The organism is Paraniabella ginsengisoli, assembly GCF_022513635.1.
In the GTDB taxonomy this organism is placed as follows: domain Bacteria; phylum Bacteroidota; class Bacteroidia; order Chitinophagales; family Chitinophagaceae; genus Niabella; species Niabella ginsengisoli.
This window is the reverse complement of the sequence record NZ_JAKWBL010000003.1, coordinates 1-57,671: the sequence shown is the minus strand read 5'-3', so window position 1 is coordinate 57,671 and position 57,671 is coordinate 1. Positions and strand designations below refer to the sequence as shown.

General features: G+C 38.1%; 60 protein-coding genes, 1 tRNA gene and 4 pseudogenes (1 of these 65 running past the window's edge). 35 read left to right on the top strand and 30 right to left on the bottom strand.

Annotation, left to right across the window (positions count from 1 at the left end; all coding sequences use genetic code 11):
* From MKP09_RS14740 to MKP09_RS14730, 3 genes are all read right to left on the bottom strand, one after another.
* Positions 1–482, bottom strand: the beginning of a protein-coding gene (locus MKP09_RS14740) for an esterase/lipase family protein (RefSeq protein WP_449587066.1). It extends 1,057 nt beyond the left edge of the window; only the first 482 of its 1,539 coding nucleotides appear in the window; the start codon lies at positions 480–482; its stop codon lies off the left edge, out of view.
* A gap of 14 nt (positions 483–496) precedes the next feature.
* Complete coding sequence (locus tag MKP09_RS14735; RefSeq protein ID WP_240830752.1) at positions 497–1,366, bottom strand: DUF7379 domain-containing protein; 870 nt, start codon at positions 1,364–1,366, stop codon at positions 497–499.
* Between the two features lie 129 nt (positions 1,367–1,495).
* Positions 1,496–2,545, bottom strand: coding sequence for an NAD(P)/FAD-dependent oxidoreductase (locus MKP09_RS14730; RefSeq protein ID WP_317235379.1), 1,050 nt, complete (start codon positions 2,543–2,545; stop codon positions 1,496–1,498).
* A gap of 222 nt (positions 2,546–2,767) precedes the next feature.
* Here MKP09_RS14730 and MKP09_RS14725 point away from each other — a divergent pair, with 222 nt between their 5' ends.
* Positions 2,768–3,655: an OmpA/MotB family protein gene (locus tag MKP09_RS14725; protein ID WP_240830750.1), complete on the top strand. Its 888-nt coding sequence runs from the start codon at positions 2,768–2,770 to the stop codon at positions 3,653–3,655.
* An 85-nt stretch (positions 3,656–3,740) separates the two neighbouring features.
* On the opposite strand, the gene MKP09_RS27435 is transcribed toward MKP09_RS14725, so the two are convergent.
* From MKP09_RS27435 to MKP09_RS28210, 5 genes and pseudogenes are all read right to left on the bottom strand, one after another.
* Positions 3,741–4,550: a response regulator transcription factor gene (locus MKP09_RS27435; protein ID WP_240830749.1), complete on the bottom strand. Its 810-nt coding sequence runs from the start codon at positions 4,548–4,550 to the stop codon at positions 3,741–3,743.
* On the bottom strand, positions 4,547–6,463 hold the full coding sequence (locus MKP09_RS14715) for a sensor histidine kinase (protein ID WP_240830748.1): 1,917 nt from the start codon (positions 6,461–6,463) through the stop codon (positions 4,547–4,549). The genes MKP09_RS27435 and MKP09_RS14715 overlap by 4 nt, the downstream gene beginning before the upstream one ends.
* Positions 6,436–6,765 carry a two-component regulator propeller domain-containing protein gene (locus tag MKP09_RS14710; protein WP_240830747.1) on the bottom strand — a complete coding sequence of 110 codons (330 nt, stop codon included), beginning with the start codon at positions 6,763–6,765 and terminating at the stop codon, positions 6,436–6,438. Before MKP09_RS14710 ends, MKP09_RS14715 begins: the two co-directional genes overlap by 28 nt.
* A gap of 311 nt (positions 6,766–7,076) precedes the next feature.
* The gene (locus MKP09_RS28215; RefSeq protein WP_394801089.1) at positions 7,077–7,376 is read right to left on the bottom strand and encodes a hypothetical protein; all 300 of its coding nucleotides are present in this window, start codon (positions 7,374–7,376) and stop codon (positions 7,077–7,079) included.
* Between the two features lie 98 nt (positions 7,377–7,474).
* Positions 7,475–7,636: pseudogene (locus MKP09_RS28210) on the bottom strand (two-component regulator propeller domain-containing protein); the annotation flags it as partial.
* 340 nt (positions 7,637–7,976) lie between these two features.
* Between MKP09_RS28210 and MKP09_RS14700 the strand changes: the two are divergent.
* The 9 genes from MKP09_RS14700 to MKP09_RS14660 all read left to right on the top strand — a co-directional run bounded on the left by MKP09_RS14700 (position 7,977) and on the right by MKP09_RS14660 (position 18,197).
* Positions 7,977–9,296, top strand: coding sequence for an IPT/TIG domain-containing protein (locus tag MKP09_RS14700; protein WP_240830745.1), 1,320 nt, complete (start codon positions 7,977–7,979; stop codon positions 9,294–9,296).
* A gap of 11 nt (positions 9,297–9,307) precedes the next feature.
* Positions 9,308–9,670, top strand: a complete 363-nt coding sequence (locus tag MKP09_RS14695; protein WP_240830744.1) for a carboxypeptidase-like regulatory domain-containing protein — start codon at positions 9,308–9,310, stop codon at positions 9,668–9,670.
* A gap of 26 nt (positions 9,671–9,696) precedes the next feature.
* A complete protein-coding gene (locus tag MKP09_RS14690) occupies positions 9,697–10,464 on the top strand; it encodes a TonB-dependent receptor plug domain-containing protein (RefSeq protein ID WP_240830743.1) in 768 nt (255 codons plus the stop codon).
* Positions 10,465–10,535: 71 nt separating this feature from the next.
* On the top strand, positions 10,536–11,381 hold the full coding sequence (locus MKP09_RS14685; protein ID WP_240830742.1) for a SusC/RagA family TonB-linked outer membrane protein: 846 nt from the start codon (positions 10,536–10,538) through the stop codon (positions 11,379–11,381).
* Positions 11,382–11,469: 88 nt separating this feature from the next.
* Entirely contained in the window at positions 11,470–12,360 is an 891-nt protein-coding gene (locus tag MKP09_RS14680; protein WP_240830741.1) for a SusC/RagA family TonB-linked outer membrane protein, read from the top strand.
* A 326-nt stretch (positions 12,361–12,686) separates the two neighbouring features.
* Positions 12,687–13,952, top strand: a complete 1,266-nt coding sequence (locus tag MKP09_RS14675; RefSeq protein ID WP_240831498.1) for a RagB/SusD family nutrient uptake outer membrane protein — start codon at positions 12,687–12,689, stop codon at positions 13,950–13,952.
* Positions 13,949–14,539 (top strand): RagB/SusD family nutrient uptake outer membrane protein, encoded by a 591-nt coding sequence (locus MKP09_RS14670; protein ID WP_317235378.1) that lies wholly within the window; start codon positions 13,949–13,951, stop codon positions 14,537–14,539. The genes MKP09_RS14675 and MKP09_RS14670 overlap by 4 nt, the downstream gene beginning before the upstream one ends.
* A gap of 45 nt (positions 14,540–14,584) precedes the next feature.
* The gene (locus tag MKP09_RS14665) at positions 14,585–15,523 is read left to right on the top strand and encodes a DUF4973 domain-containing protein (RefSeq protein WP_240830740.1); all 939 of its coding nucleotides are present in this window, start codon (positions 14,585–14,587) and stop codon (positions 15,521–15,523) included.
* A 238-nt stretch (positions 15,524–15,761) separates the two neighbouring features.
* The gene (locus tag MKP09_RS14660) at positions 15,762–18,197 is read left to right on the top strand and encodes a glutaminase family protein (protein ID WP_240830739.1); all 2,436 of its coding nucleotides are present in this window, start codon (positions 15,762–15,764) and stop codon (positions 18,195–18,197) included.
* 303 nt (positions 18,198–18,500) lie between these two features.
* Here MKP09_RS14660 and MKP09_RS14655 read toward each other — a convergent pair whose 3' ends face one another.
* The 4 genes from MKP09_RS14655 to MKP09_RS14640 all read right to left on the bottom strand — a co-directional run bounded on the left by MKP09_RS14655 (position 18,501) and on the right by MKP09_RS14640 (position 24,974).
* A complete protein-coding gene (locus MKP09_RS14655; protein WP_240830738.1) occupies positions 18,501–18,851 on the bottom strand; it encodes a DUF1801 domain-containing protein in 351 nt (116 codons plus the stop codon).
* Between the two features lie 23 nt (positions 18,852–18,874).
* Positions 18,875–24,379: an alpha-2-macroglobulin family protein gene (locus MKP09_RS14650; protein ID WP_240830737.1), complete on the bottom strand. Its 5,505-nt coding sequence runs from the start codon at positions 24,377–24,379 to the stop codon at positions 18,875–18,877.
* Between the two features lie 137 nt (positions 24,380–24,516).
* Entirely contained in the window at positions 24,517–24,756 is a 240-nt protein-coding gene (locus tag MKP09_RS14645; protein WP_240830736.1) for a hypothetical protein, read from the bottom strand.
* Between the two features lie 14 nt (positions 24,757–24,770).
* Positions 24,771–24,974: a hypothetical protein gene (locus MKP09_RS14640; RefSeq protein ID WP_240830735.1), complete on the bottom strand. Its 204-nt coding sequence runs from the start codon at positions 24,972–24,974 to the stop codon at positions 24,771–24,773.
* Between the two features lie 132 nt (positions 24,975–25,106).
* Between MKP09_RS14640 and MKP09_RS14635 the strand changes: the two genes are divergently transcribed.
* A complete protein-coding gene (locus tag MKP09_RS14635; protein ID WP_240830734.1) occupies positions 25,107–25,961 on the top strand; it encodes a phosphodiester glycosidase family protein in 855 nt (284 codons plus the stop codon).
* A gap of 68 nt (positions 25,962–26,029) precedes the next feature.
* Here MKP09_RS14635 and MKP09_RS28660 read toward each other — a convergent pair whose 3' ends face one another.
* The 12 genes and pseudogenes from MKP09_RS28660 to MKP09_RS14580 form a co-directional block, all read right to left on the bottom strand.
* Complete coding sequence (locus MKP09_RS28660) at positions 26,030–26,191, bottom strand: hypothetical protein (RefSeq protein WP_262915418.1); 162 nt, start codon at positions 26,189–26,191, stop codon at positions 26,030–26,032.
* On the bottom strand, positions 26,176–26,688 hold the full coding sequence (locus tag MKP09_RS14630) for a 3-oxoacid CoA-transferase subunit B (protein ID WP_262915417.1): 513 nt from the start codon (positions 26,686–26,688) through the stop codon (positions 26,176–26,178). The genes MKP09_RS28660 and MKP09_RS14630 overlap by 16 nt, the downstream gene beginning before the upstream one ends.
* Before the next feature lie 114 nt (positions 26,689–26,802).
* A pseudogene (locus MKP09_RS14625) lies at positions 26,803–27,440 on the bottom strand (CoA transferase subunit A).
* A gap of 218 nt (positions 27,441–27,658) precedes the next feature.
* The gene (locus MKP09_RS14620; RefSeq protein ID WP_240831496.1) at positions 27,659–27,979 is read right to left on the bottom strand and encodes a beta/alpha barrel domain-containing protein; all 321 of its coding nucleotides are present in this window, start codon (positions 27,977–27,979) and stop codon (positions 27,659–27,661) included.
* A gap of 50 nt (positions 27,980–28,029) precedes the next feature.
* Positions 28,030–28,356, bottom strand: coding sequence for a beta/alpha barrel domain-containing protein (locus MKP09_RS14615; protein WP_240830733.1), 327 nt, complete (start codon positions 28,354–28,356; stop codon positions 28,030–28,032).
* 60 nt (positions 28,357–28,416) lie between these two features.
* Complete coding sequence (locus MKP09_RS14610; protein WP_240830732.1) at positions 28,417–29,562, bottom strand: acyl-CoA dehydrogenase family protein; 1,146 nt, start codon at positions 29,560–29,562, stop codon at positions 28,417–28,419.
* A 41-nt stretch (positions 29,563–29,603) separates the two neighbouring features.
* Entirely contained in the window at positions 29,604–29,738 is a 135-nt protein-coding gene (locus MKP09_RS14605; RefSeq protein ID WP_240830731.1) for a biotin/lipoyl-containing protein, read from the bottom strand.
* Positions 29,739–29,754: 16 nt separating this feature from the next.
* The gene (locus MKP09_RS14600; RefSeq protein WP_240830730.1) at positions 29,755–30,219 is read right to left on the bottom strand and encodes a hypothetical protein; all 465 of its coding nucleotides are present in this window, start codon (positions 30,217–30,219) and stop codon (positions 29,755–29,757) included.
* Positions 30,216–31,592: an acetyl-CoA carboxylase biotin carboxylase subunit gene (locus MKP09_RS14595; RefSeq protein ID WP_240831495.1), complete on the bottom strand. Its 1,377-nt coding sequence runs from the start codon at positions 31,590–31,592 to the stop codon at positions 30,216–30,218. Before MKP09_RS14595 ends, MKP09_RS14600 begins: the two co-directional genes overlap by 4 nt.
* A 127-nt stretch (positions 31,593–31,719) precedes the next feature.
* Positions 31,720–32,511 carry an enoyl-CoA hydratase-related protein gene (locus MKP09_RS14590; protein WP_240830729.1) on the bottom strand — a complete coding sequence of 264 codons (792 nt, stop codon included), beginning with the start codon at positions 32,509–32,511 and terminating at the stop codon, positions 31,720–31,722.
* Positions 32,512–32,628: 117 nt separating this feature from the next.
* Positions 32,629–34,139: pseudogene (locus MKP09_RS14585) on the bottom strand (carboxyl transferase domain-containing protein).
* A gap of 232 nt (positions 34,140–34,371) precedes the next feature.
* On the bottom strand, positions 34,372–34,725 hold the full coding sequence (locus tag MKP09_RS14580) for a hypothetical protein (RefSeq protein ID WP_240830728.1): 354 nt from the start codon (positions 34,723–34,725) through the stop codon (positions 34,372–34,374).
* A gap of 581 nt (positions 34,726–35,306) precedes the next feature.
* On the opposite strand from MKP09_RS14580, the gene MKP09_RS14575 reads away from it, so the two are divergent.
* The 8 genes and pseudogenes from MKP09_RS14575 (at position 35,307) to MKP09_RS26270 (ending at position 41,648) form a co-directional block, all read left to right on the top strand.
* The gene (locus tag MKP09_RS14575) at positions 35,307–35,744 is read left to right on the top strand and encodes a cytochrome c maturation protein CcmE domain-containing protein (RefSeq protein WP_240830727.1); all 438 of its coding nucleotides are present in this window, start codon (positions 35,307–35,309) and stop codon (positions 35,742–35,744) included.
* Positions 35,745–35,750: 6 nt separating this feature from the next.
* Positions 35,751–38,345 carry a cytochrome c biogenesis protein CcsA gene (gene ccsA / locus MKP09_RS14570; RefSeq protein ID WP_240830726.1) on the top strand — a complete coding sequence of 865 codons (2,595 nt, stop codon included), beginning with the start codon at positions 35,751–35,753 and terminating at the stop codon, positions 38,343–38,345.
* Between the two features lie 212 nt (positions 38,346–38,557).
* Positions 38,558–39,439, top strand: a complete 882-nt coding sequence (gene atpG / locus MKP09_RS14565; RefSeq protein ID WP_240830725.1) for an ATP synthase F1 subunit gamma — start codon at positions 38,558–38,560, stop codon at positions 39,437–39,439.
* 25 nt (positions 39,440–39,464) lie between these two features.
* A pseudogene (gene scpB / locus MKP09_RS28205) lies at positions 39,465–39,994 on the top strand (SMC-Scp complex subunit ScpB).
* The gene (locus MKP09_RS14550) at positions 39,949–40,377 is read left to right on the top strand and encodes a hypothetical protein (protein ID WP_394801081.1); all 429 of its coding nucleotides are present in this window, start codon (positions 39,949–39,951) and stop codon (positions 40,375–40,377) included. Before scpB ends, MKP09_RS14550 begins: the two are co-directional and overlap by 46 nt.
* 70 nt (positions 40,378–40,447) lie before the next feature.
* Complete coding sequence (locus MKP09_RS14545) at positions 40,448–40,609, top strand: hypothetical protein (protein WP_240830721.1); 162 nt, start codon at positions 40,448–40,450, stop codon at positions 40,607–40,609.
* A gap of 20 nt (positions 40,610–40,629) precedes the next feature.
* Positions 40,630–40,890: a type III PLP-dependent enzyme domain-containing protein gene (locus tag MKP09_RS26275; RefSeq protein WP_317235355.1), complete on the top strand. Its 261-nt coding sequence runs from the start codon at positions 40,630–40,632 to the stop codon at positions 40,888–40,890.
* Entirely contained in the window at positions 40,887–41,648 is a 762-nt protein-coding gene (locus tag MKP09_RS26270) for a diaminopimelate decarboxylase family protein (RefSeq protein ID WP_317235377.1), read from the top strand. The genes MKP09_RS26275 and MKP09_RS26270 overlap by 4 nt, the downstream gene beginning before the upstream one ends.
* Positions 41,649–41,653: 5 nt before the next feature.
* Here MKP09_RS26270 and MKP09_RS14530 read toward each other — a convergent pair whose 3' ends face one another.
* Positions 41,654–42,055 (bottom strand): hypothetical protein, encoded by a 402-nt coding sequence (locus tag MKP09_RS14530; RefSeq protein WP_240830720.1) that lies wholly within the window; start codon positions 42,053–42,055, stop codon positions 41,654–41,656.
* A 17-nt stretch (positions 42,056–42,072) separates the two neighbouring features.
* Positions 42,073–42,498: a hypothetical protein gene (locus MKP09_RS14525; RefSeq protein ID WP_240830719.1), complete on the bottom strand. Its 426-nt coding sequence runs from the start codon at positions 42,496–42,498 to the stop codon at positions 42,073–42,075.
* Positions 42,499–42,749: 251 nt separating this feature from the next.
* Here MKP09_RS14525 and MKP09_RS14520 point away from each other — a divergent pair, with 251 nt between their 5' ends.
* From MKP09_RS14520 to MKP09_RS14510, 3 genes are all read left to right on the top strand, one after another.
* On the top strand, positions 42,750–43,805 hold the full coding sequence (locus MKP09_RS14520) for a sugar phosphate isomerase/epimerase family protein (protein ID WP_240830718.1): 1,056 nt from the start codon (positions 42,750–42,752) through the stop codon (positions 43,803–43,805).
* Between the two features lie 32 nt (positions 43,806–43,837).
* The gene (locus MKP09_RS14515) at positions 43,838–44,248 is read left to right on the top strand and encodes a c-type cytochrome (protein WP_240829733.1); all 411 of its coding nucleotides are present in this window, start codon (positions 43,838–43,840) and stop codon (positions 44,246–44,248) included.
* A gap of 80 nt (positions 44,249–44,328) precedes the next feature.
* Positions 44,329–45,165 carry a 3-keto-disaccharide hydrolase gene (locus tag MKP09_RS14510; protein ID WP_240829735.1) on the top strand — a complete coding sequence of 279 codons (837 nt, stop codon included), beginning with the start codon at positions 44,329–44,331 and terminating at the stop codon, positions 45,163–45,165.
* 138 nt (positions 45,166–45,303) lie between these two features.
* Here MKP09_RS14510 and pyk read toward each other — a convergent pair whose 3' ends face one another.
* The gene (pyk, locus tag MKP09_RS14505; protein WP_240831494.1) at positions 45,304–46,779 is read right to left on the bottom strand and encodes a pyruvate kinase; all 1,476 of its coding nucleotides are present in this window, start codon (positions 46,777–46,779) and stop codon (positions 45,304–45,306) included.
* Between the two features lie 124 nt (positions 46,780–46,903).
* Positions 46,904–48,124, bottom strand: a complete 1,221-nt coding sequence (locus tag MKP09_RS14500) for a 6-phosphofructokinase (RefSeq protein WP_240829747.1) — start codon at positions 48,122–48,124, stop codon at positions 46,904–46,906.
* A 248-nt stretch (positions 48,125–48,372) separates the two neighbouring features.
* Between MKP09_RS14500 and MKP09_RS14495 the strand changes: the two genes are divergently transcribed.
* The 5 genes from MKP09_RS14495 to MKP09_RS14475 all read left to right on the top strand — a co-directional run bounded on the left by MKP09_RS14495 (position 48,373) and on the right by MKP09_RS14475 (position 53,389).
* Positions 48,373–50,481, top strand: a complete 2,109-nt coding sequence (locus tag MKP09_RS14495; RefSeq protein ID WP_240830717.1) for a prolyl oligopeptidase family serine peptidase — start codon at positions 48,373–48,375, stop codon at positions 50,479–50,481.
* 241 nt (positions 50,482–50,722) lie between these two features.
* A complete protein-coding gene (bla, locus tag MKP09_RS14490) occupies positions 50,723–51,577 on the top strand; it encodes a subclass B3 metallo-beta-lactamase (RefSeq protein ID WP_240829749.1) in 855 nt (284 codons plus the stop codon).
* 105 nt (positions 51,578–51,682) lie between these two features.
* A complete protein-coding gene (gene trxB / locus MKP09_RS14485) occupies positions 51,683–52,627 on the top strand; it encodes a thioredoxin-disulfide reductase (RefSeq protein WP_240829758.1) in 945 nt (314 codons plus the stop codon).
* A gap of 13 nt (positions 52,628–52,640) precedes the next feature.
* Positions 52,641–52,997, top strand: a complete 357-nt coding sequence (gene folB / locus MKP09_RS14480; RefSeq protein ID WP_240830716.1) for a dihydroneopterin aldolase — start codon at positions 52,641–52,643, stop codon at positions 52,995–52,997.
* Positions 52,998–53,146: 149 nt separating this feature from the next.
* Positions 53,147–53,389 carry a hypothetical protein gene (locus MKP09_RS14475; RefSeq protein ID WP_240829766.1) on the top strand — a complete coding sequence of 81 codons (243 nt, stop codon included), beginning with the start codon at positions 53,147–53,149 and terminating at the stop codon, positions 53,387–53,389.
* Between the two features lie 6 nt (positions 53,390–53,395).
* On the opposite strand, the gene MKP09_RS14470 is transcribed toward MKP09_RS14475, so the two are convergent.
* Positions 53,396–53,908, bottom strand: a complete 513-nt coding sequence (locus tag MKP09_RS14470) for a cytidine deaminase (protein WP_240830715.1) — start codon at positions 53,906–53,908, stop codon at positions 53,396–53,398.
* 142 nt (positions 53,909–54,050) lie between these two features.
* On the opposite strand from MKP09_RS14470, the gene MKP09_RS14465 reads away from it, so the two are divergent.
* A complete protein-coding gene (locus MKP09_RS14465; RefSeq protein WP_240829777.1) occupies positions 54,051–54,980 on the top strand; it encodes a 3-keto-disaccharide hydrolase in 930 nt (309 codons plus the stop codon).
* Here the strand turns inward: MKP09_RS14465 and MKP09_RS14460 are convergent.
* Positions 54,964–55,143, bottom strand: coding sequence for a hypothetical protein (locus tag MKP09_RS14460; RefSeq protein WP_240829780.1), 180 nt, complete (start codon positions 55,141–55,143; stop codon positions 54,964–54,966). The genes MKP09_RS14465 and MKP09_RS14460 overlap by 17 nt on opposite strands.
* 21 nt (positions 55,144–55,164) lie before the next feature.
* Here MKP09_RS14460 and MKP09_RS14455 point away from each other — a divergent pair.
* The 7 genes from MKP09_RS14455 to MKP09_RS14435 all read left to right on the top strand — a co-directional run bounded on the left by MKP09_RS14455 (position 55,165) and on the right by MKP09_RS14435 (position 57,492).
* Positions 55,165–55,236 (top strand) — tRNA-Met (locus MKP09_RS14455).
* A 58-nt stretch (positions 55,237–55,294) separates the two neighbouring features.
* Positions 55,295–55,540 carry a GIY-YIG nuclease family protein gene (locus tag MKP09_RS14450; RefSeq protein ID WP_240829792.1) on the top strand — a complete coding sequence of 82 codons (246 nt, stop codon included), beginning with the start codon at positions 55,295–55,297 and terminating at the stop codon, positions 55,538–55,540.
* Positions 55,541–56,268: 728 nt separating this feature from the next.
* Positions 56,269–56,433 carry a GTPase gene (locus MKP09_RS28200; protein WP_394801080.1) on the top strand — a complete coding sequence of 55 codons (165 nt, stop codon included), beginning with the start codon at positions 56,269–56,271 and terminating at the stop codon, positions 56,431–56,433.
* Positions 56,396–56,614 carry a GTP-binding protein gene (locus MKP09_RS14445; protein WP_240830714.1) on the top strand — a complete coding sequence of 73 codons (219 nt, stop codon included), beginning with the start codon at positions 56,396–56,398 and terminating at the stop codon, positions 56,612–56,614. The genes MKP09_RS28200 and MKP09_RS14445 overlap by 38 nt, the downstream gene beginning before the upstream one ends.
* Positions 56,608–56,901, top strand: a complete 294-nt coding sequence (locus MKP09_RS14440; protein ID WP_240830713.1) for an ERA-like protein 1 — start codon at positions 56,608–56,610, stop codon at positions 56,899–56,901. The genes MKP09_RS14445 and MKP09_RS14440 overlap by 7 nt, the downstream gene beginning before the upstream one ends.
* Positions 56,885–56,992 (top strand): KH domain-containing protein, encoded by a 108-nt coding sequence (locus tag MKP09_RS28195; protein ID WP_394801079.1) that lies wholly within the window; start codon positions 56,885–56,887, stop codon positions 56,990–56,992. The genes MKP09_RS14440 and MKP09_RS28195 overlap by 17 nt, the downstream gene beginning before the upstream one ends.
* 338 nt (positions 56,993–57,330) lie before the next feature.
* Positions 57,331–57,492, top strand: coding sequence for a GTPase (locus tag MKP09_RS14435; protein WP_317235354.1), 162 nt, complete (start codon positions 57,331–57,333; stop codon positions 57,490–57,492).
* Positions 57,493–57,671: the final 179 nt, after the last annotated feature.

Below are 57,671 nucleotides of genomic sequence, written 5' to 3'. Positions count from 1 at the left end.
TTATTAGTGAAATAATTAAAATGATTGACATTATTGCCATCATCTAAAAAATATTGAATGCCGTTTTTTCGTCTTGCACCCTGATACATAGAAGCGGTATCAACAACAAGGTCGTTTTGTTCCCACTTAAAAAAGAACTTTGTTAGTAATACTTTGAGTCCATTTAAATTAAAGCTGAACTTGCTGCTTCCGGATATAACAGCTAAAGTGTTTTCAAATCCTCGAGGAAGTTCTTCTTCATAATAACTTACGGTATTTAACGCTTTAAGAAAGACCGATTCCGGATTCATGGCCTCAAGCCCGGGTAAAACTTCGACATCGTTTTTTGTTTCTAAAGCCTGACTGATCAAGGCTTTCAAACCTTCAACTATTGGTAGTAATGCAGGACTAGAAACATTAATAAGATTAATGAGGACGTTTAAAAAGATATCTAGCCTTTTGCCCAAAAGAGAAGTTCCTCTGGCTGGACAAGCAACTCTTATAAATCGATTTACTTTTATTTTTTTATTGCAGATAATTTTTGCAAGGCTTCGATTTGCCTGATGTCGTCGCTCCTTTTTTCTTCTGAAAGAAGATCAATACTTGCATCTAAAAAGCCTTTATTGCTTTCAGCAAAACGAACAATCAGGTCGCCCACCAATCCGCCACGTGAATGAGAAATAATATCAACCTTGCAATCTTTCGGAAGTTGTTGCATTAACTCTAAAACATTCAGTAATGGGCTTTTTGTAAGCGTTTCATGTTCAAAGGCGATAATATTATCTTTATACGTCTTTTGAAGTTCTGGCCAGATAGTTCCTGACTTCAATTCAGCGAATGAACCTTTGGTAGAAGATGCAGTGCCATGTATGAATAATAGAACAGGGCTGTTGACGTTGATAGTTTTGAACTTTTCTAATTCAAAGTTTTCATCAATTTTGTAAAGTCCACTTCTGTTTTCGAGCGATCTCTTTTGAATCGTCTCAGCAATTTTGACCATACCGGCGTTCACTGCTTTCTTAGAAAATTTTCTAAAAAATTTAAGCACTACCTGGCTTGCTACACCGCGGGAATTATCATCTGGCTGAACCAGTATGGGAAGTTCTGGCGCTTCTCCAGATCGGTTTTTAAAATTGATCTGGGGGAAAATTTCTGTCAATGTATTTTTGTTTCCAAACCATGTTGAAGCGTCATCGAAAATTAATTGTACGTAGTCTTCTTCTGATAATGAAACAAGCTTTTCTTCTCCTTCTGCCCGCGTGGTACTTATCGCATAAGCTTCTTCCAAAACAAAATATTCATCAGTTAATGCGCTTTCGATTGATCTGGTTTCTTGTTTATGCCCATGTAGTTTAATAACGGCAGGGGCTGAAGTGTTTTTTGCCATGGAATTAATGTCTATAATTTAGTATTGGCTAAAACGTGGTTAGAGGAATGTCTTAGTATATTAAAAATAACGAAATGGGCGGGATATCCGTTTTATTCAGTATCACTAAAAGAGGCGATGGAAAGGTGCTTAAAAAGCTGTTCTGGCTAAGATCCGGCTATGACGTTCTATATCGGCATCTTTTTCAATCGGGGTTTTGTGTAAGATGTTTTCAACAAGTTGATGGGCAAAATATGGCGCTAACGAGCATCCCTTGGTACCCATACCATTTAAAATGCCTACGTTTTTGTATAAAGGATGAAAGCCGACAAATGGGCGGCGTTCAATAGTGGCGGGCCGCACGGCCGCTTTATGGTCAATCACTTTGAATGGAACTTTAAGCCAGCTTTTTAATGTTTGCTCTGTTGTTGATCTGAATGTTGGTGTTGGAAGATCATCTTCAAAGTCCCATATATAATTGGTTCCGGTCCAGAATGTTCCAGGTTCTGCAAATGGAGCAATTGTCATCGATTTTTTATAAATATAATCTGGCGGTAAATCCGGTGCTTCAATAATTAAAGCCTCACCTTTGTTTAATGCAAAAGGAAGCAAAGAAAAATAGGGATTGTTATTGCCCTGAACACCATCGCAAAATATAATCTGGTCTGCATTTATATCTTTATAAACGATTTTATTTTCTTTAACGACTAGGCTTGAAAAATCAAAGGGGTCACTAATAAGTTGATTTGTTGATAAAAGATGATTTCTCCAGGCAGGTAGCAATTTTTGAAGATGAACAATGTACGCAGGATCAATGGTGCCAGTCCCAAATTCGTAATTGAAATAGGATGACATGTAATTTGCGTCTTCAACAAGATTAATATAAAGTGCCTGTTGACTTAATTTTTTTAAGAAGCTTTCCCGCATGAAAGGGTTGGGGAAAAAATCGATTATTGTGGTTTTTGAGAGTGCATTGATATTTAGAAAACTGCCCATTTCATTATATACCTTTTCTGCAAAAGGAATAATAACATCGTCGAGCCAAACTGTGACAACCCGGCGTCCCGTAACAGGATTGATCAAACCCGCAGCTGCTTGTGATGGAGTATTGATATTTCCATTATCAATTACAGTGAAATCAATATCGTTGGCTGCTAAAAACCAGGATAACATAGTACCCGATATTCCTTGCCCTACAATTAATATTTTTTCTCACCAGATTCCATCGGTCAAAATGCTAAATTGATTCTTTTCAACTGATTATAAGTATTTTATGTAACTGTTAAATAAAATAAAATCTTAATTAATTTAAATTAAATATCGATGCATTGCAACTTAGGCATTTAATTTGTCATCCTTTCAAATAAATTAAGTTTGTTGGTTGATATGATCGACGATTCAGACTAGTAAAAAACAAACAGAATGAATAAACGTATGTATGTTGCGCCGTTAGCAGCAATTTTAAGTGGATTAATTTTAACAGGTTGTGTCGGGCAAAAGAAATTTGCTGCTCTGCAAAATGATTATAATAATTTGAACAGCAGGTATCAAAGTGCTCAGGTTGATCTTGCCAGCAGCCAAACAAGAGTGAAAAGTTTGGAAGATCAATTGGCCCAGGAAAGAGCGAATAACGCATCTCTTAAAAAAGCGCTTGCAACTTTGCAAAGTACATTGGATATGAGTATTAATCAAAACACTCAAGGAAACGTGAACATATCTAAACTGGTTGATGAAATAAATGCCTCTAATAAATATATTCAGCATTTGGTTGCTGAGAAAAATAAAAGTGATTCACTTAACCTGGTGTTGACTAATAATCTTACACGTTCTTTAAGCAGAGATGAGTTGAGAGACGTTGATATTAAAGTATTAAAAGGTGTAGTGTATATTTCGTTATCGGATAATATGCTATATAAATCCGGTAGCTATGAAATATCAGAAAGGGCAGGAGAGACGTTGAGTAAAATTGCGAAGATCATTCTTGATTACAGGGATTATGATGTGTTGATTGAAGGTAATACAGATAACGTTCCTATTACTCGCCCTAATATCCGCAATAACTGGGATTTGAGTTCTTTACGCGCCTCATCTGTTGTTCAGGCATTACAGAACACTTATGGAGTAGATCCTAAGCGATTAACTGTTGGTGGCCGTGGCGAATACAATCCAGTAGCTGACAATACAACTGACGAAGGAAGAACAAAGAATCGCCGTACACAAATTATCATCACGCCTAAACTTGATCAGTTTATGGACCTGATTGATAAAGCACCTGCTAAAGATTCTACCGCGGTGACTGATTCAATTTAAAGTAATTGATTATATAAATTGTAAAAGCATGAACGTATTTTGCGTTCATGCTTTTTTATATGTATAATACTGTTTTCAGAAATGACTAAGCCCGGTTAGCAAATTCTATCTGTTTTTTTACAAATTCGGAAGGCGACATTTTAAAGTGTTTTTGAAAATTGCGGCCAAGCTGGGTTAAAGAATTATAACCTACAGTATATGCCACTTCGTTGATGCGCACCGATCTGTTGCTCAATAATTCGATCGCTTTTTTTAAACGTGTTATATTGATCATTTCAGCAGGTGAAAGACTTGAAATAGAATTTATTTTTCTGTATAGATTCGTCCTGCTCATGTTCATGCATTTAGCTAACAACACTACATCAAGGTTAGGATTGGTGATATTATCATTAATATGCATTTCCAACTCTGCCAAAAAGGTTTCATCTGTTTTTGTGTAAGCGATGCTTGTAATAAGGGCCGTTGGAGACTGTGCAAAATGAGTTTTTACTTTCTCCCTGTTTTTCAAAAGACTGTTTATCTGCGCCAGCAAAAAATCCATTGAAAACGGCTTTTCTATATAAACATCAGCCCCGGCGTCCAAGCCTTCTATTTTTGATTGCAATGTATTTTTGGCAGTTAGAAGCAATACGGGAATGTGGCTAAGCTCAAAATTTGATTTAATTAATTCACATATTTTAAAACCATCAATTTCAGGCATCATTACATCACTGATAACTAAGTCTACATCATGTTCCTGCAATGTTTTAAAAACAGTAGTGCTGTCCGAAATGCAAATCGTTTCATAATTATCTTTCAGACTATCTGATAATATAAAAAGCAGGTCGTCATTATCATCGATAATTAATATCGTTTTTCTTTTTTCATAGTTTATTCTTTGTATTCTGATGGTCACAAAGATTTTGGCAAGGTTAATACAAAAATATTAAATTTTTCTTCCGGATGGTATACAATAGTGCCACGATGTAGCTCAACAAGAGATTTGACCAATGAAAGACCAATGCCTGTCCCTGACGTTTTTGTATTTCCAATTCTTATAAAAGCATCAAAAATAATTTCCCTGAATTGCTGCGGAATAAGCGTGCCATCATTTTTAATGGAAATGCATAGCGAGTTCTTTAGCGAAAGTTCTTTCAATTCAATAATAATTTTGTTTTCGCAGTATTTTACTGCGTTGTTAACTAGATTGCTTATTACCTTAACCATAGCTTCTTTATCAGCTAGTATCATAACAGGCTCGTTAGGCATTATAAGTTTGCCTTGTATGCTTTTTTGTTCCATAACAGGGAGAAAGCGTTCCCAGGTTTCGCGGATTATATTTGCAATGTCAGTTTCTGATAAATAAAGTTTATAGTGTTCGGTTTCAATTTTTCTAAAATCCAATAGTTGATTTGTTAAGTCAAATAAACGATCGGCATTGTTATTCATAATCTGAATATGTTTTTCGAACTGCGGCAATTCATGTATGTTGTTGCTTATTTTTTCAAGTGGTACTTTTATCAGTGTAAGTGGCGTTTTTATTTCATGGGTAATATTGGTAAAGAATTCCATTTTTGACTGGTACAATTCCTTTTCTTTGTTTAGCATGAAAAGGTCCATTTTGTATTGGTGTTTCTGTTTTTGACGTTTGCTAAATGCCTTAAAGAATAAATATAGAATCAAACCTGAGATTATCGCGTAGGCGAGGTATGCAATGCTGGATTTCCAAAATGGCGGTAGTATGGTAATGTCGATACTTTTTTCATTGAGCATCCATGCTCCTGTACCATTTGTAGACCTTACTGTAATAGTGTATTTACCTGTGGAAAGATTGGTAAACGTTAGTTTTCTGGTATTCCCAATTTGATACCATTCACTATTATTTATTTTATATGCATACTCGATGTCAATTGGATCTGTAAAATTTAACGCTGTAAACTCCAGATTAAAAGTGGACTGATCATGTTTTAATCGTACATGACGGATTGTAAGTAGTGAACGGATGTTTCCAATTTTATTTCGTTCAAGATTCACACCCGGATGTTGAAGGCTGGTTATATAAAGTGGTGGAATGTAGCTACTCGAATGTAGAGATGAAGGATTGAACTTAATAAGTCCCTTGATGCTGCCCAGATAAATATTGCCTTTTTGATCTTTAAAAGCTGATTGGTAATTGAATTGATTATTTAGCAAACCATTATGTTGCCTGAAAACAGTAATGTTTCCCGTAGTTTTTTTCATATAAGCTAATCCCTGGGAAGTGGGTATCCAATAATTTTTAGAATCGTCTTGTATGATGCTGTACACAATATTACTGGGTAAACCTGTTATTTCGGAAAAATATTTAAAATTTTGATCTTTAAAATTGATAAGATAAAGCCCGTCAATAGTACATACCCAAAGTTTGTCGGCACCTTCTGCCATTAAGTATAGTATTCGTGTGTTACTGATTTTTTTATTAATATCCGCACCCAATTTTAATGATCCGGCATCTTTTCTATTCAAATAAAAAACACCTTTGTTGTGAGTTCCTATCCATACAGTACCGTTACTGTCTTCTGTAATCGCTGAATAAAAGACATTTTCTGGTAATTTACGTTCCGGATAAAAAAGTTGTTGTTGCAAATCGAAACGAAAAACACTATTTGCTGTGCAGATAATGATGTCGCCATTGGATGTGTGAAATATTTTATTAATAAAATTGCTGCTTAGGTCATTTCCACCATTACCCATTCTGAAATTTCTCACCACTTTGCCTGATGCAATGTTTAGCAAATCCAAACCATGTTCAAAAGTTCCTACTAATAAATAATCGTTAACTGCCAGCAAGCCGTGAATGTTTGAACTCGATAAGTTATTGATATGATTGGGGCGAAACTTAGTAAAGATGTTTTTTTCGGATCATACTTAGTTAAGCCTGCGTCTTCGGAGCCTATCCAAAGATTGCCGTTTTTGTCTTGAGTGATTTCTCTGATAGCATTTCCACTTAGGCTATTTTCATGTAGAGTGGGGAAATATTTTTCAAAGTTTAGTGATGTTTTCGGCAAGTAATTAATGCCACCAAAGTAAGATCCAATCCAGATGCCGCCCTGACGATCCTTACAAAGTGCATAAAGCGCATTATCCGACAAAGAAAAGGGTTTGCCGATTTCTTTTACCAGATGCTTGAAACTATGCGTAGCAATATTATAAATATAAAGCCCGTCTTCGGCATTAATATAAAAGATAGAATCAGTTACTTGCAGGATATTTCTTACGAAAACTTCTTTATGTGCGTTCGCTTTGTTAATCAGGTTAGTTCGCTGCTTAGATGATATGTTATAGCTTATAAGCCCTTCTTTTGAAGAACCAATAAAAACTTGATCATCGTCATAATGCAGTATTGATTGAATCGTATTTTGATTTTCTTCTGAAATTGGATAAATAGTGGCTCGGTTATTTTTTAATTGAATGACCCGGCCATCTGTTGTGCCGATCCAGATGCCACCATCTTTATTTTTCGATAGTACTGATACGTTTTTATTCCTGGAATAAATTGCTTTCGTACGATTTTTTTGGCAATATCATAATAGTAAAGCTCATCACTAAGGATGAACCATAGTAATCCTTCATCACTACAGATACTTCTAACGGTTGCATTATTAACAGGGATTGGTTGAGTAAAATCATCAAAGGCCGGCTGATACTGAAAAATACCTTTTTCGGTACCCACCCAAAAATTCCCGTGAAAATCCTCATGCAAGCAATAGATCGAATTTCCCCGAAGTGTATTTTTTTGCCCAAAGCCTGGCGATACACTTTGAAGGTATTTCCATCAAACCTATTTAAGCCGTCAGAAGTGCCAAACCACATAAACCCATATTTGTCCTGAGCCGCTGTTATTACACTATTATTAGAAAGCCCATTCTCTACTTCGTAATGTCTGAAATAGAACGGCTGTGCGGTGCTATATATATAGCAAATGAAGCAGGCAGTTAATGTTATGGTAATCGGTTTGAACATCCAAAATGTAAAGTAAAAAATAAATATGGTACAAATTGATGAATTTTTGGAACAAAATAGAAAAACGTTTTTGCTATAAGCAATTATTTTTACGTCGTTTGCTTGACGATTGAATTGATTATACCAAACTATCATTTAAGAGAATCAGAACTGCTAAAACAACGATGCTTTATTAACTACAGATTTTAAAGGAAGATGGTATTGATCATGTCAGCGAATGTACACAGTTGTGAATTTTTTTATCATAACAGTCATATGAAACGAGCAATTGCTATGTTCTCTTCACTTGGGTAAGTATTAGCAAAAGCGGATTCCATCAGACTATCAAAACAACAGACATATGAAAGCTGTACTATCACAGTTAAAATACTTATGGGGTATTCTATTTATGCTTTTTATTGTGTTTTCCTGTAAGAAGGATGAGAAGTCTATTAACCAGGGAGTTCCCTTCGATCCTTCCAAGCCGGTTACAATCGATCGCTTTACGCCAGATAGCGGAGGGGTCACCACGCAAATGTTGATTTATGGAAGCAATTTTGGCACAGATACTTCTTTAATTAAAGTATATATAAATGATAAACGTGCGCCATTAATTGGATCAACTGGTTCCATTCTATATGTGCTCGTTCCTTCTAAAGCCGGAACCGGTGATGTAAAAGTTGTGATAGGTAATAGCTCCGATCCTAAAGAGATAAAATCTTCGACAGCCTTTAATTATATTTTCAGGCCATCGGTAAGTACATTAGCAGGGTTTAAAAATGAAAGAAATGAATCTTCTATAGTCGACGGCGACATAAAGATAGCCCAGTTTGAAGAGCCGTACTGGCTTTGCTTCGACCAGCATAAAAATATTTATCTGCTTGAGGAATATCGCGGACTAAGATTTATTGATTCAGCACTTACAAATGTAAAAACACTTTTTAGAACCGGAAATGGACTAGGGCGCCCGAGAACGCTGGCTTTCAATCCCACCTGGGATACTTTGTATGTTACCAACGATCAGGGAGATGACCGGGGTATCAGTACTGCAGTATTGACACCTGCCTCAGGTTTCACACGTTGGAATGCATTAACATACAGCAGGCAATGCAACGGCGGCGATGTGCAGCCTCAAACCGGTGACTACTTTATAAACTCTTATGCCAATGGACAGGTATATCAATGGGATCGTACTGCCAAAACTTTAAGAGAGTTATATAGAGTAGGAGATAATCAGTGGGAGTTTAATATACAGTTTGCACCCAGCGGCGATTTTGCATATTTGGTTGCTGTAAATAGGCATTATATTTTAAGAGCTGACTATAACAGGCAAACCAGAACCTTAGAATCTCCGGTGCATTTTGTAGGGCAACGAGGCTCAAGCGGCTATTTTGATGGGGTAGGAACTAATGCTAAGTTCAATGAACCTCACCAGGGCGCTTTTGATGAGTTCGAGAATTTTTACGTATGCGATAGGGTTAACCATGTGATTCGAAAAATTACACCAGATGGTGTGGTTAGCACTTTTGCCGGAAGGCCCAACCAACCTGGCTATACTGATGGTGCTTTGAGAGATGCACAATTTGATCGTCCAGTCGGGATTATTTACGATAAAGAAATCGGAACATTTTACATAGCCGATCAGGTAAATAGACGCATCCGAGTAATAACAACCGAATAAAATGAGCTGCAATGAGAAAATTATTAATTCTATTTCTTTTAACTTTTTGGATAGGAAGTCTGCTGGCGCAGGAAGTGGAGGTGACGGGAATTATTACCGATCCTACTAGCAATCCGCTCGTTGGGGTAAGTGTAACTATTAAAGATCAGGCAGGATTTGGTACTACATCGAACGAGGATGGACACTATCAAATCAAGACGGACGCCTATAGCATTCTGCTATTTTCTTATGTGGGTTATAAAACTCAGGAGATTAAAGTAGGGCAAAAATCCTTGGTTAATGTTGTAATGCAGCCTGAAGATTCAAGCATTATGGATCAGGTTATTATTACTGCAATTGGTGCCAAGAAAAAATTACATCTACAGGCGCGATAACTACTGTTAACATAGATGACATAAGAGTGCCGGGTGCCAATATTACCAATGCTTTGGCGGGCAATGTAGCGGGCGTTATTGCGATGCAAACCTCTGGCGAACCAGGCTTCAATAATTCACAGTTCTGGATAAGAGGGATGTCTACCTTTGGCGCCAATCAGGGAGCCTTAATAATGGTAGACGGCTTTGAACGGCCATTTAACGAGATCAATATTGAGGATATAGAATCATTCTCCGTGTTAAAAGATGCATCTGCTACGGCTTTGTATGGATCAAAAGGGGCTAACGGCGTTATATTAATTACTACAAAGAACGGGAAAGCCGGGAAAATTGCAATTGATGGCAGAGTGCAGGTAGGATATGTAACCAGAACCCGCACACCAGAATACGTAGGTGGTTATGAGTACGCCAAATTGGTCAACGAAGCCTTAACTACCCGCAATCTGCAACCTTTATATACCCCTAATGAACTTGAAATTATTAATAACAACCTGGATCCTGATTTATACCCCAATGTAGATTGGATTGATCTGATGTTGAAGCCTTCCACTAATAATGTAAATGCGTCTCTCAATTTTAAGGGAGGAGGTACAACCGCCAGATACTTTGTTTCTGCGGCTTATTATAATGAGGGAGGTATGTATGAAAGTGATAAATCGTTGAACGAGTACAAAACCAACGCCAATCGTGAAAGATGGAATTATCGTACCAATTTTGATTTTGATATTACTAAGACCACTTTGCTTCGCTTAGGTGTGGCAGGCTTTCTTGAAAAAAGAATTCTCCCGGTTTAGGACAATTTATCTGGGAGTCGCTGGTAGGTACAAATCCTACTGCCACGCCGGTCGTATATTCTAACGGCCTGGTGCCTGCTTATGGTACCGGAGCCCAAACCAACCCTTGGGTGCTAAGTACTCAAACAGGGTATAGAGAATGGTGGCAAAATAGCATTGCCACTAACGTTAACCTCGAACAAAGACTCGATTTTATTACGAAAGGTTTGCGGCTTGTGGGCCGGGTGGCTTTTGATGCTGATAGCCGGAACGAAATATTCAGGCGCAAATGGCCAGAGCAGTTTAACGTGGAAAGAAGACGGGACAGGAATGGGAACCTGATATTTATTCGAAAGTCAACCGAGGCATTACTGTTTCAGGAAAGTGCAGCCAGTGGAACGCGTGTGTTGGAACTCAACGGGGAAATAGTATATAATCGCAATTTTTCTGGACATAATGTAGATGCATTAGTAAGAACATTTCGTCGGGAATCGAGAAGTTCTGTAGATGTAGGTGGAGACATTGTCAATGGAATCCCTAATCGAAATCTTTCTATATCAGGCCATACCGGTTATGCATTTAAAAATAAATACCTCGCAGCTTTTGATTTTGGATATACCGGATCAGAAAATTTTAAAGTGGGCAATCAGTTCGGCTTTTTCCCGGCCGTTTCTGCAGGCTGGGTTTTGTCAGAGGAAAACTTGTTCAAAAAAATTGCATGGTTAGACCTGCTTAAAATACGCTACTCACATGGTTGGGTAGGCAATGATAACCTAGGCAGGCGCTTTGCATATCTTAGTAGTATAGGTGCTAATGGAAGCTTTAATTTTGGAGATTTAATTAACCCTAATACCTTCCCTGCTTTGGGGTACACGCAGGTAGGGTCTGACCAATTAACCTGGGAGACTGGTGTAAAAAAGATCTGGGCCTTGAGATAAATATCTTAAGGAATATGTTCTCTTTTTACATAGACTTTTTGAGGAGAACAGAGATGATATTTTTATACAGCGTTTTTATCTTCCATCTATGGTGGGCATTACCAGTAGTCCTTACGCTAATGTTGGTAAAACCCTTAATCGTGGCTTTGATGGCAACTTTACCTTTAGGAAAATGTTGGGAGCGGTAGATTTTACAGCCAGAGGTAATATTACCTATTATAAAAATCAAATAGTAGAGCGAGATGAACAATACAATTTCTATCCTTACCGTTCACAAGAAGGATTTAGAATTGATCAATTAAGAGGGTTGATAGCAGAAGGCCTGTTTAAAGACTATGAGGAAATAAGAAACAGTCCAAAGCAAACTTATGGCATCTATATGCCTGGCGATATTAAGTACAAAGATGTAAACGGCGATGGTGTGATCAATGATGATGATGTTGTACCCATTGGAGCCAGTTTCAGGCCGGCACTGATATATGGAGTAGGTATGTCGGCCCGCTGGAAAGGAGTTGACTTTAATGTGCACGTTCAGGGTGCAGGTCGTTCTTCTTATTTTATCAATGGCCCCAGTGTTTACCCCTTTACCAACGGATCGTGGGGTAATATTTTAACGGAAGTAGCCGAGCCTGGCAGCCGTTGGATTTCGGCCGATATATCCGGCGATCCTGCTACAGAAAATCCCAATGCTAAATATCCCAGGTTGAGTTATGGCGGCAATGCTAATAACTATAGATCTTCTACTTACTGGTTGAGAGACGGGCAGTACTTGCGTTTAAAAACACTCGAATTGGGCTATTCTTTTCCGCAGCTCACATTGCAAAAGTTCCGCTTATCTGTTGCGCGTATTTATTTAGTGGGGCAAAACCTGTTTGTTTGGGATAAGCTGAAAATATGGGATCCGGAGTTGGCCAGCGGCAACGGGCAGGCGTATCCTCCTTCCAAAACAATAACCTTGGGTTTAAATATTGCTTTATAAAAACACGGAAGGGTGAAGGCGTGCTATATTTTATCGTTCGCAGCTCGCTCTTCCTCACACAAAATATATTCAGATGAAACGCTACATAAATTTTCACAAGTGGATTATTATCAGCGTTCCATCCGGCAAAAAATAATCGCAGCGAAGCTGCAACTTAAAAAATAAACGGATGAAAAAAGCATTTTGGGAATTATAACTTTGTTGTTGCTGCTCCAGTTTGCAAGCTCCTGCAAAAAGTATCTGGACATGGAGCATTTTTTAAAGACCGTCAAAACTTAGATAGTGTTTTTGCGCAACGCGATTATACGGAACAGTGGTTGGCAGATGTGTACACACATTTACGTGGCTCTAATACAGATGTAGGCAATAAAAATGATGTATTAACAAATTTCTTGTCAGATGATATGTTTTTTGGAGATAGAATCAAGGACGGAAGATTTCCTAATGATGAGTATAGCGATTATAAGAATGGCATCTATACCGAGGCTAATTGGCAGGATTCCTGGGCTTCCTGCTATCAAGGCATCCGAAAAGCATCTATATTTATTGATAATGTAGATAAGAACCGCGAGATGACCCGGGATGAAATTGTTGACCGTAAAGCACAGGCCAGGTTTTTAAGAGCATATTACTATTGGTTATTGATAAGAAAATATGGTCCGGTGCCTTTGGTGCCGGAACATGGGTTGGATTATACTGAAAGCTACGCCGATCTTTCGCTACCCCGTAATACTTATGACGAATGTGTGGATTTTATTACCAGCGAACTGGCGCTGGCCGCAAGGGATTTGCCTGCATCATTGAGAGATTCACGCAATCTGGCTCGCCCCACACAAGGTGCAGCTTTGGCTGCAAGAGCAAAAGTATTTATATATGCTGCCAGTCCTTTTTATAACGGCAATGCTGAAATGGCCGATCTGGTTGATGACAAAGGCAAACAACTTATAAGCCAGCAGTATCAGGAAGAAAAATGGGCAAGAGCTGCTGCTGCTGCCAGGGAGGTGATTGAATTAGGAATTTATAAATTGTACACTTACCCGTATCACGCCGAAGATCAGGGACCTGGTTATCCAGCTACTGTTGTTCCACCTTTCCATGCCCAATATTCAAATGCTAACTTCCCTAACGGTTGGAAAGATATTGATCCTATGGAATCTTACAGGGCATTGTTTGACGGCAGTGTACAATTTCTGGGTAATCCTGAAGTTATTTTCTCACGTGTAACAGAAATTGGAGATCAGCTGACAAAAATCTTACCTATGCATCAGGCTCCTTACTCGCTGAATGGGTGGAATACTTATGGTCTTACTCAAAAGCAGGTAGACGCTTATGCTATGAGCGATGGAGGTACTGTACCTCTCAATCCTCGTGTATCCGGATTTACATCCGATAATACTTCTCATAAACCATTGCCAGCTAATGTTTCTTTACAGTATGCCGATCGCGAACCGCGCTTTTACGCCTCTGTAGCATACAGTGGAAGTATATGGTATCGTAATAGTTTGACAAGAGGTGAAGACAGGGTAAAGCAGGTGTTTTATTACAGGGGAACGGCGATGGCAAGCAGCCCGCTTCGCCTGAGTTTTATATAAGAACAGGAATTGGTATCAAAAAATACGTAAATCCTCTTGATGCAGATTTTAGAAGCACACCGGAAGGGGCGTACAACGTTCCTAAAACAGAACCTGCTATACGATATGCAGAAGTGTTGCTGATTTATGCAGAGGCGCTGAATGAACTGACAGGAGCACATAATGTACCATCCTACGATGGTTCAGGAAGCATAAGTGTTAGCAGGGATGTGAACGAAATGAGTAAAGCTATTAGCCAGATACGCATAAGAGGTGGTGTGCCTGATTATGAAAATACTGTTTATGCGTCTAAAGATCTTTTAAGAAAATCTATTAAAAGAGAGCGCCAGATAGAATTGTTGGGAGAGAACCATCGTTATTTTGATTTAAGAAGATGGAAAGATGCTCCGGTAGAAGAGGCTACTCCCGTAACGGGCTGCAATATGGATATGACCGAAAACCAAAGGGAGATTTTCCATACACCGGTTATTATTGCATCCCTGCCTACCATATTTGTCAAAAAAATGTATTTGTGGCCCATTCCGCATGAGGAGTTGAGAAGAAATGTAAGACTGACTCAAAACCCAGGATGGACTACGCCTTATTAAAACCAATATGCTTTTGATATGAAATATAAATATTTATATATAATAATGTTAAGCCTTTTGGGAATGGCTTGTAACAAAGAAAATGCAGAAGAGCTGTATGTAAAGGATGTATCTTTTGTAAACAACGGCGTGGTTCCGGTATATGCCCGATACAAGTCAGCCGGAGGTGTCGTAGCATTAAAGGTTCCTGTAGTTTTAAGCGGTAGTACTGACAATACAGAAGAAATACAGGTTACGTTAGAGCTGGATACAGACACGCTTTCGAATTTGAATTTCGATCGTTTCAGAAACAGGGATGACTTGTATTTTATTCAATTGCCGGAAGCGAACTATTCCTTCAGTTCTAACAGCACTACTATTCCAAGCAATTCTAATACTGGTTATTTTGACCTGAATCTGAAAATGGAAAATATGGATATGTACTACAAGTATATACTACCTGTGAAATTGATATCCACCTCAAAATATAGTGTTTCTCCAAGAAGATGGTATAAAAAATCGCTGATGCAAATCATACCTTTTAATGATTATTCAGGATTATACTCTGTACCCGGCCAGGTAAAAAGAACAGAAGGGAATGAGCCTGCTTTAACAACGCCTAATCGGAATGTGTGGGTAGTGAACGAAAATACAGTTTTCTTTTATGCCGGCGTTATTGAGGAAGAAGCTTATGACCGTTTGAAATATAAAATTTCTGCACAATTTAATGCGGATAGCAGCATTACATTAACTGCATCAGATCCGGTAATTAAGTTTAAACAAAATAACGGTAATTATACTGTTCAGAAGAAAATGGATGATGTGCTGCCTTACCTGCAAAGAACTATTACTACCATGAACCTGGATTATGAATATGAAGATATTACTAACCCATCCTTCCCGCTACGTTACAGGTTTACCGGGGCAATGGTGCTGGAACGGGTTAGAAATACACAAATACCTGAAGAAGACCAACAGGTGGTGATTGATAGTGATCAGTATTAAGTAATGATGATTAATCCGGAAGCACCTGATTGTAAAAAATGAAACAAATCGATGAAATTTTGAAACAAAATGGACCCCTGTTTTTTGTAAAATATTCTATTTTCATTTTTTATAGGAAGTAATGATTGTGTATGAAATCCATGTGATATCCGAAATAAACAGCCTCCCATTACCTTTTTCAAATTCACTAGTATAAATCCAGCTTGTAGAATAACTTTTTAATGTAAATTTTTTTTTAATGATCAGAAATTATTTTAAGCCCTTTATTAGTTTTTTATTTACGCTTTCTTTTCTAGCTACGAATGCTCAAAAGCAACAGGCTCCAGCGTATCCGCTTATTACGCATGACCCCTATTTTAGTATCTGGTCTTTTACAGATGCACTTAATGAGTCGCCTACCAAACATTGGACCGGCACTGATCAATCATTAACAGGCTATGCAAAAGTAGATGGAAAGATTTATCGCTTTTTAGGGTCTGAGTCTAAAAGCTACGATGTATTGTTGCCCGCCTCAGAAGATAAATCTTATAGGGTGAAGTACACCGAAACAGCACCTTCAGATGATTGGTATCAGACTTCTTTCAACGACAGTAAATGGAAGGGTGGGATAGCCCCGTTGGGCGATGATAAAAGCCTTGCTAAAACGGAATGGAAGTCAGAAGATCTTTGGGTAAGAAGAGAGTTCACCATGCTTGATAATAAAACCCAGGATGTTTATCTGAAGTTGAATCATGATGACAATGTAACAGTTTATCTAAATGGTAAAGAGATTTATCAAAAAGATGGCTGGGTACATAAGTATATTTTTATCCCGATAAAAAACCCTTCGACTGTTTTACAAAAAGGGAAGAACATATTAGCGGTTCATGTCAGGAATACTGCCGGTGGCCGTCATCTTGATTTTGGACTAGCAAAGGAGCGAAGGGTCATGCCGACTTCAGTTTCAAATGCACTACAGAAGGGCGTTCAATTTAAAGCTACACAAACAATTTACGATTTTACATGCGGGCCTGTAGATTTAAAAGTAACGTTTACTTCGCCATTAATATTGAAAGATCTGGATCTGCTGGCGCGACCAGTATCATACATCACATTTGATGCAAATTCTAATAGTGGTAAAGCACACAATGTTGAAATCCTTTTTAACACTTCATCTAATCTTGCAGTTAACACACCTGCTCAGGAAGTTATCGCAAATAAGTACGCAGCTAAAGGAATGTCAATTCTTAAAGCGGGAACAACTTCTCAACCTGTTCTTGCTAAAAAAGGAGATGATTTACGCATTGATTGGGGATACATACATGTCGCAGTTCCTCAAAGCACAAATGCATCACAGTTTATTGCTAATTCAGAAGCAGTTGCTTTAACTGCATTCGCGAAAGCGCGTGTGGCGCCGGCAATAAACAAAGTAACTGGTAAGCAACTTTCGCTTGCAACTATTGTAAATCTTGGCAAAACAAAACAAGCCAGCAGCAGGATTTTATTAGGTTATGATGATATATGGTCCATTCAATATTTTGGAAAAAATCTTAGGCCATGGTGGAACAAAGACAATAATTCAAATATTGAAGATCAGTTAGACAAAGCAAATACCGGTTATGCTTCCGTAATGCAACAATGTAAACAAGTTGATGAAACTATTTATAACGATGCATTGAATGCTGGCGGTGAAGCGTATGCTAAACTATGTGAAATTGCGTATCGTCAGGTGATTGCGGCACACAAATTAGTACAAAGTCCGCAGGGTGACTTGCTTTGGTTGTCAAAAGAGAATTTTAGCAATGGCTGTATCAATACCGTTGATCTTACTTATCCATCAGCGCCTTTATTCCTCGTTTATAATCCCGACTTAGAAAAAGGAATGATGAACGGTATTTTCTATTACAGCGAAAGTGGAAAATGGAAGAAGCCTTTTGCAGCGCATGATCTGGGAACTTATCCTTTGGCCAATGCTCAGGTTTATGGAGAAGATATGCCGGTAGAAGAATCCGGTAATATGGTGATACTGGCTGCCGCAATTGCACATGTTGAGGGCAATGCAAAGTATGCTGAAAAGCATTGGAAGACTTTAACAACCTGGACGGATTATCTGGTGAAAGAAGGGTTTGATCCTGCCAACCAATTATGTACTGATGATTTTGCAGGTCATTTGGCGCGCAATGCTAACTTATCCATGAAAGCAATTATGGGTATTGAAAGTTACGCATCAATGGCTAAAATGTTGGGCAAAAATGATGTGTATGAAAAATATCACAACATTGCTGTGAAGATGGTGCCTGAGTGGATGAAGCTTGCTGATGATGGCGATCATTACACATTAGCTTTTGAAAAGAAAGGGACCTGGAGTCAAAAATATAATTTAGTATGGGATAAGGTTTTGAAATTTAATATTTTTCCATCGTCAGTAAGTGAAAAAGAAATCGATTTTTATCTTAACAAACAAAATAAATATGGCTTACCATTAGATAGCCGAAAAACCTATACAAAAAGCGACTGGATTGTATGGACGGCAACAATGGCAAACGATTTAAAAGATTTTAAAGCATTCATTGAACCCATTTATAAATTCGCAACAGAAACTCCTGATCGTGCGCCACTTGGCGACTGGCACGAAACAACGAATGGTAAAAAGAAGGTTTCCAAGCAAGAAGCGTGTTGGGAGGTTATTGGATGAAAGTTTTGGAGGCGAAATTGAATAAGTAAAATTCTCTATTCGAATAACAAAGTAAAGGCCGCACATTTCGCGGCCTTTACTATTGGGTAGAATATTTTTTAAACTATCATTTAATATATGGCATCAGTCTTGCCACGCTCGGTTCAACATCGGAACATATCTGATCCTATATAAACGATGACAAATCTGCCTTCCAGCCAGATCAATTCTTTAAGTCAAAATACAAAACCAGAGATTTTTTTAAACATGTAATGTTGGATCAGCTATTGGGAGTTCTTTTTTGCTTTTACTCCATGAGAATGTTTACCCTGTCTTATAAAGATTCAGCGCTTGTGTAAGAATGTTGTTTATCTTTTTAAAAGGTATGTCCTTGGTAGGATCAATCAACATAATCTTCATTCTTGCACGTTTTTCCTGAATTAACATTGGGTCATCTAATCGCTTTCCTTCAACTATCCCAATATAAGGTTGATCATATTTTTTATGTTTCCATAAATAACAAAACATTTTTCGATCATAGTAAAAGAAAGGCATGCCATATTTCCATTCTTCGCTAATATCCTGATCAAGTGACAGAATTATTTCTTTTAAAGCTAAGAAGGTGCTTTTGTAAGGTTCTTGTTGTTGAAGATAAAAATTGTCTATGGGTTTCATTGGTTTGGTTAATTTAATGAAACCTACTTCTCCACATTCACTCTCACACCTTCGCTATGGCTGGTGAATTCCGGTGCATACATGCATTGTATCGTTGTAATGCCGTTGCTGAAATTACCTGCTAATTGTGCAAATAGATCATATTCGAAAACATAAGTGCCTTTTTGTAAATAATTAAAAAAGAAATTGGTGCTGGCATCTTTAGTGGTTTCATAATAACCTAAACCTCCTTGCCATTTATATTGGCTTAAAACATTTACAGGTTCAAAAGATGATGCACGCATATCTTTCATGTGTACATATTCCATGTCGCGATCCACACGAAGTTCTATGCGAACTTTTATTTTATCACCTACTTTTATTTTGTCGCCTTCGCTTACAGGTTTCAATTCCGGCCCGCGATCTGTGTTGGTTTCTATAAATAATTTCTTGCTCAATTGTAAAGGCGAAGAAGCTGTCGTTATTTTATCAAGATCCTCGAAGTATTGCCAGTACACACCGCCCCAAGTTGGAAGGGTTGATGCTCCTGGCTGTTGAACTGTTACTGAAATATTTCCCATCTCCGGACGGACTTTGGTTCCTTCAATTACTTTTTTGAAATAACCAGTTCCCGCTTCGGGCGCAGATCCCCCTCCACCGGAGGGGGGTAGGGTGAGGCTTCCTAATTTTATTTCAACATCTGGCGTTACTGTTAACCATTCCGAGCCCCGAAGTAACAAAGCGTATACCGCTTCAGCAGTGGCTTTGGTACTTTCCCAATTATTAGTTTGTTTATTCTTCAACAACCAGGTTCTTAAATCATCTGCAGTTTTGCTGTCATTCCCGGCTTCTTCAAATGCTTCAATAATCAAGGCCTGTCTTTCTATTGGTGCTTCATACCACCACCAGCTTCTTGCTGCATCTTTATAATACATACCCAATTCCTCGTTTTTAATTGCTGTTTCTTTCAACGATTTTAAAATGGCTGTTGATGTGTTTACATCATTATTCCTATGCATAGCCAGAGATGTCATTGCCTGCATATATTTGTTTTGCTTTGTCCATGTTTTTTTCGAACGCTCTCTAAAATAGGCAACTGCCTTTTGCGCTTGTTCTTTTATTTTATTCTGAGGAAAGAAGCTGCGCATATATAAATATTGCGTTACATAGTGGGAGGGAACATACTTTTCAAGATCAGTTTTGTATTTGATCAGGTTGTCATATTCCTCTTTTATTTTCGCATCCAAATACGGCAGTGCTTCCTGAACCATTCTGTTAAGATTGGCTTCTTGCAGCCCACTCACGGCTTTTAGTTTTTTAAGATGGCCTATGCCTGTTATAATATATTGGGTCATATAACGATCATCCGGGCCACCCTTAAACCATACAAATCCGCCATTAGAACTTTGTAGCTGCCTGAGTTTTTCATACGCATTATTTAGTTCGCCACTCATGCGTACCAAATCAAATAATACAGCTATATTTTTCTTTTGTTGCGTTTCAGTTTTTGCAGCCAATACCCACGGTGTTTCCTCTAGTAATACCGATTTTAATTCCTGATTTTTTTGAAGATTGCTCAATAAAGCCGCAGTATCCTCTGTTCTCCATTGTTCAAAAACCTGTTTAATTTTAGGGGAACTGTTGGCAATAAGCGTAGCCAGAGAATTAGCATAATATTTATTCCATGTTTGTTCTGCACATTCGTAAGGGTATTGCATCATGTAGGGTAGAGCTTGCACCGCATACCAGGCAGGATTAGAAGTGTATTCAGCCGTTAGCGATTGTGTGGTAAGGGTTTCGCTATTGCCGCTGTTTAATAGTTTATCCAGTTTGAAATTTTTCGTGCCGCTGCCGCGCATTTGCAACGCCAACGTTTCTGTTACCAACATTCGATTGGTGAGAACAGGCAATGTATTTTGTTCGCCATCAGAGATGGAATTGTCTGTTGCTTTAGCAACTATACGCCAGGTTAACGCTTTGTCAAAATGATAAGGGATTTCGATTGGAAACTGAATGGACTGGCTTTGACCTGCAGCAATGGTAAAGTATTGTTGTGGTATTGTGCTTTTAAACCAGCCGTCCATGGGTTCGTTGGTAGCGGCATCAAATAATTGCAAAGTCGCAATTCCGGTAATTTCTTTAGCCGACAGATTAACGACTTTATTACTAAATTCCATTTTATCTCCCTCACGTAAAAATCTGGGAGGATTGGGTTGCACCATTAAATCTTTTTGTGTGATGATTTCTTTACTGCTGTAACCCAATGCCAAATCTTTTGTATGGGCTAACGCCTGAAACTTCCATTTGGTAAGGGCTTCAGGCATAGTAAAGGAGAGACTTACGTTACCTTCTTTATCCGTTTTTAAATCAGGAAAGAAGAAAGCAGTTTCGTTGAAGTTGGTACGAATGGTAGATTGATTTCCAATATTATTGTTTTGCTCGCTTATGTTTTCCGCGTTACTTTGTTCATCTTCGGGTGTAGGTGCTGCTGAATCTGCCATTTCGCTTACCGCACCCGTTAATGATTCTCTTTTTTGCTTACTATATCCCACTACTATAGCTTCGTTCATTTGTGCTTGATTTGCTACGCCTCTTATCATAATTCCAGGGACTTTGCCTTGTAACGCATATTCAAAATTATTGTTAAATATCTGATCATATCTTTTATCAAAATTTTTATATTCTTCAGTGTTTGTATTTTGGATGTTAGCTGTTGCATCACCAAAATTAGAATTGCCATTCCAGTTTGTCCGGTTATAGTAATTGTCCCATAAATACGGTTTACGCCATTGATGCGGATAAAATTGGTCTAAAGACGCATCATACATACTCGCCAGCATTTCAGCAGTAGCTTTTTCTTTTTTATAGCCAGATATTTTTACAGTCCACTTTTCTTCAGCGCCGGGTAGCGTTTTATCTCTAAAAGTGCTGTATTCTATATTTAGCTCCTTATTGGTCCACGGTACAGTAATGGTTTGATTAGATTGAAAAATACGATTGTTCTTTACAAATAAATAACTAACGCCGTAGCCACCTCTGTCTGTTTCGCTTGCTGAAAAATTAAATGTTTTATTTTCTTTATTGAGGTTATGAAAGGAGTATTTGTTCTCTTCTTTATCAATATTTTGAATAAGGAAAATGTTAGCAGCTGATGTGCTTACTTCAATATTTGTCTTTTCTCCGGGTTCAATAGGTTTGGGAGCAATAGTGTATAAATATTGAGGATAAACAGGTTCAGGCTCTTTTGCATCAAATAATTCTACATATTGTACATCTTTAATATCATTGCCTTCTTTATCTTTTGTGCTTATCTCGATCATATAATAACCAGGTTCAATACGCTTTTTATCTAACAAAAAAACTCCTGTTGAATCTGTTGTTCCATTTTGCTCGGCTACCATTTGGCCATGCTGCCAGGTTTTTGGATCATCCTCATTATCATAAATATCATTAGGGAAATGTTGCACGTATTGATCTTTTGTAAAAATGAATTGATCCGGCCGTTCCCAATATCTTGTACGAAGCAGGCGCTGCTCTGGTTTTAGTTGAATAATTTTTATCTGAACGTTGGCTTTTTGAAAAACTCCAGACATGTTCTCTGTTCTGATATTTACTTTATAAAGACTGTCGACAGGTAATTTTCCGGCAATATTTACTTTTAATAATAAAGATTTATAACCCGCTGAAACCACTTTGTCAGCGCTTCTGGTTTCTCCGTTAATATCTGTAACGTCTGCATAAATTTTATAGTCAAAAACAGGATCTAATTTGGTGCTTAGCTTTAGGTCAGGAATAGCTTTAAACGTTATGTCAAACTTTCCATCGGCGTCGGTTTCGGCCTCTCCATGAGTAATTTCCAATGGCGTAGATTGAGGCAGGTAGCTCCTCCAATACAGCCAGGGATAAGGAAAGCGAGCCGCGCGCACAACACGGTATTTTACTTTAGCACCGTCAATATTATTACCCGCATAAGCTTTGGCAAAGCCTGTTATTTTTACGTCATCGTTTACTTTATAAGCGTCTTTTATTTTTTCAAAATCTACATAAAATTTTGGGCGCTTATATTCTTCCATACGAAAAGTGGAGCGGCCTATATTATCTGCGGTACTGATTGTGTACATGCCATTAAGCCCACTTTGCGGAAGCTCAAACTTTCCATTGAAAGATCCATATTCATTTGATACAATTTTTATATCTGCGACTTTTTGCTGATTCGCATCTAATAATGTGATAGTAGTTTTATAGCCATCTTTAATAACAGATTTTCTGCCATCATTTTGTTTCGTTACAACAATGCCTTTAAAATAGACGGTTTGTCCAGGCCGGTAAATGCTTCTGTCTGTAAAAAGAAAAGCAATTGTGCTTGACGTTTTATCATTATCAAAACTATTATAATAATAGCTGTACTCTTCTTCGTCAATGAATAATTTGTCTTTTTTGTATTGTATTTCAAAAAGCAAAGAACGGTTCCCTCTTGTTTTTGCAGTTTGGGAGATTGAATTTATATGGGCATAACCATTTTTATCAGATATAAAATTTTCTAATTTCGTCTTTTTATAGGAAGATGTTTTATAATCGTAAGTGTTATTCCACACCTGTATGTTAGCATTTGTCAGAGGTTGCCCGGAATTTCTATCCAGCACAAAAAAGTCATCCTTGTTATTTACAAAGCTGATGTTGGATATATAAGTGAGGCGTGTTGCCAGAATATTATCATTAGAACTAAACTCTTTATTCGCTGAAGCCAAAATGAAATATGCTCCGGAGGGTAAACTTTCTATTTTTATTTCAACGCTGTGATTTTGCAAGTCTGTGTTGTTGGGCAATGCTTGTTCCCACTCTCTCAAAGGTTTTGCTGTAGCCAATTGTTGCCAGTATTTATTATTGCCGCGGTTATTGCGTGCTTCTTTCTTTAATGCTTCGGTTGCAGGTACAACACGTAAATAAAGTTTGGTGATATTTTTAAAGTTGACCAACATTCTAAATGGTTCTTTTGGAATATTTACCTTTTCTAATTGAAATGAAAAATAAGGTTGAGTTAATTGCTGATGAAGATTATAAGCGTTTGCCCTGCCTTCGCTTTCTTCTTTTTGTTCTAATATTTTATCCGTTATTTCTTTGGCTTTTACTAATTCGTAGCGGTTGGTAGTGTCGCCGTTAGCCTGGTATTCATTACCTTTTTGTTGATGAATACCTGCTATTAAATATTGGGCTTGTGCAGTAGCAGGAATATTTCCATACTTCGATATAATTTGTTGCAATGCTGCGTAATAAAGCCGTTCTTTGTTTTCTGAAAGATATTTGGAATAAACATATTGCAACCTCTCTAAATCTACATCAATCAAAGCGTCTGGTTTTTCATCACTTAAATGGAATTGTGCCAGCTTTTGATACACCAGTAATGCTTTGTGTTGAAGTGATAACGAATCATCCGTTGTGAAAGATGCTTTTGCAAACTCTGCCGCCGGACTGAATGCTTTGCTATCATTAATCTCAAAACTATATGCTGGCCTGCTTATATCCCGTTCATCACTTTTAAAGTACTGCAAAGCCCTGTGTGCTAAAAGATCGTACAAAGTGGGGCGTAGCTGGCGTGTATTTCCCTTTGTGATCAGTGCATCGTACGCTGTGAGTTTTGTGTGCTGTAATAATTGTTCGTTTTGAAGAGAGGCAAGATACAGCGTACTTATTTTTTATGAAAATCATCTACTGTCCAGGTGGCTATATCGTCCTTATTAAAGCTGGCTGTATTGGTTCTGTTATAAAATTTATATCTGTTCATCGAAAAATATTGCTGATACAAACCAGCTACATAGCTGTTGAGCAATGATGTAACAGGTTCTTTAGCTGTTGCTATTTCTTTTTCAATTTCTGTGATGCTGGCGATATGATTTTCGTCACGGTTTTCAGTTTGTAGCTGCGTCATGTAGATTAGCGATTTTACAATCTGTGCTTCCTCCTTTTCAGCTTTAGCTTTTGCATATATTTTTTTACAATAGTAAGAGCGGAAGCAGGCAGGCCTTTAACTATATTTTCTTCGACCTGTTTCCAATCCGCGTCATAATTTTTTACTTGTGCGTTTGTATTCATCGCAAGTATTAATAAAGTGAGTGTAAAAACAATTAATATATTGGGGATTTTCATCTTTTTGTACTTTTTTATTTCTATTTTAGTCAGTTTTACTGATGACAGATTAAAGGCGATGGTGTTATGATGCGCAACTTAGTAAAACTACATAAAGAAAGATCGTATTTTTTAAAAATTAATCAGGAATAAATGAAGCATATAATTGGCTTACTTGTGTTAATGTTTGGGACATATATTGCTACTGCGCAATATTATGATTCGGTAAGCTTTGTAAACGCCGGGTGGAGTGTACAGAAGATTGATCGAAAGGTAAAGTTGTACCGGTTTCATTTCAATAATAAGAACCTGTTCGAGGCCAATGAAAACATTAGTTATATCAAGATTAAGCCGGGTAGAGCAAATGAATTTGATATTGCTGCCGAGCCGCAGAAGCTGAGAACGGTCAGTGATTTTAGCAAAGAAAAGAAAGCTACTGCAACTATTAACGGTAATTTTTTTGATGTAAAAAATGGTGGAGCGGTTGATTTTACTAAAGTTGACGGCGTTGTGATAAATGAAAACAGAACCGGTAAAAATGAAAAATTAGGCGCTCATCAAAAAGCTGCTGTTGTAATTAACAATGGTGAGCTTGCTATCAAAAAATGGGATGGTTTGGTAAACTGGCCTGAGTGGCTTAAAGAGCCTGATGTAATGCTAAACGGACCTTTGCTTCTTATCAATAGACAAAATGAGACTTTGGACTCGAATAGTTTTAGTGTTACCCGACATCCTCGAACCTGCGTAGGTGTTACAAAAAGGGGGCATGTAATTATGCTGGTTGTGGACGGACGCAATGCGAACTCTGCTGGCATGAGTCTTTTTGAACTCACAAAAATTATGCGTTGGCTGGGTTGTGTAAGCGCGATCAATTTCGATGGTGGAGGCTCATCAACACTATGGGCGAAGGAGCAGGGCGTGGTCAATTATCCAACGGATAATAGAAAATGGGATCATGACGGAGAACGGAAAGTTGCGAATGTGTTATACCTGAAAAGAAGAAAATAGTGGTTTTTTAGCCCAGCTTTAGAACAACTATTAAGCGATCTTGCGTCGCACATTTCAGCTGTGTGCTACTATTTAAATTCCATTTCCGGCACATTTTCTTTTATTATCAATTTCCCTTCAGTAGCTTTTTGAATTTCTTCCACACTCACGCCAGGCGCACGTTCCAGCAATACAAAGCCATCTTCTGTAATGTCTAACACTGCCAGATCAGTTACTACTTTTTTACACAAGCCACACCTGTAAGCGGCAAAGTACATTCTTTTAGCAGTTTCGATTGTCCATCCTTACTGGTGTGTTGCATGGCTACAATGATGTTTTTAGCGGATGCTACTAAGTCCATCGCACCGCCCATTCCTTTTACCATTTTACCCGGAATTTTCCAGCTGGCTATATCACCTTTATCTGTTACTTCAAATGCGCCTAAAACCGTTAGGTCAACATGGCCGCCGCGGATCATGGCAAAACTGGTTGCCGAATCAAAGAAAACCCCACCCGGAAGTATCGTAACCGTTTGTTTACCCGCATTGATAAGATCTGCATCAGCATTGCCTTTTTCAGGAAAAGGACCCATGCCTAGCATCCCATTTTCTGATTGTAAAATCACTTCCATTCCTTCAGGAATATAGTTGGCTATCAATGTTGGAATGCCAATGCCAAGGTTTACATAATATCCATCCTGTAATTCCTGTGCAATGCGTTGTGCGATTTGTTCTTTGGTTAAAGCCATGTTTTTTATGTGATAATGTGATGATATGATAATATGATAATATGATAATATGATAATGAGTTTTAGATGTTAAACGGACAAATAATTATCACATTATCACATCGGCTAATTGGCTCATTCTCTTTCCGTCCGCTTCTCAATCCTTTTTTCATAATTCTTTCCTTCAAAAATTCTTTGTATAAAAATACCCGGTGTATGGATCTGCATTGGATCAAGTGTTCCTGCAGGAACAAGTTGCTCAACTTCAGCAATGGTGATTTTTCCGGCCATTGCCATTGGTTGATTGAAATTGTTGGCCGTAGCACGATAAATCAGATTGCCATGTTCATCACCCTTCCATGCTTTGATAATCGCAAAATCGCCGATAATAGCGTGCTCCAGCAAATGAGGTTTGCCATTAAACTCACGAATTTCTTTTCCTTCGGCTACTTCAGTTCCAACACCGGCCGGAACATAAAACGCTGGAATGCCCGCCCCACCTGCGCGACAACGTTCAGCCAAAGTTCCCTGCGGAATCAATTCTACTTCCAATTCACCAGCCAGCAACTGTCTTTCAAATTCTGCATTTTCTCCAACATAAGACGAAATCATTTTTTTGATCTGTTTTTTTGTAGCAGCAGCCCTAATCCAAAATCATCTACGCCAGCGTTATTGCTAACGCAGGTAAGATTCGTAACGCCACTTTCTACCATCGCACTAATGCAGTTTTCGGGTATGCCGCAAAGACCAAAACCTCCCAGCAGAATGGTCATTCCGTTTTTAATATCAGCAACTGCTTCGCGTGCATTAGAAACTACTTTTTGCATTAGTTGATTTTTAAATGTTCCGTATTTTAAAGCAATACTTTGTATCAGTTCTTCGTCCAAATGATGCTTGATATTCTCTTCTTTAAAATAGTCCAATAGATCTAGTGTATTCAGATTTCCCATCAGTTCAAAACCCGTCATTGGACAACCACCAATGCCATTCATCACTCCGTCATAACTTCTGCAACCAGCTTTCCAGGCGGCATTGATCTTCTCACGCCAGTTCTTTTTTCGGTATGGATGTGAAGTCCTAATTCAATATCAGGATATAATGGTAATAATTTTTCAAATATATTTTTGATCGATGAAGCTGTTGCTAAACCGATTGTATCAGATAAGGTAATTACCTTAACACCTTTGTGCACGAGCTTTTCAACAGCATCTTGTAAGATAGCTTCGTTCCATGCATCTCCATAAGGATTGCCAAAAGCCATGCTGATAAAAACACGAAATTCTTTTTTGTTGTCTGTACAAATGTTTCCAATTTCTGTGACTGTTGCATCAATTTTTTCAATTGAAGAATTAATGTTTTTTTCTAAAAAGTATTGCTGATCGAATAGGGAAATCCAATCATGTCGATTTTTTCAAGAGAACACGCGTCCTGTGTACCGCGCGTATTACCAACAATCGCAAGCAATTTTGTGTTAGATTGAGTTTTATCAATCAACTCCAAAACTTTTTCACTATCCGCCATTTGTGGAACTGCTTTAGGCGAAACAAAACTTCCAAAATCAATTACATCAAACCCGGCTTTCATTATTTCATTAATGTAAGCAGCCCGCTGTTCAACAGGAATAGTGAATGGCAATCCCTGCTGTGCATCGCGCGGACTTTCTGTTATTTTAATTAGCTCATTGTTCATAGTTAATAGTTCATGGTATCAAAATAATTTATAAAGCAAAGCAATGATCCATGATCTTCTTCAACAACCAATATGTTTTGCTATTACAATTCTCTGTATTTCCGATGTGCCTTCTCCAATTTGTAATAGCCTTTGATCACGATAAAATCGTTCTACATTATATTCTTTCATCAATCCATAGCCGCCATGTATTTGAACAGCAGCATCAGCAACCTCTTTAGCAATTTCAGAGCAGTACAATTTAGCCATTGCCGCTTCTTTTGAAAATGGCTTCTTTGTATCTTTTAACCAACAGGCTTTATATAGAAATGTTCGCGCCAGTTCTATTTTGGTGGCCATGTCGGCCAAACTAAAAGATACAGCCTGAAATTTGGAAATACTTTTTCCAAATTGTTTACGTTCCTGAGAATAGGTTAATGCCAATTCATAAGCGCCCTGTGCACAACCCAATCCCATGGCTGCAATACTTAGCCGACCTGCGTCTAAAGTTTGCAGCATAATTTTTGAACCCTGGCCGGTTTTGCCTAAAGTATTTTCTTTCGATACACGACAATCGTCAAAAAATAACTGAGATGTATCGCTTGCACGCCACATCATTTTGCCATGCATGGCTTGTTGTGTAAAACCTGGTGTACCTTTTTCCACAATTATCGTTGTGAATTCTTTTTTGCCACTTGGATCGCTGGTTACAGCTTGTACTGTTGTTCCGATATTGATGTCGACCGATCCGTTGGTGATAAATATTTTATTGCCGTTTATTACCCAATCATTTCCGTCCGAAGTTGCTGAAGTTTTTGAAGCACGTGAGTCGCTGCCTGCTTCGGGTTCGGTTAGCCCAAAGCTCCACAAACCTTCTCCTGTACAGAGTTTGGGTAAATATTTTTGCTTCTGTTCTTCTGTTCCGTAATTGTAAATGGGCCCAATGCCCAAAGAATTATGTGCTGCTACTGTAGCCGCTTGCGAACCATCCACTCGTGCTATTTCTTCAACAGCTATAATGTACGCCAGATAATCCATTCCGGCACCTCCGTATTTTTGCGGAAGGTAAATGCCTAACAACCCGAGTTCTCCCATTTGTTTTGTTAAGTCATACGAGAATTGTTCTTTTTCATCCAGTTCCTGAGCTACCGGCTTTATCTTTTTCTCTGCAAAATCACGCACTATATCGCGTATTTGCTGATGTTCCTGAGCTATATCAAAATTCATAAGTTTCCTGTTAATCGTTTTTGGTTTTCAAAAATTGTTAGTTATTCAGCTGGCACTAATTTTATCAGGCAAGTAGCGGTGTTTGTTTTATCACCTTCCTGCACATTAGTTTTTTCAACTATTCCGTCAGAAGGGCTTAAAATATTATTCTCCATTTTCATTGCTTCTACAATCAATAGCAGGTCTCCTTTTTTACATGATCTCCATTTTGTACAGCAAGTTTGATGACCTTGCCTGGCATCGGAGAAAAATATTTCCTGAGCCTGTACTTAAATTGGCCGATGAGGAAAATTTTTCAGCATCAACATAAGATATGTCAGTTCTCACAGCAGCATGTGTAAATCCGTTGAATGTTATTTCGTAGTTACCTGGTTTTGATTCGTAAATAGCATGATCATAAAAAGTGTCTTCAAGCTGTAATCTATAGTTAATCCCACGCTTATGCTTCAGTGTTACTTCATACATTTTATCTGTCAACGAAAATATGCAGCTGCCATCAATGTGTTTTAATAATTCGATTTGGAATATTTTATCGTTTACAATTAGTTCTAATGTTTTACTATGACGCCAATAACCAATAGCTTGCCAAATATTTTTATTCTTTTGATCACGATGCGGCTCCAAGCTTTTTGCAAGCACAGCCGCCAATATAATCATGTTATCCGTTTCCTTTTTTTTGTTTGAATGAAATGTATAATTTCTTCAAGATTGGTATCTATATATTTTGTTGAAATATTATTATTGATATAATCAGGATGTGATAATAAGCCAATTAAAAATTCAAGATTGGTTTTAATACCTTTGATATGATATTGCCCAAGCGCTGAAAGCATTGACTGGCGTGCAGTTTCGCGATCCTTATTCCAAACTATTAATTTACTGATCATCGGGTCAAAGTCGCCCGATATGACATCACCCGTTTGTAATTGCATACTGTCTATTCTTCCAGTCGCCACAGGCGACAACATATTGGTTTGAGGCGAAGACGCCTCGAACAGCGGTTCTTCATAATAGCTAAGCAATCCAGGCGATGGTAAAAAATGCTGCCCGGGATCTTCTGCATAAATGCGACATTCAATAGCATGTCCATTTTGACGGATATCTTTTTGTTGAATAGATAAAGGATTGCCATTCGCAATGTTGATTTGCTGCTCCACAATATCTATTCCGGTTGTTAGCTCGGTAACAGGATGTTCAACCTGAATGCGCGTATTCATTTCAAGAAAATAAAATTGTTGCAATTCATCCACCAAAAACTCCATCGTACCTGCACTATAATATCCAATTGACTTAGCCAGCGCAACGGCAGCTTCACAAATTTGGCGACGAACATTTTCAGATAAAGTTGGAGAAGGTGCTTCTTCAATTATTTTCTGATGTCTGCGTTGTAGTGAACATTCTCTTTCGTAAAGGTGAATCACATTGTCATGTTGATCGCCCAGTATCTGTACTTCAATATGTCGTGGCTTATCAATGTATTTTTCTATATAAACAGTTTCATCTCCAAAATAGCTTTTAGCTTCGCGTGCTGTAGCTTCCAATGCGCTTTGGTATTCGCTTTCATTGTTTACAACACGCATGCCTTTTCCGCCGCCGCCAGCAGCAGCTTTAATAAGAATAGGAAAACCTACATCTTTATAGTTTTTAAACAAATCTTCTACTGAGCCTGTAATGCCCGGTGTTACAGGCACGCCGGCTTTTGTAGCTGTTGCCCTTGCCTGAATTTTGTTACCCATCGCCTGTATTGCTGATGCGCCGGGGCCAATAAAAATAATGTTTGCTTTTTCGCAAGCGGTAACAAACAGAGGATTTTCAGAAAGAAAACCATAACCGGGATGAATGGCATCCGCTCCGGTTTTTTTAGCAGCAGCAATTATTTTTTCAATATTTAGATAAGTTTCGTTTAGTCCATCGCCGTCCAAAAAAATGGCTTCATCAGCATTTTTTACAAATGCTGTTTGCCGATCAGCCTCATTATAAATAGCAACAGTTTCAATCTCCATTTTTTTGCTGTGCGTTGAATACGCAATGCAATTTCTCCACGATTTGCTATTAATATTTTTTTAATAGCCGACTTCTTCTCAACTGGGGTTAGTTTCGTATCCGAAAGTTTTATATGTTGTTCTACGTTTTTCACAGTTTGTTTTCGTTTTTATCTCATTCAATCCAGTTCGGTTTCCTTTTTTCTAAAAATGCGGCCATACCTTCCTGTCCTTCTTCAGACGCCCGCGTTTCAGTAATCATTTTTGCTGTGTAATCGGGTATTTCTTCTTCCGATAATTCATTTACAATCCGTGCTATCATTTCTTTACAAAGCGAAATAGCTTTAGGTGCGCTGGTTAATAATAACTGAATAGTAGCTTGTAAATGTGCTTCGGTTTCGTGTATATCTTTAAAACATTTATTCACTAATCGCAATGTTTCTGCATCGCTGCCTTTTATACGTTGGCCAGTTAGCATTAGTTGTCTTGAAGGATACTCGCCAATGCGCTTAATGATATATGGAGCGATGGTGGCCGGAACGATTCCTATTTTTACCTCAGAAAAAGAAAAGCTGGTGTCTGCTTCACAGAAAGCAAAATCGCAGGCAGCTAATAAACCGTTTGCACCGCCCATTGCGGCTCCATGTACGATTGCCAATGTAGGTTTCGGACATTTATAAATGGTTCGAAAACATTCGGCCAGCAACATGCTTTCTTCATAATTCTGATCGTAACTATATTTGGCTGTATCCCGCATCCAGTTTAGATCAGCCCCGGCGCAAAATACTTTTCCTTTTCCGCGAAGCACAATGGCGCGCACATTTGTCCGTAAGCCTTCTTGTTTAAATGCCGCAATAAGTTCGTTTATCATTACATCATTAAAAGCATTGCGAACATCTGGCCGGTTCAACCAAATAGTGCAGATGTTGTAGCTTGTTTCTATTTCGAGAGTTGTGAACTGGTTCATGTTCTTTTTTAATTCCGGAAGCTTCGCATCCGGTTATGCATATTTAACCCCTTCGGGGTTATTGGATTGTTAATTGTAAACTTATCAACTCATCAACTTTTTAGCTGCCCGACAGGGCTACATCCTAAACACTCCATACTTCGTATTGTCCCATTTTTTATTTAATGAAACGGCGATTCCCATCGCTATTATTTTTCGGGTATCAACAGGATCAATAATACCGTCATCCCAGAGTCTTGCCGTGCTGTAATAGGCTGATCCTTCCATTTCGTATTTATCCATGATAGATTTCTGCAAAGCTTCTCTCTCACTATGCGCAAAGGTTTTGCCTTTTGCTTTCAATTGATCTTCTTTTACAGAAACAAGAACATTGGCCGCCTGCTCGCCGCCCATCACTGAAATTTTTGCATGTGGCCACATAAATAAAAAACGCGGATCGTAAGCGCGGCCACACATGGCATAGTTACCGGCTCCGAAAGAACCGCCAACTATTACTGTGAACTTAGGGACGTTTGCGTTAGCAACGGCATGAACCATTTTAGCTCCATCGCGGGCAATGCCTTTGTGCTCATATTCTTTCCCCACAATGAAACCGGTAATGTTTTGTAAGAATAAAATTGGTGTGTTTCGTGATGTGCAGAGCTCAACAAAATGAGCGCCCTTCAAGGCAGATTCCCCAAACAGTACGCCATTGTTGGCAATAATACCAATTGGGAAACCCATGATATTTGCAAAGCCAGTTACCAAAGTTGGAGCGTATTTTTCTTTAAACTCGTGAAACCGGCTGCCATCAACAATTCTTGCTATAAGTTCCCTGGCATCAACCTGCTTTTTAAGGTCTGGTTGAATAATACCATATAGCTCTTCCGGGTCGTAAGCGGGTTCTTCTATTTTATTAATTGTTAACGTCTGTTTATCTGCAGGGGTGAAAGTTTTAACCAGGTTGCGACAAATAGCAATAGCATGTGCATCGTTTTCGGCGATATGATCTGCTACGCCAGAAATAGAAGTATGCACTTCTGCGCCGCCGAGTTCTTCAGCCGTTACTTCTTCGCCTGTTGCAGCTTTTACTAACGGCGGGCCACCAATAAAAATAGTTCCCTGGTTGCGTACAATAATGGTTTCATCGCACATGGCCGGAACGTAAGCACCGCCCGCTGTGCAGGAGCCCATTACAATAGCAATTTGTGGAATACCTGTCGCAGACATCCGCGCCTGATTAAAAAGAAGCGGCCAAAGTCATGCCGGTCGGGAAACACCTTGTCCTGTTCTGGCAGGAATGCACCACCAGAATCTACCATATATATGCAGGGCAAATGATTTTCCATCGCTATTTCCTGCGCACGCACATGTTTTTTAATAGTGTACTGCATATAAGTGCCGCCTTTAATCGTTGCGTCATTTGCTACGATCATTACTTCACGACCATGCACAAGGCCAATGCCGGTTACAATACCGGCGGACGGAAACTGGTTATCATGAAGGCCAAAAGCCGCGAGCGTAGAAAGTTCGAGAAAAGGTGTATTTGGATCAATTAGTTGGTCGACTCTGTCCCGAGCTAATAGTTTTCCGCGCTGTTTGTGCTTTTCAATGGCAGCATTAGACAAGGGGTTTGTTACTTCAGCCATGCGACTGCGCCATTGTTCCAAAATTTTTTGATATGCTTCTTTATTCTTCAAAAAATCAGTGGATTGTGTATTAATATTTGATGAAATAGAGTACAATATGTTTGTTTTGATAAGATAAGAATTTTTGCTAAATAAAGGAAATTATTTCAAATACTAACGATTGTTAGTGTAATATTTTCATACAATTTTTGCAATGAATGAACTGGGCCTACGCCTCGCTTTATGTTTACAATTAATCTGCAAAATGCTTGAATCCCAACTTAAATTCTATATAATTTAAAATTTCCGATATAAATTTTGCATCATGAATTTCAAGATTACCAAGAGGATCATGCAGCGTATAAGATCTAGATTTTCGCATATATACATATTCGACAAAAACATCCATCGCATCGGTTGATGTATTATAATTTTCAATATTTTCATAGTCTCTTAGCTGTAATACTTTTAGTGATAAAATTTTATCAGCCACAATACTGAGATTATTATCACTAACGTGCAAAGAAACATTTTGCGGGATAATTTTTACCATTACAATTGTATCTACCATTTTTGAGTGTTGGATGCTGGACGTTGCAGCCAGCATACTCCATTGGTTATTTAAATCACACCGTATAACAAATGCTGATTTAAAAAAATCATCAAAAAAAGGATCTGAGTCTTTAAATATTCTTATTTCTAATTTGGAAGAATCAGGGGAAATGGGATATAAATAAAATATATTATTAACAAACGTGGTGTGATTCTTTCCATTAGAGCTGGTATGTATTTTATGCTATCTATGCATATCTTTTGGCCAGTTAGAGTCACATATTTTTTTCAAACTTGCACCCAATAAAAAGAAGTGGCCCAAGTATTATAATAAATATACTAGGTTTCATACTTAGATTATATTAATTGTCGCTATTAATATTCTGAATAGCAGCAAATAATGCTTACGTTAAAGTACTATAAAATAATCAAATCGCCATAGTTCAAAAAACGAATTTTATCGTTCGAATTGTACCTTTGTTACTGGCATTAAGAAACTCATTTTTAAATATATGCTGAGATACGTGCAATCGTTTTCAAGATTTTTTATTTTCCTCCCAACAAATCATCTAAACTATTGTTAAGTTCCTAAAAGCGGGCTGTTTGCCTTAATTTTGCAAAAATTTTCAGCAAAAAATGAAAAAAATCCATATTATTTTATTGGTTTTAATTGCCGGCGCCATTGCGGTGTTGGTTAGTTTTTTACAAACTACCACAACTTATGATACGGTAGCTATTGCAAAATCTAAGCCCGGAAAATTTGTACACCTGATGGCAAAGTGGGACAAGTCTTTACCAATGGAGTACGATGCCATCAAGAACCCCAATTACTTATCTTTTACAGCAATAGATACTTTAGGTGATAAAGTGCAGGTGATTTATCACAGCCCCAAACCTGAAAATTTTGAGTTGAGCGAGCGCCTGGTAATGAAAGGAAAATACGAAGATGGAAAGTTTATCTGTCAAAGTATTCAAACCAAGTGTCCCAGCAAGTATAAAGATCAGGATCCTTCCCAACATCCGGGCAATAAAAAAGACTCAACTTATAATACAGTAGCTACAGTTAAACAATAATATTTTATGGAGTACGTAGGCGAGCATCTTTTGCCGGGTCAGATTGGACATTTTTTTATTTTAGTTTCATTGATTGCTTCGCTTACCGCTGCGTTTGCTTATTTTAAAGCAGTGCAGGCTACGCCTGACGCCAAAGCCGGATGGCTGAAACTGGCGCGCATTTCTTTCTTTACGGAAGTTTTTGCTGTTCTTGTCATTTTTGCTGCGCTGCTACACATTCTTTACTATCATCTGTTTGAGTATAAATATGCCTGGCAACATACCAGCCTTTCGCTGGAGTTCAAATATATTATGAGCGCTTTTTGGGAAGGGCAGGAGGGAAGCACGCTTCTTTGGACTTTTTGGCATTGTGTGCTTGGTGTAATTATTATAAGAAGAGAAAAGCAATGGGAGGCGCCTGTAATGTCTGTCGTGAGTTTTGCCCAGTTTTTCCTTGCCACTATGATTATTGGGATTTATGTGTTTGATGTAAAAATCGGTTCTAATCCATTTATCTTATTAAGAGATTCCGGTGTATTGGACGAAGCGGCGGGCATGCATGTAAACTTTGATGTTACTCAACCTATTCGGGCCGATTATCTTACCATGATAACGGATGGTAATGATTTAAATCCACTATTACAGAATTACTGGATGGTTATTCATCCTCCGATTTTGTTTTTGGGATTTGCTTCTACATTAATTCCTTTTGCTTTTGCAATGGCTGGGCTTTGGACAAGAGATATTAAAGGCTGGGTTACCAGGGCTATTCCGTGGACTTTATTTTCTGTAGCATTTTTAGGCTTAGGTATTATGATGGGCGCCAAATGGGCGTATGAATCATTGAACTTTGGAGGTTACTGGGCATGGGATCCGGTAGAAAATGCATCGCTGGTACCGTGGATGATTATGGTCTCGGGCCTGCATACGATGCTTATTTTTAAACACAGCGGTTATTCGCTACGTTCTTCTTTTTTATTTTTAGCGCTGTCTTTTATATTCATTGTTTATTCCACTTTCCTTACTAAAAGCGGTGTGTTGGGCGATTCTTCGGTACATGCATTTGCAGACATTGGCATGAACGGGCAATTGTTTCTGTTTTTAATTGTATTTGTATGGCTACCCCCGTTTTTTGCAGCGCAAACGAATAAGCACAGACTAATTATTACAGGTGTTACTTTAATACTATCGCTGGCTACTTATTTTCTGGCCGAAAAAATTCCGGGCTTCCCGCTTTATGTAATATTAGCAGGCATTGCTACATATATTGTTTTAATGAACAAATTGGTGCCGTCTGTAAAGAAAGAAGAAAGTGTTTCTTCGCGTGAGTTTTGGATGTTTATCGGATCGCTGGTATTCTTTCTGGCGGCTATGATCATTATTTTTCAAACATCTTTACCCGTATTCAACAAATTATTCAACTCAAATAAGGCACCAGGCGAGAATGATGAATTCAATTATAATAAGATACAAGTACTTATTGCCTTTGTTATTGGAATACTAACAGCAATTACTCAATATTTAAAGTATAAGTCAACCGATACCAAATCATTTTTAAATAAGATGTTGGTGCCAACTATTATAAGTGCTGTAGTTGCTACATTTATCTTGATCGTTGTAAAGATTAATTATGATGTACACGGAATGGGTTTCCTGATCAATATATGGCTGGCGCTGGTTGCAACAGTTTATGCTACAATCGCTAATGCAGCTTATATATGGGTAGGGTTGAAAGGCAAATTAAAAAATAGTGGTGGATCGGTTGCGCATTTCGGATTCGGATTGATGCTTGTAGGAATGATATTATCTTCTTCTAAAAAAGAAATTCTTTCATGGAATACAAGCGGCATAGCGGTTCCTTTTGGAGAAGATAGCAAGGAAAAGACCGGAGAAAACCTAACGTTGGTGAAGGGTGTTCCTATGCAGATGAACGATTACATGGTTACTTATGTCGGAGATTCTGCACATCCTAAAAAAGAACAAACTTATTTTAAAGTTCATTTCAAATCGAAAACGAGTAACGAAGAATTTACTTTATTGCCCGATGCTTTTGTAAATTATAAAGGTAATGAAGGTTTGATGGCCAATCCATCAAGTAAACACTATTGGAACCATGACGTGTTTACGTATGTTTCTTCATTTTATAAGCCAACCGCAGAGGGAGATACTATAAGCTTTAAACCTAATTCCATAAACATTAACGATACTATTTTTTATAGTAAAGGGTTTATCACCATTGAAAAATTGGCGGCTAAGGATAATTTACCTGTGGCTGGATTCAGCAAATCTGATACAGGGTATACAGCGTCAGTAAAAGTTCAGGAACTGAATGGTTCATCATATAGTTCTGATCTGTTATTGATTAGAAATGCGGGTAAAACTTTGTATCAAACACAGGATACGATTATGGCGCAAAGCCTGGTATTGCGCCTGGAAGATGCCGGCGCGAATTCTGTTACAATTGGCGTAAAAGAATCAAATGACGTGTTGGAATATTTGACGCTCAAAGCGTATAAATTTCCATACATTAACCTTGTTTGGGCAGGTGTTATATTCCTGGTGATAGGCTCGGTCGTTGCAATGGTTCGGCGCGTTAGGTTACTAAAACTGAAAGCGGCCTAGTTAATACGGTTAAGTATTTGATATTAGTATAGAAAGGCGCTCATATGTTTGATCGAATAAATAGGTTGAGCTATATTCCACAGTTCAAGCGTGCGACGCAATTTCGCCGCCATTTGTACAAAGCTGGCGCCATAAAAACGTTTTCCACATATTTATTGATAATTGGCGTTTTGCACGTACTTTTGCGCCCTGAAAACCAAAGATTCTAAAGAATGGCAGGCCAGTTAAAAGAAGTTCGAAATCGTATATCATCTGTGCAGAGCATGCAGCAAATTACAAAAGCCATGAAAATGGTGAGTGCTGCTAAGTTTCGTCGTGCCCAGGACGCTATTGTGCAGATGCGCCCCTACGCGCAAAAATTGCAGGATGTGTTAAGCAATATTGTGAGCAATAGCGATGGCGAAATTAAAATGGCTTTGGCTGAAGAAAGGCCGGTTGAAAAAGTATTGCTGATTGTAATTACCAGCGATCGCGGTTTGGCAGGTGCTTTTAACTCGAATGTGGTAAAACTGGCAAGAAAGGTGATTCGTGAAAAATATCAGAATCAGTTTGATAAAGGTAATGTTACTATCTGGAACCTTGGTAAAAAAGGGTATGAGGCGTTGACTAAATTTGGATACAAAACAAACGACGAACATAAGGATATTTTCCTGAGCCTTAGCTTCGATAATGTACATAAAATTTCTCACGCGGCGATGAAGGCTTATGAAGAGAAACAATTCGACGCTATCGAAATTGTTTACAGCCAGTTTAAAAATGCGGCTACGCAATTGTTTACTGCTGAACAATTTTTACCTATTCCAAAAGTAGAAAATCAAAAAGGAGCTCCTAAAGCCGATTTTATATTTGATCCTAATAAGGCTGAATTGATTGCAGAACTGATGCCTAAGATTTTAAATACGCAATTATACAAAGCCGTTTTGGATTCTCATGCATCTGAGCATGGTGCACGTATGACATCGATGGATAAGGCGAGTGAGAATGCCAATGAGATGCTGAAGAATTTAAAGCTCTCTTACAACCGCGCAAGACAGGCGGCCATTACAACCGAACTTACAGAAATCGTAAGCGGTGCGGCTGCATTGCAGGGTTAATAAAAAAAGACCAATTTTATTTCCGATGGAAATAGCCGAATTAATTCCACATATTGAAGCGCTGATTTTTGCAAGCGAAAAACCTTTAACAACGTTAGAGGTTACCGAGTTGCTTAATAGTGCTTTTGGTTTTATGGAAGATAAAATCACCCTCGACCAGGTTGAGGCGGCAGTTGATGGTGTAAAAGAAAAATATGTTTCCGAATTTTATCCTTTTGAAATAGTACAAAGCGGCGGAGGATGGCAGTTCTTAACTAAAAAGAATATCACAAAACAATTGCTCAGCTGAATGGTGATAAGTTCATGAAACGCTTGTCGGCAGCGGCTTTAGAAACATTGGCTATTATAGCTTATAAGCAACCGGTTACCAAAGGAGAAGTAGAAGCGATACGCGGCGTAAGTGCCGATTATGCTATTCAGAAATTATTGGAAAAAGAATTGATCGTGATAAGCGGCGCAATGAGAAAATGCCCGGCCACCCTTTGGTATATGCTACATCAAAAGCATTTATGGATTATTTTGGAATTAATTCTTCGGACGAGCTACCGAAAATAAAGGAAGTGCTGGCTGAGCAAATGGTAGAACCAAGTGCGATTGTAAATGGTGAAACGGTGCCTGAAACTGAAATGGATGAGGATGGTAATCCGTTAGCTGTTTCTGAAAATGGGGAATTAATTGAAAATGCAATAATGAATCAGGAAGCGGGATCTATTGAGATAGTTGAAACAGATGAAGTAATTCAGGAAGAAGAGGGGCCACGTGAAGAAGATGCTTTATCTGATGAAGATGAAGATGATGCTGAACAACCTGATGATGAAGTGCCATTTGATGATGAGAAAAAACAGGTTACGGAAGAGATTCCTGGTAATGAAGCAAAAGATGAAGAATCAGAAGAAGAAGAGAAGAAGGAGGGCGATGAAGACGAGCCTGCTTATTAAACAAAATTTATACAAATAAAGAAATGTAAGCATTGGCAGTAATATTACTGCTTTTTTTATATCTATTATTATGGAACACGTATTAAGTCGCACACAGCTTTCAGAAATTGCAAATGAATTTGGTACACCTGTGTATGTTTACAACGCTGATAAGATTGCAGCGCAGTATAAAAGATTGACTACGGCTTTTAAAAGCGATAAGGTGAGGTTTTTTATGCCTGCAAAGCACTGACGAACATAAACATTTTAAAGGTGCTGAAAAGTGAAGGATGTAATATTGATTGTAGTTCCATTAATGAGGTGAATCTGGCTTTACACGCAGGTTTTGAACCGCGCAATATATTGTACACTAGTAACGGTATTGGCTTTGATGAAATTGAAGAAGCACAATCATTGGGCGTTATTATTAATATAGACAGTATTTCAAATCTTGAAAAGTTCGGGAAGACGTTTGGAAGCAGCTACCCTGTAGGTGTTCGCCTGCGGCCCAATATTATGGCGGGGGTAATCTGAAGATCTCCACAGGCCATGATAAAAGTAAGTTTGGAATTCCTGTCGATCAATTAGATGAACTGCTACAAGTTGTATCAGCGTATGATATAAACATCACCAATCTTCACATACATACCGGAAGTGATATCAAAGATGTTGATGTGTTTGTGAAAGGTATTGAAGTTCTGTTTGATATCATTCCACATTTTACTCAATTAAAATCTATTGACCTTGGAGGTGGCTTTAAAGTGGCTTACAAGGACGACGATCCTTCTATTAATATTGAAGAACTGGCAGAAAAAGTGTTGCAAACTTTTGAATCGAATGAGTTAACCAAACACTTGCAGATATGGTTTGAGCCGGGTAAATTTCTGGTAAGTGAATGTGGTTATTTTGTAACCAAAGTGAATGTGTTGAAAGAAACTTCTGCTACAACTTTTGCCGGTATTAACAGTGGTTTCAATCATCTGATTCGTCCTATGTTTTATGACTCTTATCATCGCATAGAAAACATCACTAATTCTGACGGTGCGGAGAAAGAATATACCATCACCGGTAATATCTGCGAAACGGATACATTTGCCTGGTCACGGCCTTTGGCAGAAGTGAGGGAAGGAGATTTGCTTGTGTTTTATAATGCAGGTGCTTATGGCTTTGAAATGTCGAGCAACTATAATGCGCGTTTTAAACCTGCGGAAGTATTAGTAGAAAATGGAAAGCCACGTCTTATTCGTAAAAGAGATGTTTTTGAAGATTTGTTAAGGGGACAGATTTTGTAAATGATTTAAAAAAGATCAGATACATATTTTAATAAGCTTGATTCCGTTTTAGCATGATATATTGCAGCGCCGGAAAATTGTGGATATAAATTCTGATAACATTTAAAATAATGCTCAGGCCCTTTTTTGGAAAAGATCAGGTTCTTACCTTGAAAATAGCTGGCAAGAGTAGCTGTTCCTCCGTGAATTGAAATGAAATTTTCACAATTGGCATACACACATAACTGGAAGTGATTAAAATTTTTAGCCTCAATTTTATTTTCACTGTACATATCGCCAAGATATAAAACTTCAGGATGTTTCTCTTTCAACCAGGCCAGTTCATTTAGATCATAAATGATACTGTTATCATTAACTATATCTTTTGCCTGCGGCCTGTTATAAATGATTTGATATCTATCCTTCAAAAAAGAAATCATCTTATCTAAAATCTCAATACTAAAATAAGAAACAGGAGGCCCGTCCCATTCTGTATTATATCTGTTTGTATAATTAGTATAGGTTTATCATAACGATAAATATCATTTTTGTATTTCTCTTTAAAAGGAACCGGCAACCACTTCTCCATATTATAGTCCTGGCTATATAATATTCTCGGAAGTTCAAAATTATAGTTTCCTTCATTCTTTCTTTCGGTATGCAGCTCTAAGTGGTCTTCTGAAAAGAAATATAGTTCTTTAGTATCTCCAAAGGAAATAGTCTGCTTAAGTGTTCCATTTTTATAATGCCAGTAGGCGTGGGGTATTGCGTATTGTATTTCATTTCCAAACTCTCCTGTAAAATCAATAATCTTGTATTTTTTTCTTTTGATATAATCTGAAAAAAATATTTCTGCTGCACTATTTTGCAAACGATCGTATCTCTAAAGAAATAAAAATATGCTTCAGGTACTTTTGGGTATTTAATGCGGGCTACTAGGCTCGAAATTTTTTTAAGCAGCTTATATTGAGAGGGTTTCATTAAGAATTATGTAGATAGATATATATTCTAAAGTAAACAAAAGTATCTTTCAAAGGGTTAAAACTTCTTAAATAATTTTTTAGAGGTCGGCTAATCAAAATTATTTTTATAGATTTATCGCTCAATATAAAAACGATTTTCATGACAACATTAAAAGGTCCTGGAATATTCCTTGCCCAATTTCTTGGCGACAAACCCCCATTCAACAATTTCGAATCGATTTGTCTTTGGGCTGCAGAAAAAGGTTTTGTGGCAGTGCAGATTCCGACTAGCGATCCTAATATTTTTGATCTGAAGCTGGCAGCGGAAAGTAAAAACTACACCGATGAAATAAAAGGTCTTGCATTGTCTTGCGGTCTTGAAATTTCTGAGCTTTCAACGCATTTACAGGGGCAATTGGTAGCTGTGCATCCTGCATACGACGACCTTTTTGACGGCTTTGCACCGCCAGAATTTCGTGGCAACTCAAAAGCCAGAACAGAGTGGGCTGTACAACAATTGAAATACGCAGCGAAAGCATCTCAAAACCTGGAACTCAATGCCCATGCTACTTTTAGCGGTTCGTTATTGTGGCACACGTTTCATCCCTGGCCGCAAAGACCGGCTGGCTTGGTTGATGAAGGATTCACTGAATTAGCAAAAAGATGGACACCTATCCTGGATTATTTTGATGAATGCGGCGTAGATGTTTGTTATGAAATTCATCCTGGAGAAGACCTTTTTGATGGTGAAACATATGAGATGTTTTTAGAAAAGGTGAATAATCATGCAAGAGCTTGTTTGCTTTATGATCCTTCCCATTTTGTGTTGCAACAATTAGACTATATACAATATATAGATTTTTATCATGAACGCATACGTGCATTTCATGTAAAAGACGCAGAATTTAATTCAACTGGTAAACAAGGAACTTTTGGTGGTTATCAAAGTTGGCTTAAAAGAGCGGGGCGATATCGTAGCCCAGGCGATGGTCAGGTGGATTTCAAAACGATATTTTCTAAACTCGCTGAATACGACTATAAAGGCTGGGCTGTGATGGAGTGGGAATGCTGTCTTAAGCATCCGGAAGATGGAGCCAGAGAAGGGGCGGAGTTTATCAAGAATCACATCATAAGGGTTACTGATAAAGCTTTTGATGATTTTGCAGCAACTGGTACTGACACTGATTTTAATAAAAAAGTGTTAGGCCTTGAATAATAATTTATACTTTAGCTACAAATATTTTTTATATGAAGAAAATCTTACTCTCGTTATCTATTTTATCTGTTATAGCCGCATGCGGTGGAGGAGAAACTGACAAGAAATCTGAAGGTGAAGGATCTGCATCTACGTCGACATCAACAACATCCGAATCAGGAGATTTATCATCTAATCCTGTTTATCAAAAAGGCCTTGAGCTTACAGGAAAATATCAATGTCCTACTTGCCATAAAATCGATGAAAAGCTTACTGGTCCTGCATATAGGGAAGTAGCGAATAAATACGCAGGTGCTGATGATGCTAAAATAGCAGAGCTTTCTAAAAAAATCATTGAAGGCGGTTCTGGTGTTTGGGGCGAAATTCCAATGACACCGCATCCGAATGTTTCTGAGCAGGAGGCAAAAGAAATGGTACAATACATTCTCCTTCTGAAAAAATAAAAAAGGTTTCTGTAAGTTAGTTTAATCACGATCTGCAAAATCCTTTTTGTACTCTCGCAATTATTAAATCTTAAGTAAAAATGAATAAAATAGCATCCATTGCGTGTATCGCTGCGTCGGCGTTTATTGTGTATTCTTGCGCGCCTAAAGTATACAGAAATACACCTCCGACCGCTGCACCGGCGCCAGCGCCCGCCCCGGCAACACCAGCGCCAGAAACTGAACCGGCAAATCCAGCCCCTGCACCAGCGCCGGAAGCAGCGGCAAACGTGTTAACTGAGCAGGAAAAGTCAGCAGGCTGGAAACTTTTATTTGATGGCACTACATCTGACGGATGGCATGGCTATGGCTCAAAAACTATTGGGACAGCATGGAAAACGGCAAATGGAACTTTATACTTAGATGCTAATAAAGACGGAACACCTAAAACCGGTGGAGATATCGTCAGTGATAAGGAATACCGGAATTTTGAACTACAGCTGGATTGGAAAATTGACAAAAACGGTAATAGCGGCGTAATTATTTACAGTAATGAGAATAAAGATAAATACAGGTGGATGTGGGAAACAGGACCTGAGATACAGATTGTTGACAACGAAGGTCACCCCGATGGAAGAATATTTAAACACCAGGCTGGTGATTTATATGATCTGATTCCAGCAAAAGAAAAAGCAGCCAATGCTCCGCTGGAATGGAATCATTATTTGATACGTTGTGTAGATGGAAAGCTGGACGTTTATTTAAACGAGGTTCATGTAATAAGCACAACCATGTGGGATGAAAACTGGAAAGGGCTTGTTGCTGGTAGTAAATTTAAAGGAGCTTCAGATTTTGGTACATATAAAGTAGGCCGCATCGGCTTGCAGGATCACGGAAATAATGTATGGTTTAGAAATATCAAAATAAAAGAATTGTAAATATTTGAATGTTATTTAAACGCCGCTTTTGTCTTTACAAAAGCGGCGTTTTTGTGCCTATGTAAACTCGTTCGTTAAACAATAAAAAAGCTATACGTTTAAATACGTATAGCTTTTTCACTATTCATAGAAGAAGGGTTATCCCTCTATTTTCGTAATCTTAATAGTATTTGTAGGTATTTTTAAATGCACGGGCGTACTACCAGTACTTACGGCAATATCGTGTTTGTTTAAAAAGCCATTTTTCTTAAGTATGTTTATCTGATCAGAAAAAATGGTATCAAGCTGCCTTTCATCATCATCATATAAAAAGGCGCGAACGCCCCAGGCAAGGCTCATTTGATTGATCAGGCTTTCGTGCTTGGTGAAAATATACAAAGGTACTTTGGGCCTGTAGCTACTCAACATAAATCCGGTGTAACCGCTCTGTGTCATTCCTATCAAAGCGTTTGCAGCTACGTCTTTAGCCAGGTTACAAGCGTTATAGCAAACTGCATCACTTGTCAGAGTAGGCGAGTGGGGCTGAGGTTGTAATACTTCATCCAAATCATAATTGTATTCTGTGCGCTCAATCTCCATAATGATTTTGCGCATTGTTTCTACAACTAGTGTAGGATGCAAGCCTGTAGCTGTTTCACCGCTTAACATTACAGCATCAGCGCCTTCCAATACCGCATTGGCAACATCGGTAATTTCACTGCGGTTTGGCTTGGTGCGTTCTATCATGCTTTCCATCATTTGCGTAGCCACAATTACCGGCTTAGCGCGATGGATGCATTTTTTAATAATGTTCTTTTGAATCAGAGGCACTTTTTCAACAGGAAGTTCAACACCAAGATCTCCGCGTGCTACCATTATACCATCAGAAGCATTGATAATGTCACGAATATTTGGAATAGCTTCGGGCATTTCTATTTTGGCTATGATCTTACTTTTGCTTTTATGCTTATCCAGAATTTTTCTCAGCTTTTTGATGTCTTCCGTTTGGCGCACAAAACTCAATGCTACCCAGTCCAATTGCTCTTTTATAATAAAGTCCAGATCTTTCAAATCTTTTGGAGTAAGTGCAGGCAACGATATTTTAGTATCAGGAAGGTTTACACCTTTCTTAGATGAAATAAATCCACCCAATAAAACCTGAACTTCAACATCATTGTTAGGTAATATTCTTTTTACAATCACTTCAAGTTTTCCATCGTCGATCATGATCTTATTGCCCACTTTTACATCTTTATGAAAATTGGGATAATGGATGTAAAGCTTCTGCTTGTTACCAATAATTTTTTGGCTGGTAAAAATAAATTTATCACCAGCACTTACGGGCATTCCACCACCTTCAATTTCTCCAACGCGTAGTTTAGGGCCTTGCAAATCGCCAAGGATAGCAACATGAGTACCTTCTTTTTTATTTATTTGCCTGATGTATTCAATAATTTTCTTTTTTTCGTCATGCTCGCCATGTGAGAAATTAAGCCTGAATACATTGACGCCTGCTTTTACAAGATCTTTTAATTTGTCGTAAGTATTACTGGCAGGTCCTACAGTAGCTACAATCTTTGTCCGGGCGAATGTTTCCTCAGCCTTCGATACAACTTTTGTAACGGTTTTTTTGATGCTAATTTTTTAGCCATGATATTTTTAATATTAATTTATTGTCTTTTTAATAAACGATGTTTTATTGGTGTTTATATAAAAAGCATAAGAGCCGCATTAAGCAGCTCTTATGAAAAGTGAGTTCTTATTTCCAGTTTAAGATATTCGAAAACACAAATTCTTCAGGATTGCTTACGAATTGCTTCGCTGCTTCTACATCTTCTGCTGTTAAATATTGAAGATTGTCTTCAATCACCATTTTTGTTTTAGCGTCTTCAATATTTACCAGTCTTGTTTTTACTTTACCATTTTCGCCGGTTACATCTTTTAAGAACAACGGGTTAACTTCACCTTTATTGTTTACTGTTACAACACAACCTGTTAAACCCTGATCAAAAAGTTTTTTAACGCCTGTGCCTAACATGGTACAATATTGTAAATCAAAAGCTGCTGGCGGAAGACAACGTAGTTCGTATCCCAATTCTACAGGGCGGCATTTAATGTCAAGACCTAATTCTTTTAGTTTATTCTGAAGTAATATATTATAGATATGTGCTTTACTTACATTACCCAATTCAGGGTGACCATGTGCATCATAAGTAAATTGTACACCAGACTCTTTAATCACTTCATCGGTCATAAAGTGGAAGATGCCTTCGCTTACAATGGCAACGCCATAACTAATGCCTAATATTTTTCTTTTAAGAATAGCAGAAACAATAAGTTTAGTAATGTTTTCAAAGTTTAAAGCAGCCTTTGTAAACATTTCCGGCATTACGATCATTGGTAAATGACAAGAAGTACCAATGCTAAATGCCAGGTGACCAGCTTCGCGACCCATTGCAGATACTACAAACCAGTTAGCAGATGTTTTAGCATCTTCATAAACGGTTTTTGTAATTCTTACGCCTTCTTCAGTTGCACTTTGATAACCGAACGTTGGTTGATTGTCTGGCAAAGGAAGATCGTTATCAATTGTTTTAGGGACGTGTATATTTTGAACCGGGAATTTATTTTCAGTTAAAAATGTAGAAATCCTGTTAGCTGTGGAAGCGGTATCATCACCACCGATAGTAACCAATAATTTCACGTTATTTTTTACAAAAAAATCGGTTGTAAACTCTTCATTTTTGGGTTTATAACGGCTCATGCGTAAAATAGAGCCGCCGCGTGTTAAAGCAGTATCTGCCGTTTCAAAATCTATATCAAGTGTTGACGCGTTTCCGGTAAAGAGGTTTTTGTAACCATCGTGCAGGCCAATTACTTTAAATCCACCTTTTAAAAAAATCTTCGATACAGAACTAATTACCGTGTTAATGCCGGGCGCGGGGCCTCCGGCAGCAAGAATCAAAATACTTTGTTGCATAATTGGTTTTTATAAATTGTAAGCATCAAATATATTAAAAATAACGTTGTGTGTACAAAACACTTTGATTGTTTTTAAATTTTGATGACCCGTAACTTAATTATTGTGTATAAACAATATTTTTGATGATATTTTAATAAAAACATCATGAAATGAGACATAAAAATTTTCAAGTAGATTTTTATCAGGACGTCGAAAATTTTTATGGTAAATTCCATGTGACCTAAAAAGGAAATAAACACATACACATGAAGCAATTATTACCACTTATTGCGATTTTTACTACAATGGATATGCATGCACAGATTCAATACCCGGTTACTGAAAAGGAAACCATTACAGATGATTATTTTGGAACAAAAGTAGAAGACCCCTATCGTTGGCTGGAAGATGACAATGCAGAAACAACGAAGAAATGGGTAATAGAACAAAATAAAGTTACTGATGCCTATTTATCTAAAATCCCTTTTCGCGATAAAATAGAGCAACGGCTGGAAAAACTCTGGAATTATCCAAAATTTGGTGCTCCGTTTAAAAAAGGTGATTGGTATTATTATTTTAAAAATGATGGATTGCAAAATCAATCTGTAATGTACCGTACAAAAGATTTAAGCTCGGAGCCTGAAGTTTTTATCGATCCCAATACATTAAGTACAGAAGGTATCGTTGCTTTAAGTGGTATTTCTTTTAGCAAGTCAGGGAAGCTTTTGGCGTATTCTATTTCCAAAGCGGGTAGTGACTGGCAGGAAATTTTCTTGATGGATGTAGAAAGCAAGAAGTTATTAAGTGATAAAATTGAATGGACCAAATTTGGCGGAGCGGCATGGAAAGGTGAAGAAGGGTTCTATTATAGCGCTTACGATAAGCCTGATGAAACATCAAAGCTTAGCAAGGCCAATGAGTTTCAGAAAGTATATTACCATAAAATGGGAACCGCGCAAAGCGAAGACCAATTGATTTATCAGGATAAAGAACATCCCAAACGTTATTACGGTTGTGGACTTACAGAAGATGAGCGTTTTTTAATTCTAAATATATCTGAAGGAACAAGCGGTGGCGAATTATGGTATCGTGATTTAAAGGATGATTCGCAAACGGAATTCGAGTTGCTGGTAAAAGGATTTGATACAGAATCTGACGTGATAGAGAACAACGGCGATAAATTATTAGTGAAAACAAATTATCAGGCACCTAATTATCGTGTGGTGATAGTTGATCCTAAAAATCCTGCGCGTGAAAACTGGAAAACCATTATTGCGGAACAGAAAGAAGTATTGCTGGGTGTTGGCACAGGGGGCGGTAATTTATTTACCAATTACCTGAAAGATGCATCGAGCCGTATTTATCAGTATGATTATAACGGAAAACAAATTCGTGAAATAAAATTGCCTGGAATTGGCTCTGCTGGCGGATTTGGAGCAGATAAAGATGACAAATATTTTTATTATAGTTACTCGTCTTATGCTACGCCGCCGTCTATTTATAAATATGATATTGCAAGTGGCAAATCAGAATTGTACAAAACTACTGAAATCAATATGAGCACTGCTGATATTGTAACCGAGCAAATATTCTTCACAAGTAAAAACGGCACAAAAGTTCCCATGTTTTTAACATATAAAAAAGGATTAAAGAAAGATGGTAATAATCCTGTTTTGCTGTATGGATATGGCGGCTTCAATATACCTATGACGCCGGGCTTTAGTGTAAGCAATACATTTTTTGTAGAGCAGGGCGGTATTTACGTGGTAGTAAATCTTCGTGGTGGTAACGAATATGGCGAAAAATGGCATAAGGCCGGTATGTTGTTAAACAAGCAAAATGTGTTTGACGATTTTATTGGCGCAGCAGAATATCTTATAAAAAGTAAATACACCAACAACAACAAAATAGCTGTTCGTGGTGGTAGCAACGGCGGATTGCTGGTTGGCGCTGTAATGACGCAGCGTCCAGATCTTTTCAAAGTCGCCATTCCTCAAGTTGGTGTTTTAGATATGTTGCGTTATCACAAATTTACTGTAGGCTGGGGCTGGGCTGTAGAATACGGAAGCTCCGATTCTGCAAAATATTTTCCTTACCTGTATAAATATTCTCCGTATCATAATTTAAAAAAAGGAACTTCTTATCCGGCAACAATTGTAACCACAGGCGATCATGACGACCGTGTTGTTCCTGCGCATTCCTTCAAATTTGCTGCAAGGTTGCAGGAATATCACAAAGGTGAAAACCCAGTGTTGATTCGTATAGAAACCAATGCAGGACACGGAGCCGGAAAGCCCACCAGCAAAGTGATTGAAGAAGCTGCAGATATTTGGGCATTTACCATGTATAATTTAGGGATGGGGTATAAGGAGTGAATGTTGGTCAATGGTCAATAGTGAATAGGCAAAGCTCTGAAGGAGCCAAACAATAATGGCGGGATGCGTAGCTTCCGGTTGAAAAGGCTTGAGCAATTATTGAATGTTGGTAAATCTGATTTAAATGTAGGATGGGCAATGTGCTACAATTGAAGAGTGCGACGCAATTTCGATGAGTTATGTTCGACAGCCCGGCCAATAAAAAAATAGTTAAAGATCATTTTAATAAACCCCATTTCTTGTGAAAAAAATTATAGCCTTTTGTACCATCTTGTGTTTTTTGTTTTCACTAAATGCCCAAACAGTAAACGAACCCAAAAATAATCCTGAAGAATGGTCAACACCTTATGAGCCGTTCCGCATTGCAGGTAATTTATATTATGTAGGTACGTATGATCTGGCTTGTTATTTAGTTGTAACTAACAAAGGAAATATTCTAATCAATACAGGTCTTGCTGGTTCACTTTCACTAATCAAAAGGAATATTGAAAAATTGGGCTTCAAATACACAGATATAAAAATATTATTGACCAATCAGGCGCATTTTGATCATGCGGGTGCATTAGCTGATATTAAAATGCAAACAGGAGCAAAATTGTATGCTGATGTCGGAGATGCAGCAGTGCTGAAAGACGGCGGAAAATCCGATTATGAATTGAGTTACTTAGGAGTTGCGTTTAAGCCGATTGTTCCCGATCGTCTTTTAAAAGATAAGGATATTATCAGGCTTGGCCATACAAAAATTATCATGTTGCATCATCCGGGGCATACAAAAGGTTCGTGTAGTTATCTGCTTGAGGTTAAAGATTCAACAAAGACCTACAAAGTGCTTATAGCCAACATTCCAACTATTATCACGGATAAAGGCTTTTCGGAAATTCCTGCATATCCCAATATCAGAAAGGATTACGTGTACACTTTGCAAGCTATGAAAAACCTCGAATTTGATATTTGGGTAGCGGCTCATGCCAGTCAGTTTGATCTTCATACAAAACGTAAACCCGGTGATAAATATAATCCCGCTGCTTTTGTTGATAGAAAAGGTTACGAAGCTGCACTTTTAAAGGCAACAGACGCTTTTAATAATCATGAGTAATTTGCTGGGTTTAAATCAGATCCATGCACCGCTTAAATTATGGTTCTGCTTGCATTTGCTAAACCTTTTACCTCTATTTTTGTAGTTATTCAAATCAAATTATATATGGCAGACGAGAATGTAGAAAGAGTTCATTGTTTAATTATAGGTTCGGGGCCAGCGGGTTATACTGCGGCTATTTATGCGGCACGGGCTAATCTTAAACCTGTTTTGTATCAGGGAATACAACCAGGCGGCCAGTTAACAATAACTACTGAAGTGGAAAATTATCCGGGTTATGCGGAAGGTGTGCAGGGACCTGAAATGATGATTGATTTTGAGAAACAGGCAAAACGTATGGGTACTGATATTCGTTACGGCTTAGCTACCAAAGTTGATTTCTCAGGCCACCCTCATAAAGTGTGGATCGATGATGAAAAGTTGATAGAAGCTGACGCTGTAATTATTTCAACCGGAGCTTCGGCAAAATGGTTGGGTCTTCCGAGCGAGGAAAAATTGAATGGCTTTGGTGTGAGCGCTTGCGCAGTTTGTGACGGTTTCTTCTTTAAAGGAAAAGAAGCTGCCATTGTTGGTGCGGGTGATACTGCTGCGGAAGAAGCACTTTACCTTTCTAAAATTGTAACTAATGTGCACATGCTGATTCGTAAAGAGGAAATGCGTGCCAGCAAGGTTATGCAGGATCGCGTTTTCAACACACCGAATATTAATGTGTATTTCAACACCGAAACCGAAGAAATATTAGGAGACAATAAAGTGACCGGAGTACGCGTAAAAAATAATAAAACACAGGAAGTGAGTGAAATTCCAGTCAGTGCTTTTTTCGTGGCGATCGGGCATCAACCCAATTCAGATATCTTTAAAGATTTTCTTGAAATGGATGAAACCGGTTATATCAAAACGGTTCCCGGGACTTCTAAAACCAATGTTGAAGGAGTTTTCGCGGCGGGTGATGTGCAGGATAAAATTTATCGCCAGGCTGTAACCGCAGCCGGAAGTGGTTGTATGGCGGCATTGGATGCGGAAAGATATTTGGGAGAGAAAGGGTTGTAATTCTTAGCACAATATGCTCATTACACTACATCTGGAAAAATTACAATTCTTTGCATATCATGGTATGTATGAAGAAGAAAAAAAGTTGGGGAATGAGTTCGAACTAAATATTTCGGCCTCGTTCTTCTCAACTGAATCTATTGTTTCTGAAATAGACGAAACCATTAATTATGCTGAAATTTATGAGTTGGCCAAAACTGAAATGCTGCAACCACGAGAGTTGCTCGAAGCCTTCCTTACTCAATTAGCCGAAAAAATAAAAGAACAATTTCCTCAAATAGTTAAACTTAAAATGAGTTTATATAAATTGCAAATGCCGCTTACACATTTTCAGGGACGAATAGGTGTTGAGATAGAAAAAGAATATTAGTTTTTTTTAATACCTGTTGCGTTTGCTATCAAGTGCTCGTTTTTGTATAAAACTATATTTATGAGAAACACATTTGTACTTTTAACGATCCTCTTTTTTCGGCGTGTTCTAAATCGGATAATAAAGTAAACACAGACTGCGATGCTCAAATGATTGCAAAGTTTAAAGATCAGATAACCTGTACAGAAATTCCAGCGACGGGGCCTTGTAATTATTTAGCAAAAGGAATTTATAAAGGAGAGCGGATATACTTTATCGATATTATTTGCGTCGCATGTAACACTATCCCTCCGCAGGAAGGTTATAATTGCGATGGACAAAAAATAGCCATCGAAAATTTTAACCAAAATGTTACAGATGTTGAGGCGGTAAGCCCTAAAAGAAAGAATTAATATAACTTATTTCAGATTAACCTCGCCAAATGCAAAAGGCAACAAATCCTTTGCTGTATCAATAATATAAACAGTGCCTTTCATTCCTGCAAGTATAAGCCTGATAGGATGGTTCACTCTTGTTTCATATTCCAATAATGCCTGCCTACACATGCCGCATGGCGAAATGGGTTTGTCGCTTAAACCCTCTAAACCCTCTAAACCCTCTAAAGCTTCCTGTGGCTGATAAGTAATAGCCATAGTTTCAATCACTTCATTTGGGTAAAGGGTGCCAACTGATGCCAACAAACTACGCTCGGCACAAATTCCTACAGGAAAAGATGCGTTTTCCTGGTTGGTGCCTTTTACAACTTTGCCGTTAGCTAACCTCGCTACGCTTGCTACATGGAATTTTGAGTATGGCGCGTAAGCAATGGGCGTAAGTTCCCTGGCTTGTTGTAGTAAAGCCGCATCATCCTTATCAAGATCATTAATACTATTGGCTACTTTATAACTGAATTCGTAATGCTTTTCTTTCATTCTATTAAAGATACTATATGCACCTGGTCTTACCGCCCCGGTCTGATCAAAAAATAATAAAGTAATTTCAATATAAATTAGTGGACAATTGCGTCCTCTAAAAAATTATATTTGTAGCATTCAAAATCATAAAAATTTTCTCATGTTTAAAAAAGTAGTTGTTTTTGCTATTGCCAGTTTATTTACTTTAAATCTATGGGCTATGAAATCGGAAGATCTAATCGGGAGATGGGATATCACAATGGATAAAGATGGCCAGGAAAAACCATCTTGGTTGGAAGTTAAATTATCAGGAATTAAAACTTTAGTTGGCTATTTTGTTGGCGACGACGGTAGCGCGCGTCCTGTGTCAGAAGTGAAATTCGATAATGGAAAATTTTCATTTGCTATTCCTCCGCAATGGCAGTCAGAAGATAACGACCTTGTTGTTGAAGGAGAATTAACAAGTGAAGGATTGAAGGGAACAATGGTTTATCCAAATGGAAAGAAATATAATTGGACAGGTGTAAAAGCGCCTTATTTAAAAAGAACGGAGGCTCCGGTTTGGGGAACGCCTATTAAATTATTCAATGGTAAAGATCTTACAGGTTGGAAAGCTGTAGGCGCTGAAAATCAGTGGGTGGTAAAAAATGGTGTATTAACCAGTCCAAAATCGGGCGCTAACTTAATTACTGATCAGAAATTTGAAGATTTTAAGTTGCATGTAGAATTCCGTTATCAGAAAGGAAGTAACAGTGGTGTTTATTTGCGTGGCCGTTATGAGTTGCAAATTTTAGATAGCGACAAATCAGAACATCCTTCTAATGTATTATTTAGTGGTATTTACGGATTTATTGCGCCAAGCGAAATCAATTCCAAAGGCCCCAATGAATGGCAATCTTATGACATTACTTTGGTTGGCAGAATGATCACCGTTGTGGCCAATGGAAAAACGGTAATTACTAACCAGGAAATTCCGGGTATTACAGGTGGTGCTTTAGACAGCAAAGAAGGTGAACCAGGTCCGCTTTATTTCCAGGGAGATCATGGCCCAATAGAATTTAGGAATATTACAATTACGCCTGCAAAATAAATTTATTTCGGGTTACATTTTGCTGCTTCAAAAAGCCTCGTTTGTTTTCAACGCCGAGGTTGAGCGTCGGTAGCTCGTCGGACTCATATCCGCCAGTTGGCGGACCCAGATTCGCTGCAGAATTATTTTTAGAATAAAATTGAATTACATTTTGCTGGTTCAAAAAAGCCTCGTATATTTGCATCGCGAGGTAGAGCAGCGGTAGCTCGTCGGGCTCATAACCCGAAGGTCCCAGGTTCGATCCCTGGCTTCGCAACAAATTTCCCGCCGTAGTTTGGCGGGTTTTTTTATGTAGATTAGTTTATCGGTTTTTTATGTTTACTGTTTATGTTTTACATAGCAAATCGTTTGATAAGATATACATTGGGTTTACCTCGAACCTTAAAGAAAGGTTATTATCGCACAATGAGTTAGGAAAGAAAGGATGGACGATAAGGTTTAGGCCTTGGGATTTGATTCATCAGGAAGAGTTTGTCAACAAGCCTGATGCGATGAGAAGAGAAAAAGAATTAAAAACGGCAAAGGGACGGGAATGGATTTGGAAGCTGGTTAATGGTTAGAGCTCATATCCGCCAGTTGGCGGACCCAGGTTCGATCCCTGGCTTCGCAACTGACCAATAGCCGTTCGCTTAAATGTGAACGGCTTTTTTATTTGAATTGAAGATTAGTTTATTTTTGTTTCGGCTTAAGAATATCTGGCACTGTCTTGCGTCGCACATTTGATTTGTGTTACACAACTCAACCTTTTTAGCCGCGTTATATAAATCCTGATTCGTTGGGGTAATTCTATTTTTATGAAAGCAAATATTTTATTAAGGAAACTATTAGCTGCGGCTGTACTTATACAAATACCCGTGTGCTTTATTTTGACTTTCATTATTATTAACGTAATTCGACCAGGGTCAGTACTCTTTTTACCTTCGGTTATGTATCAAGGATTTGCTTTTTTTATGTTTTTATTGATATTCTTTAGTGCAGAATATTTTAGGTCAAGGACTATTATACACACTATGTAATGGCATTTTTTATTTCGATAGTTGTCTTTTACTTGATGCTTCCCAATCAAGAAGTCTCAATACTTGATTTTTTTACTAATAAGGATTCTTTTTATTTTCTATTTATCCATACATAATTATGCACATAATTGTTTTACTTATTTATGGGTATAAATTTTCAAATCCTGAAAATCCAGCAAAAAAATGAAATCAGGTTTTGTAAACATATTTGGAAGACCCAATGCGGGTAAAAGCACTTTTGCTGAATGCGCTGATGGGAGAGAAGCTGGCTATTGTATCACATAAGGTGCAAAACCACAAGACATCGTATCAAAGCCATTCTTACCGAAAAGGATTATCAGATTATTTTCAGTGATACGCCGGGTATTATTAAACCCGAATATAAGTTGCACGAAAAAAATGATGCAATCGGTAAAAGGTGCGCTGGAAGATGCTGATGTGGCTTTGCTGATCGTTGATGTAAATGATAATTGGGAAGATTGTGATGCTATTTTCAGCGCGTTGAAATTGCGGGTTCCAGCCGTGCTGGTGTTAAATAAAATTGACCGTGCCGGACAAGAGCGTATTCAGGGCGCTAAAGATTTTTTTCTGAAAAACCGTATTGTAAAAAATTGGTAGCAATATCAGCCTTGACCGGCATCAATTATAAAAAATTCTTACAACCGATTTTAGAGTTATTGCCGGATGGCGAACCGTTTTACGAAGATGATAGCATTAGCGATTTGCCGGAAAAGTTTTTTGTAAGTGAACTGATTCGAGAAAAAATATACGAACTGGCGCAGGAAGAAATTCCTTATCACACGGCTGTGCTGATAAGAGAGTTTAAAGAAAAAGCAAACACTAACGAAAATTGTTGCAGATATTATTGTGCATCGAGAAACGCAGAAAATGATATTGATTGGTGAAAAAGGAAGTATGATCAAAAAGCTTGGAACCCTTGCCCGTACTGACATTGAAAAGTTTTTGACAGAAAAGTATTTTTGGAATTATTTGTAAAAGTAAAACCAAAATGGCGCGACAATGATTTGCATTTGAAGGAATATGGGTATGGCGCTTAATGTGATGATTCGCTAATGTGATGATGTGATAATGGTTTTAGATTCCAGGTTTCATGTAGCGCGACCCCGAAGGGGTCGAATATAAATAGCCGGATGCGAAGCTTCCGGATGCGAAGCCCGAGCCATAGAATAAATAGCCCGCCCGGATGATCGGTCGGACGGGGATCAAATATGTACAACAGTACAAGCGATCCGCCAGCTGGCGGGAAAGGCAGATGAATCAGCGTTCATCTGCCGGGAAAATAATAAATCAGAGATCATAAATCAGAAATAAAAATGGGTTTTACAGTAGCAATAGTTGGCAGGCCGAATGTGGGCAAGAGTACATTGTTTAATCGCCTGCTGGTGCAGCGCAAAGCAATTGTGGATGATGTGAGCGGCGTTACGCGCGACAGGCAATACGGAGTGAGCGACTGGAACGCAAGAACTATAACGTAATTGATACCGGTGGTTTTGTACACGGAAGCGAAGATGTGTTGAGAAAGAAATAGCGAAGCAAGTGCTGATTACGGTAGAAGAAGCCGATGCCATTTTATTTATGGTGGATGCTGAACTGGTATTACGCACTTAGATGAAGAGATGGCAAACGTGTTGCGAAAAGCATTAAGCCGGTTTTT

What these genes read in the sequence shown, in the direction of transcription:
- MKP09_RS14735 (WP_240830752.1), bottom strand. Translation starts at nt 1,366, where the DNA reads ATGGCAAAAAACACTTCAGCCCCTGCCGTTATTAAACTACATGGGCAT.
- MKP09_RS14725 (WP_240830750.1), top strand. Translation starts at nt 2,768, where the DNA reads ATGAATAAACGTATGTATGTTGCGCCGTTAGCAGCAATTTTAAGTGGA.
- MKP09_RS14700 (WP_240830745.1), top strand. Translation starts at nt 7,977, where the DNA reads ATGAAAGCTGTACTATCACAGTTAAAATACTTATGGGGTATTCTATTT.
- MKP09_RS14695 (WP_240830744.1), top strand. Translation starts at nt 9,308, where the DNA reads ATGAGAAAATTATTAATTCTATTTCTTTTAACTTTTTGGATAGGAAGT.
- MKP09_RS14680 (WP_240830741.1), top strand. Translation starts at nt 11,470, where the DNA reads ATGGTGGGCATTACCAGTAGTCCTTACGCTAATGTTGGTAAAACCCTT.
- MKP09_RS14665 (WP_240830740.1), top strand. Translation starts at nt 14,585, where the DNA reads ATGTTAAGCCTTTTGGGAATGGCTTGTAACAAAGAAAATGCAGAAGAG.
- MKP09_RS14660 (WP_240830739.1), top strand. Translation starts at nt 15,762, where the DNA reads ATGATCAGAAATTATTTTAAGCCCTTTATTAGTTTTTTATTTACGCTT.
- MKP09_RS14655 (WP_240830738.1), bottom strand. Translation starts at nt 18,851, where the DNA reads ATGAAACCCATAGACAATTTTTATCTTCAACAACAAGAACCTTACAAA.
- MKP09_RS14645 (WP_240830736.1), bottom strand. Translation starts at nt 24,756, where the DNA reads ATGACGCAGCTACAAACTGAAAACCGTGACGAAAATCATATCGCCAGC.
- MKP09_RS14640 (WP_240830735.1), bottom strand. Translation starts at nt 24,974, where the DNA reads ATGAAAATCCCCAATATATTAATTGTTTTTACACTCACTTTATTAATA.
- MKP09_RS14635 (WP_240830734.1), top strand. Translation starts at nt 25,107, where the DNA reads ATGAAGCATATAATTGGCTTACTTGTGTTAATGTTTGGGACATATATT.
- MKP09_RS14630 (WP_262915417.1), bottom strand. Translation starts at nt 26,688, where the DNA reads ATGGCTTTAACCAAAGAACAAATCGCACAACGCATTGCACAGGAATTA.
- MKP09_RS14615 (WP_240830733.1), bottom strand. Translation starts at nt 28,356, where the DNA reads ATGAACAATGAGCTAATTAAAATAACAGAAAGTCCGCGCGATGCACAG.
- MKP09_RS14610 (WP_240830732.1), bottom strand. Translation starts at nt 29,562, where the DNA reads ATGAATTTTGATATAGCTCAGGAACATCAGCAAATACGCGATATAGTG.
- MKP09_RS14600 (WP_240830730.1), bottom strand. Translation starts at nt 30,219, where the DNA reads ATGATTATATTGGCGGCTGTGCTTGCAAAAAGCTTGGAGCCGCATCGT.
- MKP09_RS14590 (WP_240830729.1), bottom strand. Translation starts at nt 32,511, where the DNA reads ATGAACCAGTTCACAACTCTCGAAATAGAAACAAGCTACAACATCTGC.
- MKP09_RS14580 (WP_240830728.1), bottom strand. Translation starts at nt 34,725, where the DNA reads ATGCTGGCTGCAACGTCCAGCATCCAACACTCAAAAATGGTAGATACA.
- MKP09_RS14575 (WP_240830727.1), top strand. Translation starts at nt 35,307, where the DNA reads ATGAAAAAAATCCATATTATTTTATTGGTTTTAATTGCCGGCGCCATT.
- ccsA (WP_240830726.1), top strand. Translation starts at nt 35,751, where the DNA reads ATGGAGTACGTAGGCGAGCATCTTTTGCCGGGTCAGATTGGACATTTT.
- atpG (WP_240830725.1), top strand. Translation starts at nt 38,558, where the DNA reads ATGGCAGGCCAGTTAAAAGAAGTTCGAAATCGTATATCATCTGTGCAG.
- MKP09_RS14550 (WP_394801081.1), top strand. Translation starts at nt 39,949, where the DNA reads ATGGATTATTTTGGAATTAATTCTTCGGACGAGCTACCGAAAATAAAG.
- MKP09_RS14545 (WP_240830721.1), top strand. Translation starts at nt 40,448, where the DNA reads ATGGAACACGTATTAAGTCGCACACAGCTTTCAGAAATTGCAAATGAA.
- MKP09_RS14520 (WP_240830718.1), top strand. Translation starts at nt 42,750, where the DNA reads ATGACAACATTAAAAGGTCCTGGAATATTCCTTGCCCAATTTCTTGGC.
- MKP09_RS14515 (WP_240829733.1), top strand. Translation starts at nt 43,838, where the DNA reads ATGAAGAAAATCTTACTCTCGTTATCTATTTTATCTGTTATAGCCGCA.
- MKP09_RS14510 (WP_240829735.1), top strand. Translation starts at nt 44,329, where the DNA reads ATGAATAAAATAGCATCCATTGCGTGTATCGCTGCGTCGGCGTTTATT.
- MKP09_RS14500 (WP_240829747.1), bottom strand. Translation starts at nt 48,124, where the DNA reads ATGCAACAAAGTATTTTGATTCTTGCTGCCGGAGGCCCCGCGCCCGGC.
- MKP09_RS14495 (WP_240830717.1), top strand. Translation starts at nt 48,373, where the DNA reads ATGAAGCAATTATTACCACTTATTGCGATTTTTACTACAATGGATATG.
- trxB (WP_240829758.1), top strand. Translation starts at nt 51,683, where the DNA reads ATGGCAGACGAGAATGTAGAAAGAGTTCATTGTTTAATTATAGGTTCG.
- folB (WP_240830716.1), top strand. Translation starts at nt 52,641, where the DNA reads ATGCTCATTACACTACATCTGGAAAAATTACAATTCTTTGCATATCAT.
- MKP09_RS14475 (WP_240829766.1), top strand. Translation starts at nt 53,147, where the DNA reads ATGATTGCAAAGTTTAAAGATCAGATAACCTGTACAGAAATTCCAGCG.
- MKP09_RS14470 (WP_240830715.1), bottom strand. Translation starts at nt 53,908, where the DNA reads ATGAAAGAAAAGCATTACGAATTCAGTTATAAAGTAGCCAATAGTATT.
- MKP09_RS14465 (WP_240829777.1), top strand. Translation starts at nt 54,051, where the DNA reads ATGTTTAAAAAAGTAGTTGTTTTTGCTATTGCCAGTTTATTTACTTTA.
- MKP09_RS14450 (WP_240829792.1), top strand. Translation starts at nt 55,295, where the DNA reads ATGTTTACTGTTTATGTTTTACATAGCAAATCGTTTGATAAGATATAC.
- MKP09_RS14445 (WP_240830714.1), top strand. Translation starts at nt 56,396, where the DNA reads ATGATGCAATCGGTAAAAGGTGCGCTGGAAGATGCTGATGTGGCTTTG.
- MKP09_RS28195 (WP_394801079.1), top strand. Translation starts at nt 56,885, where the DNA reads ATGATATTGATTGGTGAAAAAGGAAGTATGATCAAAAAGCTTGGAACC.
- MKP09_RS14435 (WP_317235354.1), top strand. Translation starts at nt 57,331, where the DNA reads ATGGGTTTTACAGTAGCAATAGTTGGCAGGCCGAATGTGGGCAAGAGT.